This is a genomic window from Paenibacillus sp. YIM B09110 (assembly GCF_037167145.1).
Lineage (GTDB): Bacteria > Bacillota > Bacilli > Paenibacillales > Paenibacillaceae > Pristimantibacillus.
On the sequence record NZ_JBANSP010000024.1, the window covers coordinates 1 to 57,671 of the forward strand.

General features: G+C 46.6%; 58 protein-coding genes (1 of these 58 running past the window's edge). 44 read left to right on the forward strand and 14 right to left on the reverse strand.

The window, feature by feature from the left end; translation table 11 throughout:
* The 14 genes from V8F51_RS25260 to V8F51_RS25325 all read left to right on the forward strand — a co-directional run.
* The coding region (locus V8F51_RS25260) for a dynamin family protein (RefSeq protein ID WP_337103269.1) at nucleotides 1–1,903 on the forward strand (1,903 nt) is incomplete at its 5' end.
* Nucleotides 1,904–2,199: 296 nt separating this feature from the next.
* A complete protein-coding gene (locus V8F51_RS25265) occupies nucleotides 2,200–3,990 on the forward strand; it encodes an ABC transporter ATP-binding protein (protein ID WP_337103270.1) in 1,791 nt (596 codons plus the stop codon).
* A complete protein-coding gene (locus V8F51_RS25270) occupies nucleotides 3,990–5,822 on the forward strand; it encodes an ABC transporter ATP-binding protein (RefSeq protein ID WP_337103271.1) in 1,833 nt (610 codons plus the stop codon). The genes V8F51_RS25265 and V8F51_RS25270 overlap by 1 nt, the downstream gene beginning before the upstream one ends.
* A 135-nt stretch (nucleotides 5,823–5,957) precedes the next feature.
* Nucleotides 5,958–7,139, forward strand: a complete 1,182-nt coding sequence (gene purT, locus V8F51_RS25275) for a formate-dependent phosphoribosylglycinamide formyltransferase (RefSeq protein ID WP_337103272.1) — start codon at nucleotides 5,958–5,960, stop codon at nucleotides 7,137–7,139.
* A gap of 522 nt (nucleotides 7,140–7,661) precedes the next feature.
* Nucleotides 7,662–8,282, forward strand: coding sequence for a hypothetical protein (locus V8F51_RS25280; protein ID WP_337103273.1), 621 nt, complete (start codon nucleotides 7,662–7,664; stop codon nucleotides 8,280–8,282).
* A gap of 832 nt (nucleotides 8,283–9,114) precedes the next feature.
* Nucleotides 9,115–9,459: a GRAM domain-containing protein gene (locus tag V8F51_RS25285; protein WP_337103274.1), complete on the forward strand. Its 345-nt coding sequence runs from the start codon at nucleotides 9,115–9,117 to the stop codon at nucleotides 9,457–9,459.
* A gap of 122 nt (nucleotides 9,460–9,581) precedes the next feature.
* Nucleotides 9,582–9,956, forward strand: coding sequence for a hypothetical protein (locus tag V8F51_RS25290; protein ID WP_337103275.1), 375 nt, complete (start codon nucleotides 9,582–9,584; stop codon nucleotides 9,954–9,956).
* Between the two features lie 1,055 nt (nucleotides 9,957–11,011).
* Nucleotides 11,012–11,605 (forward strand): hypothetical protein, encoded by a 594-nt coding sequence (locus V8F51_RS25295; protein WP_337103276.1) that lies wholly within the window; start codon nucleotides 11,012–11,014, stop codon nucleotides 11,603–11,605.
* 25 nt (nucleotides 11,606–11,630) lie between these two features.
* A complete protein-coding gene (locus tag V8F51_RS25300) occupies nucleotides 11,631–11,852 on the forward strand; it encodes a hypothetical protein (protein WP_337103277.1) in 222 nt (73 codons plus the stop codon).
* Nucleotides 11,853–11,855: 3 nt separating this feature from the next.
* Nucleotides 11,856–12,329, forward strand: a complete 474-nt coding sequence (locus V8F51_RS25305; protein WP_337103278.1) for a GNAT family N-acetyltransferase — start codon at nucleotides 11,856–11,858, stop codon at nucleotides 12,327–12,329.
* Nucleotides 12,330–12,365: 36 nt separating this feature from the next.
* Nucleotides 12,366–13,016, forward strand: coding sequence for a hypothetical protein (locus V8F51_RS25310; protein ID WP_337103279.1), 651 nt, complete (start codon nucleotides 12,366–12,368; stop codon nucleotides 13,014–13,016).
* A gap of 53 nt (nucleotides 13,017–13,069) precedes the next feature.
* Nucleotides 13,070–13,414 (forward strand): hypothetical protein, encoded by a 345-nt coding sequence (locus V8F51_RS25315; RefSeq protein WP_337103280.1) that lies wholly within the window; start codon nucleotides 13,070–13,072, stop codon nucleotides 13,412–13,414.
* A 17-nt stretch (nucleotides 13,415–13,431) separates the two neighbouring features.
* Nucleotides 13,432–13,785, forward strand: coding sequence for a low molecular weight protein tyrosine phosphatase family protein (locus V8F51_RS25320; protein ID WP_337103281.1), 354 nt, complete (start codon nucleotides 13,432–13,434; stop codon nucleotides 13,783–13,785).
* A gap of 348 nt (nucleotides 13,786–14,133) precedes the next feature.
* The gene (locus tag V8F51_RS25325; RefSeq protein ID WP_337103282.1) at nucleotides 14,134–14,730 is read left to right on the forward strand and encodes a hypothetical protein; all 597 of its coding nucleotides are present in this window, start codon (nucleotides 14,134–14,136) and stop codon (nucleotides 14,728–14,730) included.
* A 331-nt stretch (nucleotides 14,731–15,061) separates the two neighbouring features.
* Here the strand turns inward: V8F51_RS25325 and V8F51_RS25330 are convergent, their stop codons facing one another.
* The 3 genes from V8F51_RS25330 to V8F51_RS25340 are packed head-to-tail and all read right to left on the reverse strand — an operon-like array spanning nucleotide 15,062 to nucleotide 19,491.
* On the reverse strand, nucleotides 15,062–16,060 hold the full coding sequence (locus tag V8F51_RS25330) for a sugar ABC transporter substrate-binding protein (RefSeq protein WP_337103283.1): 999 nt from the start codon (nucleotides 16,058–16,060) through the stop codon (nucleotides 15,062–15,064).
* Nucleotides 16,041–17,684: a response regulator gene (locus V8F51_RS25335; RefSeq protein ID WP_337103284.1), complete on the reverse strand. Its 1,644-nt coding sequence runs from the start codon at nucleotides 17,682–17,684 to the stop codon at nucleotides 16,041–16,043. Before V8F51_RS25335 ends, V8F51_RS25330 begins: the two co-directional genes overlap by 20 nt.
* 7 nt (nucleotides 17,685–17,691) lie before the next feature.
* Nucleotides 17,692–19,491, reverse strand: coding sequence for a cache domain-containing sensor histidine kinase (locus V8F51_RS25340; protein ID WP_337103285.1), 1,800 nt, complete (start codon nucleotides 19,489–19,491; stop codon nucleotides 17,692–17,694).
* 282 nt (nucleotides 19,492–19,773) lie between these two features.
* Here V8F51_RS25340 and V8F51_RS25345 point away from each other — a divergent pair, with 282 nt between their 5' ends.
* From V8F51_RS25345 to gyrA, 10 genes are all read left to right on the forward strand, one after another.
* Nucleotides 19,774–20,784, forward strand: a complete 1,011-nt coding sequence (locus V8F51_RS25345; RefSeq protein ID WP_337103286.1) for an ABC transporter substrate-binding protein — start codon at nucleotides 19,774–19,776, stop codon at nucleotides 20,782–20,784.
* Between the two features lie 87 nt (nucleotides 20,785–20,871).
* Nucleotides 20,872–22,386 carry a sugar ABC transporter ATP-binding protein gene (locus V8F51_RS25350; RefSeq protein WP_337103287.1) on the forward strand — a complete coding sequence of 505 codons (1,515 nt, stop codon included), beginning with the start codon at nucleotides 20,872–20,874 and terminating at the stop codon, nucleotides 22,384–22,386.
* A 4-nt stretch (nucleotides 22,387–22,390) separates the two neighbouring features.
* Nucleotides 22,391–23,419, forward strand: coding sequence for an ABC transporter permease (locus V8F51_RS25355; protein WP_337103288.1), 1,029 nt, complete (start codon nucleotides 22,391–22,393; stop codon nucleotides 23,417–23,419).
* A complete protein-coding gene (yjfF, locus tag V8F51_RS25360) occupies nucleotides 23,412–24,377 on the forward strand; it encodes a galactofuranose ABC transporter, permease protein YjfF (protein ID WP_337103289.1) in 966 nt (321 codons plus the stop codon). Before V8F51_RS25355 ends, yjfF begins: the two co-directional genes overlap by 8 nt.
* Nucleotides 24,378–24,480: 103 nt before the next feature.
* Nucleotides 24,481–25,533 (forward strand): ABC transporter substrate-binding protein, encoded by a 1,053-nt coding sequence (locus V8F51_RS25365; RefSeq protein ID WP_337103290.1) that lies wholly within the window; start codon nucleotides 24,481–24,483, stop codon nucleotides 25,531–25,533.
* Between the two features lie 161 nt (nucleotides 25,534–25,694).
* Nucleotides 25,695–26,519 (forward strand): GDSL-type esterase/lipase family protein, encoded by an 825-nt coding sequence (locus V8F51_RS25370; protein WP_337103291.1) that lies wholly within the window; start codon nucleotides 25,695–25,697, stop codon nucleotides 26,517–26,519.
* Nucleotides 26,520–26,543: 24 nt separating this feature from the next.
* Entirely contained in the window at nucleotides 26,544–27,497 is a 954-nt protein-coding gene (locus tag V8F51_RS25375; protein WP_337103292.1) for an ABC transporter ATP-binding protein, read from the forward strand.
* The gene (locus tag V8F51_RS25380) at nucleotides 27,490–28,476 is read left to right on the forward strand and encodes an ABC transporter permease (RefSeq protein ID WP_337103293.1); all 987 of its coding nucleotides are present in this window, start codon (nucleotides 27,490–27,492) and stop codon (nucleotides 28,474–28,476) included. The genes V8F51_RS25375 and V8F51_RS25380 overlap by 8 nt, the downstream gene beginning before the upstream one ends.
* Before the next feature lie 47 nt (nucleotides 28,477–28,523).
* The gene (gene parE, locus V8F51_RS25385; protein WP_337103294.1) at nucleotides 28,524–30,494 is read left to right on the forward strand and encodes a DNA topoisomerase IV subunit B; all 1,971 of its coding nucleotides are present in this window, start codon (nucleotides 28,524–28,526) and stop codon (nucleotides 30,492–30,494) included.
* Nucleotides 30,495–30,508: 14 nt separating this feature from the next.
* Nucleotides 30,509–32,971 carry a DNA gyrase subunit A gene (gyrA, locus tag V8F51_RS25390; RefSeq protein WP_337103295.1) on the forward strand — a complete coding sequence of 821 codons (2,463 nt, stop codon included), beginning with the start codon at nucleotides 30,509–30,511 and terminating at the stop codon, nucleotides 32,969–32,971.
* Here the strand turns inward: gyrA and V8F51_RS25395 are convergent.
* Nucleotides 32,952–33,119: a hypothetical protein gene (locus V8F51_RS25395; protein ID WP_337103296.1), complete on the reverse strand. Its 168-nt coding sequence runs from the start codon at nucleotides 33,117–33,119 to the stop codon at nucleotides 32,952–32,954. The two genes, gyrA and V8F51_RS25395, sit on opposite strands and share 20 nt — an antisense overlap.
* Before the next feature lie 237 nt (nucleotides 33,120–33,356).
* Here V8F51_RS25395 and V8F51_RS25400 point away from each other — a divergent pair, with 237 nt between their 5' ends.
* Both V8F51_RS25400 and V8F51_RS25405 read left to right on the forward strand, forming a co-directional pair.
* A complete protein-coding gene (locus tag V8F51_RS25400; RefSeq protein WP_337103297.1) occupies nucleotides 33,357–33,761 on the forward strand; it encodes a MarR family winged helix-turn-helix transcriptional regulator in 405 nt (134 codons plus the stop codon).
* A gap of 84 nt (nucleotides 33,762–33,845) precedes the next feature.
* Nucleotides 33,846–34,874 (forward strand): NAD(P)-dependent alcohol dehydrogenase, encoded by a 1,029-nt coding sequence (locus V8F51_RS25405; RefSeq protein ID WP_337103298.1) that lies wholly within the window; start codon nucleotides 33,846–33,848, stop codon nucleotides 34,872–34,874.
* Between the two features lie 62 nt (nucleotides 34,875–34,936).
* Here the strand turns inward: V8F51_RS25405 and V8F51_RS25410 are convergent, their stop codons facing one another.
* Genes V8F51_RS25410 through V8F51_RS25420 form a run of 3 tightly spaced genes read right to left on the reverse strand, consistent with a single transcriptional unit; the run spans nucleotide 34,937 to nucleotide 37,786 of the window.
* Nucleotides 34,937–36,157: a CapA family protein gene (locus V8F51_RS25410; RefSeq protein WP_337103299.1), complete on the reverse strand. Its 1,221-nt coding sequence runs from the start codon at nucleotides 36,155–36,157 to the stop codon at nucleotides 34,937–34,939.
* A gap of 46 nt (nucleotides 36,158–36,203) precedes the next feature.
* On the reverse strand, nucleotides 36,204–36,920 hold the full coding sequence (locus V8F51_RS25415; RefSeq protein ID WP_337103300.1) for an RluA family pseudouridine synthase: 717 nt from the start codon (nucleotides 36,918–36,920) through the stop codon (nucleotides 36,204–36,206).
* Nucleotides 36,920–37,786, reverse strand: coding sequence for a class I SAM-dependent methyltransferase (locus V8F51_RS25420; RefSeq protein WP_337103301.1), 867 nt, complete (start codon nucleotides 37,784–37,786; stop codon nucleotides 36,920–36,922). Before V8F51_RS25420 ends, V8F51_RS25415 begins: the two co-directional genes overlap by 1 nt.
* Before the next feature lie 126 nt (nucleotides 37,787–37,912).
* Between V8F51_RS25420 and V8F51_RS25425 the strand changes: the two genes are divergently transcribed.
* Both V8F51_RS25425 and V8F51_RS25430 read left to right on the forward strand, forming a co-directional pair.
* The gene (locus V8F51_RS25425; protein WP_337103302.1) at nucleotides 37,913–38,563 is read left to right on the forward strand and encodes a phosphatase PAP2 family protein; all 651 of its coding nucleotides are present in this window, start codon (nucleotides 37,913–37,915) and stop codon (nucleotides 38,561–38,563) included.
* Nucleotides 38,544–38,726: a hypothetical protein gene (locus V8F51_RS25430; RefSeq protein ID WP_337103303.1), complete on the forward strand. Its 183-nt coding sequence runs from the start codon at nucleotides 38,544–38,546 to the stop codon at nucleotides 38,724–38,726. Before V8F51_RS25425 ends, V8F51_RS25430 begins: the two co-directional genes overlap by 20 nt.
* 73 nt (nucleotides 38,727–38,799) lie before the next feature.
* On the opposite strand, the gene V8F51_RS25435 is transcribed toward V8F51_RS25430, so the two are convergent.
* Complete coding sequence (locus V8F51_RS25435) at nucleotides 38,800–39,459, reverse strand: hypothetical protein (protein WP_337103304.1); 660 nt, start codon at nucleotides 39,457–39,459, stop codon at nucleotides 38,800–38,802.
* Nucleotides 39,460–39,702: 243 nt separating this feature from the next.
* Between V8F51_RS25435 and V8F51_RS25440 the strand changes: the two genes are divergently transcribed.
* Complete coding sequence (locus tag V8F51_RS25440; RefSeq protein ID WP_337103343.1) at nucleotides 39,703–40,971, forward strand: ATP-binding protein; 1,269 nt, start codon at nucleotides 39,703–39,705, stop codon at nucleotides 40,969–40,971.
* 96 nt (nucleotides 40,972–41,067) lie between these two features.
* Here V8F51_RS25440 and V8F51_RS31625 read toward each other — a convergent pair whose 3' ends face one another.
* From V8F51_RS31625 to V8F51_RS25450, 3 genes are all read right to left on the reverse strand, one after another.
* Nucleotides 41,068–41,175 (reverse strand): YjcZ family sporulation protein, encoded by a 108-nt coding sequence (locus V8F51_RS31625; protein WP_442956487.1) that lies wholly within the window; start codon nucleotides 41,173–41,175, stop codon nucleotides 41,068–41,070.
* Between the two features lie 160 nt (nucleotides 41,176–41,335).
* On the reverse strand, nucleotides 41,336–41,764 hold the full coding sequence (locus V8F51_RS25445; protein WP_337103305.1) for a VOC family protein: 429 nt from the start codon (nucleotides 41,762–41,764) through the stop codon (nucleotides 41,336–41,338).
* 166 nt (nucleotides 41,765–41,930) lie between these two features.
* Nucleotides 41,931–42,179, reverse strand: a complete 249-nt coding sequence (locus V8F51_RS25450; RefSeq protein ID WP_337103306.1) for a hypothetical protein — start codon at nucleotides 42,177–42,179, stop codon at nucleotides 41,931–41,933.
* Nucleotides 42,180–42,381: 202 nt separating this feature from the next.
* Between V8F51_RS25450 and V8F51_RS25455 the strand changes: the two genes are divergently transcribed.
* The 10 genes from V8F51_RS25455 (at nucleotide 42,382) to V8F51_RS25500 (ending at nucleotide 51,690) form a co-directional block, all read left to right on the forward strand.
* On the forward strand, nucleotides 42,382–43,059 hold the full coding sequence (locus V8F51_RS25455; protein WP_337103307.1) for an ABC transporter ATP-binding protein: 678 nt from the start codon (nucleotides 42,382–42,384) through the stop codon (nucleotides 43,057–43,059).
* Nucleotides 43,059–45,515, forward strand: a complete 2,457-nt coding sequence (locus V8F51_RS25460; RefSeq protein WP_337103344.1) for an ABC transporter permease — start codon at nucleotides 43,059–43,061, stop codon at nucleotides 45,513–45,515. Before V8F51_RS25455 ends, V8F51_RS25460 begins: the two co-directional genes overlap by 1 nt.
* Before the next feature lie 32 nt (nucleotides 45,516–45,547).
* Complete coding sequence (locus tag V8F51_RS25465; RefSeq protein ID WP_337103308.1) at nucleotides 45,548–46,222, forward strand: response regulator transcription factor; 675 nt, start codon at nucleotides 45,548–45,550, stop codon at nucleotides 46,220–46,222.
* A gap of 3 nt (nucleotides 46,223–46,225) precedes the next feature.
* Nucleotides 46,226–47,245 carry a sensor histidine kinase gene (locus V8F51_RS25470; RefSeq protein ID WP_337103309.1) on the forward strand — a complete coding sequence of 340 codons (1,020 nt, stop codon included), beginning with the start codon at nucleotides 46,226–46,228 and terminating at the stop codon, nucleotides 47,243–47,245.
* Nucleotides 47,246–47,285: 40 nt separating this feature from the next.
* Nucleotides 47,286–47,777, forward strand: coding sequence for a heme-degrading domain-containing protein (locus tag V8F51_RS25475; RefSeq protein WP_337103310.1), 492 nt, complete (start codon nucleotides 47,286–47,288; stop codon nucleotides 47,775–47,777).
* Nucleotides 47,778–47,888: 111 nt separating this feature from the next.
* The gene (locus tag V8F51_RS25480) at nucleotides 47,889–49,250 is read left to right on the forward strand and encodes an MATE family efflux transporter (RefSeq protein ID WP_337103311.1); all 1,362 of its coding nucleotides are present in this window, start codon (nucleotides 47,889–47,891) and stop codon (nucleotides 49,248–49,250) included.
* Nucleotides 49,251–49,401: 151 nt separating this feature from the next.
* Nucleotides 49,402–50,283, forward strand: coding sequence for an AraC family transcriptional regulator (locus V8F51_RS25485; RefSeq protein ID WP_337103312.1), 882 nt, complete (start codon nucleotides 49,402–49,404; stop codon nucleotides 50,281–50,283).
* Between the two features lie 256 nt (nucleotides 50,284–50,539).
* Nucleotides 50,540–50,881, forward strand: coding sequence for a hypothetical protein (locus V8F51_RS25490; RefSeq protein WP_337103313.1), 342 nt, complete (start codon nucleotides 50,540–50,542; stop codon nucleotides 50,879–50,881).
* Nucleotides 50,882–50,920: 39 nt separating this feature from the next.
* Complete coding sequence (locus V8F51_RS25495; protein ID WP_337103314.1) at nucleotides 50,921–51,391, forward strand: hypothetical protein; 471 nt, start codon at nucleotides 50,921–50,923, stop codon at nucleotides 51,389–51,391.
* A gap of 86 nt (nucleotides 51,392–51,477) precedes the next feature.
* Nucleotides 51,478–51,690: a hypothetical protein gene (locus V8F51_RS25500; RefSeq protein WP_337103315.1), complete on the forward strand. Its 213-nt coding sequence runs from the start codon at nucleotides 51,478–51,480 to the stop codon at nucleotides 51,688–51,690.
* Between the two features lie 164 nt (nucleotides 51,691–51,854).
* Here V8F51_RS25500 and V8F51_RS25505 read toward each other — a convergent pair whose 3' ends face one another.
* Together V8F51_RS25505 and V8F51_RS25510 are read right to left on the reverse strand one after the other, a co-directional pair.
* Nucleotides 51,855–53,123 (reverse strand): carboxylate--amine ligase, encoded by a 1,269-nt coding sequence (locus V8F51_RS25505; RefSeq protein ID WP_337103316.1) that lies wholly within the window; start codon nucleotides 53,121–53,123, stop codon nucleotides 51,855–51,857.
* 212 nt (nucleotides 53,124–53,335) lie between these two features.
* Complete coding sequence (locus tag V8F51_RS25510; protein WP_337103317.1) at nucleotides 53,336–53,752, reverse strand: VOC family protein; 417 nt, start codon at nucleotides 53,750–53,752, stop codon at nucleotides 53,336–53,338.
* A 163-nt stretch (nucleotides 53,753–53,915) separates the two neighbouring features.
* Between V8F51_RS25510 and V8F51_RS25515 the strand changes: the two genes are divergently transcribed.
* The 3 genes from V8F51_RS25515 (at nucleotide 53,916) to V8F51_RS25525 (ending at nucleotide 56,199) form a co-directional block, all read left to right on the forward strand.
* Nucleotides 53,916–54,911, forward strand: coding sequence for a WG repeat-containing protein (locus V8F51_RS25515; protein WP_337103318.1), 996 nt, complete (start codon nucleotides 53,916–53,918; stop codon nucleotides 54,909–54,911).
* Nucleotides 54,912–55,458: 547 nt separating this feature from the next.
* Entirely contained in the window at nucleotides 55,459–55,914 is a 456-nt protein-coding gene (locus tag V8F51_RS25520) for a DinB family protein (RefSeq protein WP_337103319.1), read from the forward strand.
* 78 nt (nucleotides 55,915–55,992) lie between these two features.
* Entirely contained in the window at nucleotides 55,993–56,199 is a 207-nt protein-coding gene (locus tag V8F51_RS25525; RefSeq protein ID WP_337103320.1) for a hypothetical protein, read from the forward strand.
* Nucleotides 56,200–56,323: 124 nt separating this feature from the next.
* Here V8F51_RS25525 and V8F51_RS25530 read toward each other — a convergent pair whose 3' ends face one another.
* The gene (locus V8F51_RS25530) at nucleotides 56,324–56,527 is read right to left on the reverse strand and encodes a hypothetical protein (RefSeq protein ID WP_337103321.1); all 204 of its coding nucleotides are present in this window, start codon (nucleotides 56,525–56,527) and stop codon (nucleotides 56,324–56,326) included.
* 392 nt (nucleotides 56,528–56,919) lie between these two features.
* Here V8F51_RS25530 and V8F51_RS25535 point away from each other — a divergent pair, with 392 nt between their 5' ends.
* Complete coding sequence (locus V8F51_RS25535; RefSeq protein ID WP_337103322.1) at nucleotides 56,920–57,222, forward strand: Dabb family protein; 303 nt, start codon at nucleotides 56,920–56,922, stop codon at nucleotides 57,220–57,222.
* 352 nt (nucleotides 57,223–57,574) lie between these two features.
* Nucleotides 57,575–57,671 carry the 5' portion of a hypothetical protein gene (locus V8F51_RS25540; RefSeq protein ID WP_337103323.1) on the forward strand. 881 nt of this gene lie beyond the right edge of the window, so 97 of the gene's 978 nt are visible here — the first part of the coding sequence; its start codon is at nucleotides 57,575–57,577; the stop codon falls past the right edge of the window.

Consider the following 57,671-nt stretch of genomic DNA (forward strand, 5'->3'; position numbering starts at 1 on the left):
CGGAGGCGGCGCCGCGCTCGCGCAGCAGCATGGCGCTGCCGCGCGGCTGCTGCGCGCCGCAGAGCTGTTAGAGCCGCACGCGGCTCTAACAGCAGCCGCGCATGCGATGCGCGACAAAGCGAACCGGCTGCAGAACAGCCGTTTCACCATAGCGCTCTTCGGCGCCTTCAGCGCCGGCAAGTCGTCGCTCGCCAACGCGCTGATCGGCGAGCCGGTACTGCCGGTATCGCCGAATCCGACGACGGCGGCGATCAATCGTCTCGTTCCGCCGACGGCGGAGCGGCAGCACGGCACTGCGCTTGTCGTCATGAAGACGCGCGATGCGATTCTTTCCGACGTGCGCTATTCGTTAGCGCTGCTCGGCGAGCAGGCATCCGAGGATAAGCTGCCGGATGCAGGCTCGCTTATGCGCGCTATCGATAAGCTGTCGCCGGATAAGATTCAAGCGGGCGGACGGCCGCATTACAGCTTCCTCCGCGCCGCGCGCGCGGGATGGGAGCAGCATGAGGCTTTGCTCGGCCAGCAATTGGTAGTCGATCAAGCGGAATACGAGCGTTACGTGGCTGAAGAGGCGCGTTCCTGCTTTGTTAGCGAGATCGAGCTGTACTATGACTGCGATCTGACCGCTCAAGGCATCGTGCTCGTCGATACGCCTGGCGCCGATTCGGTTAACGCCCGCCATACGGGTGTTGCCTTCAATTACATCAAGAACGCTGACGCGGTCTTATTCGTCACGTATTATAACCATGCGTTCTCGCAGGCTGACAGACAGTTTCTGATGCAGCTTGGACGAGTGAAGGACCAGTTCGAACTGGACAAAATGTTCTTCCTCGTTAATGCCGCCGACTTGGCTGCGGATCAGGAGGAGCTGGAAGGCGTGCTTGCGCATGTCGAGGATAACCTGGCGAAACATGCGATTCGTAATCCAAGGCTCTATCCGGTATCGAGCCTGCAGGCGCTTGACGGCAAAGTCGACGGCAACGCCGAACTGCTAAGCCGTTCAGGCATTGAAGCCTTCGAAGGCGCGTTCCTCTCCTTCATCCAGAATGATCTCGGCAAGCTGGCGATCGATGCCGCTGAGCAGGATCTTAAGCGTGCTGCGGCTACCGTGGCAGGTTGGGTGAAGAGTGCGGAAGGCGACGCAGCGGCGCGGGAAGCAGAGCTTAATGGCTTACTTAGCGCTGTCGCAGCGAGCGAGGGCGACTTGACAGCACTTCGCAACTCAGCTGCTCCAGAGCAACTGGAGCAAGAGGTTAGCGAGCTGCTCTATTATGTCGTGAAACGGATTCAGCAGAGATTCGGCGAGTTCTATAACTTCGCTTTCAATCCAGCATCGCTTCAAGACGATGGACGCGACCTGCGCAAAGCGATTTGGACTTCGTGGCTCGAATTGCAGCGGTTGATTCAGCTGGAACTGTCACAGGAGCTCCAAGCGACTTCTCTGCGTATGGAACGTGGGGTACATGCGTGGCTTCAGAAGCGCTACGAACGTTGCGCGGCTCTGCTCCAGCAGGCTCTTTCCGATTACGAGGCGATACCCTATCGTCCTGACGGTCTGCCTACGCCTCCGGAAGCTGCGGCATGGGAAGCAGGCGAGATTGAGTCGAAGTGGCTCTGGAGCCGATTCAAATCGCCTAGACAGTTTTTCGAAGGGGAAGGCAAAGGTAATCTGCGCAAAGACTTGGAAAATGTGCTCGCCCCGTCCTTGAACGGTTGGATGGCAAGCCGCATATCCGAATGGAACGTGCTCTACACTGAATATTGGCAGACAGGTTCCGAACAAGCATCGACAAGATTGCGCGAAGACATGTTAGCCTATGCTGCGGGCAAGCAAAGCACCCTTGAAGGCGGCTCGAATTCCGAGCAGCTGAAGGTGTTGCACCAACAGCTTATTAATCTCTAAATATCAATGAACTAAACCGTATCAATCGCAATTATCGCTGAATGCTATTTTGGACGCTCAATTCGTCTGAAATAGCATTTTTTATATTTGTGTGTTTCCATACAAAAACGGAGCAATATGCACATATTTGTCATGATTTAAGACTATTTGGGAGCATTGACGGAGTGGCATTCCTATATCGCGAGTATAAGCGACTTCAATCAAATATACGCAATTTTATACTGTTTGCCCCTGTATATGGATGCTGTTAATATTCACTCATACTTATAAAACAGCAGACGGGGAGATGTTTTTTCTTGGACGTGTTAAGGCAATTAAAACGATTTTATTGGGCTGAACGAAAGTTTATGTTCGCCTCGATCGCAGCGCTCATGTGCGCTACGGCACTTGGGATTGTGTATCCCAACCTGCTGCGATACCTGATCGATGATGTCATTACGCCTAGACGTTTCGATCTGGTGCCGGCGCTTGCTTTCACAGTCGTAGGCGTCGTCGCATTCAAAGCCTGTTTGCAGTTTCTGCACGGCTTCTTCGGAGGAAGATTAGGCAACCGCGTAGCATTCAGATTGCGCAACGCCAGCTATGACAAATTGCAAACGCTGTCCTTCCAATATTATGACAAGGCGAAGACAGGCGATCTGATGTCCCGTCTTACAGCCGATCTAGAGGCGATCCGCAACTTTGTCGGCTTTGGGTTCGCACAGATTTTGAACATGGTGCTGATGGTTGTGTTCGGCGGCATCATGATGATGACGATTCATTGGCAATTGACGCTTATAACGCTTGTAACGATTCCTTTGCTCATATTCACAGCGCTTCGCTTCGAGAAAAACATTCATCCGGCTTTCCGTGAAATGCGCAAAGCGATGAGTAATCTGACGACTGCCGTGCAAGAGAATATTACAGGCGTGCGTACGGTCAAGTCGTTCGCAAGAGAGACGCATGAAGTATCGAAGTTCTCGACGCGCAGCGAAGCTTATCAGACCAACCAAGTCGGCGCGGCGGTAATATGGGCTAGATTTTTCCCCGTAATGGAGCTTGTGGCGAACGTGAGCGCCGTTATCCTGCTCGTAGCGGGAGGCATTCTCGTCATTAACGGAGAATTGAAGCTAGGCGAGTTCGTTGCCTTCTTCAGCTTGATCTGGTACATTATCGGCCCGATGTGGGGACTTGGCTTCCATATCAATAACTACACGCAATTCAAAGCATCGGGCGAGCGGGTGCTGGAACTTCTCAATGAGCATATACACGTGAGAAATATCGAAAACGCGGTTGAAGTAACTAACGAGACGGTCAAAGGCCATGTAAGCTTCGAAAATGTAACGTTCAGCTATCCGGACAAATCGCCGGCGGTTACGAACATCAACATCGACGCACCGGCCGGTTCGGTAATCGGGATGCTCGGCGCGACCGGTTCAGGCAAGTCAACGCTCATTCAGCTTCTGATGCGGGCTTACACCGTGAAGCAAGGCGTCATTAAACTCGACGGCATAGATATCCGCAATTTGGACGTGGCGAGCCTTCGCCGCCAAATAGCGCCAGTCTTCCAAGAGACATTCCTGTTCTCCGCATCTATCCGCGACAACATTGCGTACGGTGTGAAAGATGTAACGAATGAACAGATCGAAGCTGCCGCTAAGCTGGCCAAGGCGCATGACTTTATTATGGAACTGCCGCTTGGTTACGCGACGATCGTCGGCGAGCGGGGGATGGGCTTATCCGGTGGACAGAAACAGCGGATTGCCATTGCACGGGCACTAATCAAAAATCCGCGTATTCTCGTCCTTGACGATGCGACAAGCGCGGTCGACATGGAGACCGAGCATGAGATTCAAGCAGGCTTCAAGGAGCTGATGGCCGGACGTACCACTTTTGTCATCGCGCATCGGATCTCTTCACTGCGTCATGCCGATGAAATTATCGTGCTTGATAAAGGGGTTATCGTCCAGCGCGGCAAGCATGCCGATCTGATTGCGATAGACGGTCCTTATCGCGATACGTACAACATTCAATATGCCGACTTTCTTCAGACAGACAATGCCGCTTCCGCTTTAACGGCGCAAGGTCAGAAAAGGAGCACCGTATAATGAGCACAAGTTCGCATACGCAAGCCAAAGCTAAAAACAAAAACGAACGGTTCGTATACCAAGACGACGAGCTGATCGAAAAGCCGTTTAACTGGGCGCAGCTTCGCAGGCTGTTTATGTATATGAAGCCGTATTCGAAACAGCTAATGCCCGTCATCGTAATGATGATTTTAGGTACGTTGACCCGGCTCGGCGTACCGGCGCTCGTCATTCTCGCTATCGACGAAGCGATTCAACCGGAGAACGGCGCTTCCGCAAGCATTCCTAAGCTGCTTGTTATTGCTGGCATTATGTTATTCCTTTATATCATACAATGGGCTTCAAATACGTACCGAATCAAGTATACAAACATCATTGGGCAGCAAGTTATTTATGACCTTCGGAACCACTTGTTCCAGCACATTCAGAAGCTGTCGTTCCGCTTCTATGACAAACGTCCAGCTGGATCCGTGCTCGTTCGGGTAACGAATGACGTCAATGCGTTGCAGGATTTGTTCACGAACGGCGTCGTCAACTTATTGATGGACTGCGTGCAGCTGTTCGGTATCGTAATCATCCTGTTGGTCTGGAACTTCAAGCTTGGTCTCGCGGTTATGATTACCGTTCCGGTTATGTTCCTGGTATCGACTTCGCTCCGCAAAAGGATTCGTTTTGCTTGGCAAGACGTACGTATTAAGCAATCACGTATCAACTCGCACTTGAATGAAAGTATTCAAGGGATGAAGGTTACACAAGCGTTCGTGCAAGAGAAAGATAATATGGGTTTCTTCGATCATATGAATACGGTCAACGTGAAATCGTGGAACAAAGCTTCCGCGCTGAACCAAGCGTTCGGTCCCGTTATTGAGATTACGGCTGCAATAGGCACGTTCATCCTATTCTGGTACGGTGCGCATCTGATTCAGCAGGATGTCATCACAGTCGGTTTGCTTGTCGGCTACGCGAACTATATCGGCAACTTCTGGGACCCGATTAACCGCTTAGGTCAAATGTACTCTCAACTGCTTATTGCTATGGCATCGTCCGAGCGGATCTTCGAGTTCATCGATGAAGAGCCGACGGTAGGCGAACAAGATGAAGCAAGAAGCTTGCCGCAAATTAAGGGCAAAGTGAAATTCGATAACATTATTTTCGAATACGAGCCTGGCAGACCGGCGCTCAAGGGAGTGACCATCGACGTCAAAGAAGGCCAATCCATCGCGCTTGTCGGTCATACCGGCTCGGGTAAAAGCACAATTATTAACCTGCTCTGCCGGTTCTATGATCCGGTGCAGGGACGAGTAATGATTGACGGCATCGATATTCGCGATGTAACGATCGAGAGTCTGCGCTCGCAGGTCGGTATCGTCCTGCAGGATACATTTATCTTCGCTGGTTCGATTCGCGACAACATCCGTTACGGCCGTCTGAATGCGACCGATGACGAGATCGTGAAAGCGGCGCAAGCCGTTCATGCCCATGATTTCATCATGAGCTTGCCTGACGGCTACGATACGCAGGTAGAGGAGAGAGGCAATGTGCTCTCGATGGGCCAACGCCAGCTTCTATCGTTCGCACGAGCATTGCTCGCCGATCCTCGCATTCTTATTTTGGATGAGGCAACGGCAAGCATTGATACCGAAACCGAATTGAAGATTCAGGAAGCGCTCAAGGCGCTCTTGAAAGGCCGTACTTCATTCATGATTGCGCATCGACTGTCGACGATCCGGCATGCGGATGACATTATCGTGCTGGATCACGGTGAGATTGTAGAGCAAGGAAATCACGAACAATTAATTCGCAAGCGCGGCGTATATAACGGATTAATTGAGGCACAGTACCGTTTCTTGTAAGGAATCTAGTCATTTATAGTTGATTTTTGATGAAGAAACCTCCACAATGAAAGAAAAAAGCCGAACATCGGAAAGACCGCGCTTTATCTCGCGGTTTATCGGAAATGGCTTACTTTCAGGAGGTTTTTTCTCGTTATGTATGGATCACCGCTATCTCCGAATGCCCGTAAACTGCTTCTGCTCGGTTCGGGAGAGCTTGGCAAAGAGGTTGCCATTGAAGCGCAAAGGCTCGGAGTCGAGACCATTGCCGTCGATCGCTACGACCATGCTCCTGCCATGCAGGTGGCTCATCGCAGCTATGTGACGGATATGCTGGATGGCGCAGCGATTCGCCGTATTATTGAAGAAGAGAAGCCTGATGTTATCGTACCTGAGATAGAGGCGATCGCCACAGAAACGCTGCTCGAACTCGAACAGGAGGGACATCGAGTCATCCCGACGGCTCGCGCTGCGAGATTGACGATGGATCGCGAAGGCATCCGCCGTTTGGCTGCCGAGACACTCGGATTACCTACTGCACCCTATCAGTTCGCCGATTCCTTGGAGGAGCTTCGTCAAGCTACTGCTGTACTAGGCTTCCCGTGCGTTATTAAGCCGATTATGTCTTCATCAGGCAAAGGGCAGAGCGTATGCCGTTCCGAAGCAGAGATTGAAGGCTGCTGGAATTATGCGATGGAAGGCGGAAGAGCGAAGAAGCAGCGCATTATTGTGGAAGGCTTCATCACCTTCGAATCGGAAATTACATTGCTAACCGTTCGTTCAGTCTCCGGCACAAGCTACTGTGCGCCGATCGGTCATATACAGAAGGATGGAGATTATATTGAGTCCTGGCAGCCGCATGATATGACGATGAGTCAGATTGAGGAATCGGAAGCAATCGCCCGCCAAATCACGGACGAGCTCGGCGGCTACGGCTTATATGGCGTGGAGCTGTTCATTACGAAAGACGGCGTTTTGTTCAGTGAAGTATCGCCAAGGCCTCATGATACGGGCATGGTGACGATGGCAACACAAGATTTAACGGAGTTCGCCCTTCATGTTCGTGCCATCCTCGGTTATCCAATTCCGACGATCCGTCTGCTGTCGCCTGGCGCTTCCTATACGCTTAAGGCAGACCGCGAGAGCAGCAGCTTCGCCATTGGCGGCTTGGAAGAGGCGTTGTCCGTACCGAACACGCAAGTACGCGTCTTCGGCAAGCCGGAGACGAAGGTTGGCCGTCGCATGGCCGTTGCGCTGAGCAGCGGTGCAGACGTCGAACAAGCCCGCCAACAGGCAAGACAAGCAGCCGAAGCGCTGTTTATCGAATATAAAGAATAATCGTTTTGGTTTTGGTTAGATGAGAGTGGTCTGGTGCCCCCAAACTCCTTGAGGTTCCAAAGTTTGCGTATGCATGGGGACAAACCACTCCTGCGATCATTTCCACCTTTTTAATTGGATATCATCCAACCAAAAAGGCAGTATAACAGTAATCAGACCCTTTTGAGTGGAAAACATACAGCCTAAATCCTGCTTGGAGCTCATTTTCGCCAAAGTAGCCTCATTAGCCTGTAGGAAATCCAATCAAACTGCGTATTTGTTGTCATTTGCCTGATTAGGCTGGATGATATCCAGCCAGCTACCTTCTTAACCCCTGTAACATTAAGAAACCGTTTCTCGCTAATTGGAAGTGCGATCTTCCATTTGCAAAAGGAACGGTTTTTTTATGCCTTCGTCTTAACATCCGCGCTTAGTCTACTGGCGTCAGAAGAAAAAGCGTTTAAATCACTAGAATCTCTAACGGAATTTTGTTATGGTTTTCCTAGGAATATATTTCCTATTACGGAAAGGAGAGTGAATAGGATGAGAAATACCATTTCCACATGTCTTCTGGCGATCGGAGTGCTTATATTAGCGATAAGCTTTATTTCAGGAATTACTTTAGCTAACGATGAGTTTGGCGATTTCCAGATAAAATTTACTCTGTATTGGTGGGGTTCAGGTATTATTTCGGGCTTCGTCTTTATTGGGTTAGCGGAGATTGTGAATTTGTTGCAAAAACTGCTAGACAAACAGAACGGAGTCACTCAATCGATTCCGTCAGTGTCACCATATAAAGCTGATCACATCGTAAGTAATGTATCCGTTACATCTTCAAGTAATGATGCGATTAAGACCGAAGAATCCGAAATTATAATTAAAGATTTGACGATTCTTATTGATGATGAGCGAGTGAAGGGGCAGTTTTGGATCACGAATTGTAACGTCAAAGTAATGAAAAAGTCCATGCTACAATCGAATACCGATGCTGAACTGGTTAAAGTCATCAACAAGAGCGATATTTCGCCTAATTACGAAAAGAATAAAGATTATCTTGTCTTTAGTTTCATTGAAGGAAACAGCAGTCATAAGTTGGCTTTCAAGACACATAACATTTACGATTACGAACGAATCGTTAACTTGCTCGTGCAAGCAAAACAATAAACGGAACCGGCGTAATTGATGAATTCCGTGCCAGTCGCACTAGCAAGGTCTATTCGAAAAATAGCTTGGTTAGTCTGAGATAGGATTATTTATTCAAACGTGAATATGAGAATATTGAACGAAACAAATAATAAGAAAGTTTGTAAGTCGTGAATACAAGATCGTTATCCGAACCCCTTTAAATAGAATCAAATTAAAAATATATTAATAGAATTAAGTCTGAGGTGTATGCCATAGAGATATTTTTGTTCATTGGAGTGTATTTAATGCCGATATTAGGCTATCTGTTTATTGTTGCTTTACTAAGAGCAGTTAAAAAAATAATAAACAATAAGAGCTATACAACTGAGTTATTTTGGAGTGGTTTATTATTTGGAATTATTGTGTGGACACTAACGATCTGTGCTTCAATAAATTTTTAGATATAACTTCTGATGAATAATGAAATAGAATTAAGTCCAAAACTACGAAAAAAATAAGTTGAATAGAATTAATACTATATATAACTCAGGGAGACAGGGGCATTCAATAACACTCCATTCATGCATTGGGTTGCCGCCCCCGGTCACCAGGAGTTATGCAAGACGTCATGCTACTCAAATGCAAAGAGTAATAGACGAGGTCGGTTGATTCAAGGATACCGAGTAGCATCAGCTGACACCGTATTCATGCATCGGGGGACGAGCTCCTCTGAATTTCGTGGGTGCATTAGTATGACACATCTACACCGACTAAGCGTATCGCGCCCGGCGCCTATGGTGACTTAAGTTGATGGGACGATGCGATCACACCAACGTTAGGTGAAATGTCAATGTCACATAGATCTATATAGATGAAAACCAAACCAAATAAAGAGGTGTTTTCCTTAATGATGACTGAATCAGAAGTAGTTATATTAAGAAAGCCTGCTAACTTGTTTAGAGGGATTGAAGCAGTTGGAGGTTGGATGTCATTAACAAATAATGAAATAATCTTTAACCCACATAAACTAAACATTCAAAAACAGCAACTTGAAATACTTTTTTCTGAAATCGTAGAGGTTACAAAGAGAAATACTTTTTATGTGATCCCAAATGGAATCATGATAAAAGAAAAATCAGGTCAAGAATATAAGTTTGTAATTTGGGGGAGATCTCATCTGATCAAAATAATAAATGGAAAAGTAAAGAATAAGTAATATCAGACATGACTAGCTTGATCGAAGAATATTACCCAATACCATATTCACCCAATGGGCATTCGCTGTTGGCCCGGCTGAAGCAGTTTAATATCATTTGATAAATTAGAGGTGTAAATAGAATGAATCGAATCATATTACTAATCATCTGTACAATTCTCATTTTAGGTGCATGTAGTTCAAATCATGATAAACAATTCGATTCATCAGTGATTGATCAGAATTTAGAAAATATCGTAAGTAACACTAAAGTGTCGAAATCAAGTAACCCAATGGATTACATCAGTGAAAATCAAGAGTTATATGATGAAATAATAAATACCGGTAATCAAGGATTCACTTACTTAAAAAATAAACTCAAAGAGAGCCCAACAAATGGATTAACAGAATGGATTATTGCTAAGGCATGCGATGATATATTGAAAGACAAAAAAGTAGACGTTCAATGGGAGTCAGGTAAAGACTGGCTAAACAAATATGAGTTAATGAATAAATAGTTAGAGTGAATCCAAAGAAGGCTTCCCCTTTTATAACACAATATTTACGCATCGGGCATGCAAAGCTAATTACCTTTTAGTCAAAGATCATATTGAACAATTTAACGAAGCAAGAAGTCTCAATATGAACTTCGTAACCCATTCTAAATCCTAAATACAAAGGAATAATCATATGTCCTTCAATATGCACCATTATTATGATAAAGCTATAGGGCCATTTAAGAACTTATCCATGCTCACTAGCGAGGCAGCTGAAGATGTCTCAAGTCGAATTAGATTGGAGGGGAATTCGTTTGCAAGTCAACGATCGAATGATTACATGCAAATCAGAAGAGAACTGGAATCTATTGCTCGCAAGCAATTTATCGCAAAAGGCGGGCAACCTCAAAACTCATCCCCCCATTACATGACGTTAGGGGCTTGTGATTGGCTTTTGTCATGGTACATAAATCCAGGAGTAATTGTCATACCATGGGAACAATTTTTAGAAGAATCAATTAGTTTCACGTACGGTGATCTTTTCCCGACAATGAGATATAGAGATGATAAGCCATATCGGAAACAAGTTTACACAAGAAGGGAATCACTGAACTTGTTACCCTTCATCCAGCAACGTATTCAACAAATACCTTATTGGAGGATCGAATTTGGTTGAATATATTACGCACTACTATAATTCTATGCCAATAGCTGCGGGGATTGAAATCGACAAGGTATGAATTCCTTTTTCCATTTTGGATGAAAAAGATATTAGCTTTACGCTTCCAGACAGCATGGTTTCTTTTTGGATCGAGATAAGCCTGAAGAAATTATGGATTTCATGTGGGCAGATGATTCTCAGGATATCTATTATATGAAGGATTGGTTACTTCATACTTGTGGATTACCTAAGGATACTTTAAGAGAGATATACGTAAAGAGAGAAGAGTATTGGGAATCGAATGGATATTTTATTGATTATTTTAAAAGTTTTGATTATTGATTAATTGAGGTCTATGGATAAAGACCAAGAATAAATAGAACAATGCACAACAATTAAGCAAAGGAGACAATGTATGTTCAAAAAATTATTTGGAAAGCGAAAAAAGGCAGGTTCAATCTACATCATTCAATTGAATGACAAGATAATGCCAATTGATAGGGGAGAGTATTACGAGGATCCTATTGATGAATTCTTAAGGAGCAACCAGTATGGCGAAGTTGTCGGCGGAGGAACAATGCAGGCGCAGTCTGGAGAAATCGTTTTTTGTAATATTGAACTTCTTCTTTATCAAGGCACTGTTGAACAGAACATTATTGAGCAATTGATTGGAAAGCTCGAGAATCTGGGGGTACCTAGGGGATCGCAAATAATAAAAGAAAGTACGGAGGAAAAAATAACTTTTGGAGTGCTGGAGGGATTGGGGATATACCTTGATGGCGTCAACCTTCCTGATGAAGTATATGCGAAATGCGATTCCAATATCGTATTAGCAGAATTATCAAGATTAGTAGGATATGCTGGAGAAATCCAAAGATACTGGCAGGGAAATACTGAAACTGCGCTTTATTTTTATGGAAAATCATATAAAGAAATGAACGATGCCATTATGGAATTCACGAATACGTATCCTTTATGTCAAAACGCCAGAATTACTCAAATTGCCTAAGTCAAGAAATACAGGAGGGGTCGCTTTGATCATTTCAAATGCAAATAAATCTAATTTACCTAACATTCTTCAGCTTCAGTATGCAGCCTATCAAAGCGAGGCGGAGATTTATCAAGAAATCATTCCTCCATTAAAGCAAAGTTTAAGCGAATTAGAGGATGGGTTTAATAAGGGTATTTTCTTAAAGGCCGTAATAGGAGAAATGTTTGTAGCTTCGGTCAGGGCCGTAAAGAGGAGTGTAGGATAGTCAATGGAAGTTAGAAAGTTTGTAGTAGCGGATATTAATCAAATTGTCAAGTTGTTCTATGAAACAGTTCATTCCGTTAATAAAAAAGATTATTCGCAAGAGCAGCTTGAAGCATGGGCTTCTATGGATGATGAGGAACTCAGAATAGAGTCTTGGAAAGATTCGTTAAATAAAAATATCACATACGTTGCCCTAATCAATGGCAAAATCGTTGGATTTTCTGATATGACAGGAGACGGACACTTGGATAGACTTTATGTCCACAAAGATTTTCAGGGGCAAGGTATTGCTACATCTTTAGTTAACGTTTTAGAATCCGAGGCACGTAGATTGGGTCTTAATGAACTTGATACTGAGGCAAGTATCACAGCGAAATCTTTTTTTGAACATCGCGGGTACGAAGTAGTTCAGTCGCAGTGTGTGGAACGAAAGGGGATACAATTGATTAATTATAAAATGATTAAAGTGTTACGTTGAACGTCTTATAAGAAATCCACTTTTGGAGGAAGAGATTTGAAGCAGAAAAGTGTGCTATACATAGTTGGTTTACTACTTGGGCTATTAATGATAGCTAAAAATCATTTGGATCATTCATTTGGAGAATTTTTATTTAAGTTTATCGGTTTGTCACCATGGACCAATGTGGATAAGACAGGATTTAATTTGCCGGTTATCATTGGTTTTTTATTAATACTGTTTGGCGTGTCAGGAACAGCGAGAACGTATCGTCCACGATTTCCAATAATATTCAGCAGCCTTATTATAGGTTGCATCGCATTTGTGTTGATAAGCCCAATTGCAAGCGAGAAAGCCATGTTTCTTCTGAAGCATAATTCTAAGGGAATCCACTCCTTAGATTATTCAATAAAAGATAGTAAATGTTACATTCAAACCGTGGAATCAGTGGTAAAATCAGATTGTTCATTTACAATTTATAATTATGGAAAAGAAGAGAATTTCATGATCAAACCTATGTTAATGGATAGCTACACGGATATGGATATTGATGTTCAAGCACATATGGTTAGCATAGCTCCTCATAGAAAGCATTTATTTAGTGTCCAATTCGATGGGACACAAAGAAACGAAAATGGATTTGGAGGGTCACTGGAAAGAGTCGGTATAGAACTAGAGGTTGGGGGAGTGAGGAAGCGGTTTGAATAGTAGTTTTGCAAAACCGCATTAATTTTTTAAACTTGGTCTAAGTGGGTGGATCTATGAAGCCAAACAGAATTGTATCTATTACACCAAGTGGTTTAACTTATCAAAGTCTAACTGATCAGAACGCTTTTGTTGATTTTGAATTATGTAATCAAAACTTCACCCAATGGCTTCGAGTACAAAACGAACTAACAGACGAAGAAACTGTAGAATTAGAACGGAATACAAGATGCGTAGCTATTCGGACTGCTTTCGAAGCTCCCAAATTTATAGAGTTTTTCTCAGAACCAAGGGTGAGAATTGAGTTCGAAAAATCATTTTTCAAAAACGATTATAAACAATTTAGAAAACTGGATTTTAAGATAAATGAAGTAGGATGGAAGACCTTTGATATGGGTTAGATTAGAATTTTACATTCATGAAAAAGGAACAGGTGACGGACATAAAGTTACTTTTTGTATGTAGTCGGAATAAGTGGAGAAGTTTAACGGCAGAGAAGATATTTAATGGCTATAACGGCTATGAGGTAAGATCAGCTGGGACAGAAGAAGGTGCAAGAATTAAGGTTACTGAGGGGCATATTGGTTGGTCGGATTTCATCTTTGTAATGGAGAAGAAACATGTAAGAAGGTTGACTGAGAAGTTCGCAGGTACATTACAAAAGAAGAAGCTAATATGCCTGGGCATTCCAGATGATTATAAATTTATGGATGAAGAATTGATAGAAATATTGAAAGCCAGAGTATCGGAGTATATAGAAGTGCCTGAATGAGTGATGCATCGAATAACACCATACTACAGAAAATGAGTGTTTCTAAATGATAAATAAAATCTTCCGATTCTGATGTGTCCGTGATGATTGTGATTTATCAAGTACCCTAATAGTTGGCGAAGTTCAGACCACAATGGATCAAGTTAGTTGGAACCGGATTGGTATTGATATGAAAAGATCTAATGATCTGATTAATCAGAATGAGTTTCTAGAGACAAGTGTTAAATGGTTAGACAAAGTTCCTCCAATGACATTTAGTTATGAGGATTATAGAACGTTAGAGAGGATATACAAAACGAGCTAATTTTATCATGTTCGATGGACTATTTATACGAGGGGATATCCACGATGTCTTATACAAAGCCGGTTATAAGAGAACCATACTATGATTGTCCAGTATGGATTGAAAGCGAAGTAATTCGAAATGAAGTTACTGTGTTGTCCTCTGATAGCAGCTCGCAAGATGTGGAGCTCTTTTTGTTGCACTTGTTTGGGTACAACCATATCGACGTTAGCCATTCAATCCACAGATCATTTGAAGAACTGTTTAAGTTGGATGAAGTTGCAATATTAGGAGGCGTAGCTTTCTTTGATGATGAGGGGCCGTTTATTTTGCCTAGCTGTTGCTGCGGTCTAGAAGAATGGGAAACCGTTAGTGAATCGATTAATAATAGACAAAGTCCATGGCTGGGGCACGATCCTTCACCGGGGGTTACCTATCATGATGACTTTTTACTTGTTTGGTCGGATGATCCCCAGTCAACAATAAATGAATTATCTAATATCCGTTTTACTTATCCGGAAATTGCGGAAAGTCTTAATCGAACAAGACTTGATTTAGTTGATTTTATTAAAAATCCGCTTTACCAATGGCTCGTGACAAGAGATAGAGCAATAGCGGATAAAATGAAAAGCAATATGTATAAATGGTTTTTGAAGGCCTGATTCAGCATACCTGAGTTCACATCTGAAAGTAATAGGAAGCACACAGAGTATTTGTGTGATATTTCGTATACAATTACAAAAACATCGCCGTATTTGCGATTTTTGTATGATTTTTCGAATACATTCGATGACAACGATGGGATCACCGCATATTTTGTATGATATTTCGAACAATGAATGAAAAATGGTGGGAACACCGCAAATGTTGTATGAAATTTCGCATATAATTTGCGGTATCCAGCAGATTTGAATCCACTTATACCTCCAATCGCCAACCAGCCATGTTATCCAGCAGACAGACACGAGCACAACAGCAACGCCATTACTCCTACTACTGCGACGGAGACGGAGATACGTCGACTACATCCTCAAACGTCACCTCGCTCGTACCCGTCTCGATTCTATTCGGAATTTCGAGCCCGCTAGCGGCTTGCTCCAACGTCTCGACAATTGCTGTTCCCCACATATGCTCGTTCTGAGAGAGTGCTGCCGTTAGCTGTCCATTGCGCAAAGCTTCGGCAATCTCGGGCATCATGCCGAAGGTAAGCGCGTAACGATTCAAGCCTTGTGCTTTCCATACAAGGACAGATGTTGATCCGGATATGACGTCGATGGCAACGAAGCCGTCGAAATGCGGATGCGCATCGATCATCGCTTCAAGCTCTGTCAATGCGACGGTTTCACTGCCTTCGTTGTACTTTACTTCCAGTACTTGAATATCCGTCTGCGCTTCCAAATAAGCAAGCATCCCGCTTAGTCTCTCTTGCTCATTCCTCATCTTCGTTATGCCGGTCTCTACAATAATCATTCCCCGGCCCTTCAACAGCTGATCGACCATCTGTCCCATCCGCTCGCCAGCCTTGTAATTGTCCGTTCCGATGAACGCCAGACGTTTGCTTGCAGGAGAGTCCGATTCGAATGTAATGACAGGAATGCCTGCCATAATCGCTTTATCAATGACGGGAATGAGCGCTTCGGCGTCGATTGGATCTATGGCAATGCCATCTACATCCTGAGCAATCATCGTCTCCATCATTCGAATTTGCTGCTCTAGATTAGCTTCATCGGGCGCTTTGACGATTAATCTCGTTTTATATTTCTCCGCCTCCTCCAGCGCAGCTTGAGTTACCGTTTCATAATAAGGATGAGCCATAGGATAGATGATGCCGAATTGATGCGATGTAGCTTCTGCGGACGCAGTCGGTTTTGGTGTTAGATTCTCGACGGAATGCACGTTGTTGTCCGTACATCCTGATGCTACTAGCAGGAGCATAGCCATGCATAAGCCGACAATACTGAACCGTTTCACATTAATGGTTGCTATACTCATGTAATGCTCCTTCAGCGAGCAAGCCCCTGCCGAATAACTGCTGCTTGCGATATTGCGTCGTCGTTAATCCTGTAACCCGTTTGAATAAGTTAGAAAAGTAGTGCGCATCGTTGTAGCCGACACTATGGGCAATTTCGTAGGATTTGGAGCTCGTCGATAGTAATAGCTCCATCGCTTTGCGAATGCGCGTCTGGGTCAGAAATTCGATAAAGGTTTGACCGCATTCCTGGCTGAACACTTTGCTTAGATGGCTGGGACTTACCATCGCATGGTCTGCGACATCCTGCAGCGTCAACTGATCGTTGCCGTAGTTTTTGACAATATAGCTTTTCACTTGCTCGAGCATTTCCGAATATTTATCTGCCGCACCAGAACGCCATTGCCAATATTGCGAGAGCAGCCATTGCAAATAAGCGTATGCTTCATTGGCGCTCCTAACCATGCCCATCTTCTGCTCGAATTGCTTCATCGTCTCAGCAGGGGAGGAAGATGCGAAATGCAGGCCATGCGCGGTTTGGAGCACTTCAATCGTATAATCATTCAACAAATAATAGCCATAGAAGGAATCCTTCCAATCGACAAGACGCAAGCTCTCGGCAAGCGAAGCAAGCAGTTCTGCCGCTTCATGCTCGGAGCCCAGCTTCAGGAAATCAATGAAGCGCTGACGGTCGGGCCATGACGATTGACCTTGTTGCGTCCGGCTAGCCGCTTGGAAAAGCGCTAATCGATTATGCTGCGACAGTCTGCGCCAATGCTTGTCGTCCTCCGCATCAAGATAGGATGAATGAACGCCTTGCAGCCGTTCGTGGATACTCCCGATGCCAAGCGCAAGTGCACATGGAAATGAATGCTCAAGCTGTTCCTTCAGGCTTGTTTGCAAATAATGTAGCGTCTCTTCGAGATGTGGGACCGTATGTCCCTTCAGCAGCCAGACGGTTTCCGTTTGACTGCGTTTGTAGGTCAATAGCTCAATGGACTGCCGTGAAAGCTCGTTTAACATGTGTTGCTCTGCTTCTTGAATGAGATCGGCACTAAGCCGTTCACGCCCATTGATGCCGCGAATATCAGTAATAGCTGTTACGTAATGCTTGGCATGCAACGTTACGTTAAGCTGTGCTGCCGTATGCATCGCTTCTGCCGTAGCAATGAGACCGCAGCATAAGTCGTTTAGCAGCTTTTGCTGCGTCTTGACTGCGTTATTGCTTTGCATCCGAAGGAGCAATTGCCGCTGCTCTCGCTCTTGCCGTTCCTTATCGATCACTTTGCTCGTCTCCTGCAGCAGCCTAATGATATCGGCAGCGCTTACCGGCTTCAGACAATATTCCATAGCGCCGACACGAAGGGCTGCTCTCGCATATTCGAACTCGTCATGTCCGCTTAATATAATGATCTTCACGTCAGGCATTCGGGTACGTACGATTTCACTAAGCTCGATGCCGTTCATGAACGGCATCTTGATATCGGTAATGAGGATATCAGGCTCAAGCTGTTCAATGAGCGGCAATGCGACTTCGCCGTCGGAAGCATCTCCGCAATAAATAAAGCCTTCTTTCTCCCAATTAATGCAATCGCGTATGCTTTCCCTTACGAGTATTTCGTCGTCGACGAGCATAATTTTTTTCATAACGGCGTCATCCTCGATTCTTCGGAATAGAGATGGTTACTTTCGTGCCTTCCTGGTCGACACTATCAATGTGAACAGAGAAGGCTTCCCCGTAGTAGAGCTTAATTCTTTGATGGACATTATGCAGACCGAAACCGCCCGATACTTGCGTCCCCGATTCATCTGGCTGCCGCTGCAAGCTAAGCTGCTCTCTCAGCGTGAATAATCGCTCAGGGTTCATGCCGATACCGTTATCTTCGACGGTAATAAGCAATAACTGGTGCTCTGCAGTTGCCGTAACCTTGATGAATCCTTTGCCGCGCTTATTTTTGATCCCATGGTAGAGTGCGTTCTCGACGATGGGCTGCAGCGTCATTTTCAGAATCGAGTGGTCGATCAGCTCTTCATCAACTTCTATGGCATAATCCAAAATATCGCGGTAACGCATTTGTTGGATGATCAGATAACTGCGCACATGCTCAAGCTCATCACGTAAAGAGATCCAATCGCGACCTTTGTTCAAGCTGATGCGGAAGAAGCGGGACAACGCCTGTACGAGCTGGATAACTTGGCTGTTCTTGCCGGCTTCCGCCATCCATACGATCGAATCGAGTGTATTGTATAGAAAATGCGGATTGATCTGAGCCTGCAGCGCACGCAGCTCGGCTTTACGAATTTGCTTCTGCTCACGGATGCTTTGATCGAGCAGTGCCTTGATTTTGCCAAGCATTGTGTTGAAGCTCGTGCCGAGATCGGCGATCTCATCCCTTCCGCTCGTGCTGACCTTGACCTCAAGGTAACCCGAAGCTGCCAGCCGCATCTTGTTCTTCAACACTTGCACCGGTTTCGTAAGACGAGCCGTAATGAAGAAATGAAGCGTGAAGGCGAAGATGATGCTCAGAAGCACGCTGATAATAATAAGTCTGCGAATCGCATTAGCTTCTTCGACAATTTCTTGGAGCGGGACAAGACCGACGATCTTCCATCCGGTCTGCTCGGAGGTAGTGAAGACGACAAACTTTGGCTTACCGCTATTCGAATCAACGAATTGATGGCTCTTTGCTATCATATAGGGCTGCAGGTTAACGGTGTTCAGCGTGCTATCTGCTTGATTTAGGGTGGAAGGCTTGAAAATAGGCGTTCCGGAATGATCGACGACGTAGAAGAAACCGGTCTTGCCGATGCGAACATCGTTGCAGAATTGCTCGACAACGGAATCATTGATATCAATAATGATAAAGCCGATGACCTCATGGGTTATTCTTTGCTTAACGGTTGCCATGATCGATATGACATTCGATTGCGGATATTGGAAGCCGTCAAGCCGATCGAGCGGATCCGCATCGGTGGGTGGAATAATGAGAACCGCGCCGGAATTGTTAAATAGATGCTGGAGATGCGGATTGCGAAGCGGATTGACATTGATCTGAAATACGCCTCTGCGTTCGCTGATTCCCCGTCCGTATAGATTGATCATTGTAATATTGAGTACGCTCTCGAAGTTGTTCGTCTCGCGGTACAGCTCGAACGTCTTCAATATTTCTTTTGCGTCCTCGTATGTATCGCTTTGCGAGAACAGGTAATGGAGCACCTGAGGATTTTGCTCAAGCTCGAGCAGCTTGCCTGTATCTTCGAATAAAACGTCGATATCGCGGCCAAGCTGGTCTGCGACAAGCATCGTAGCTGCTTTGCTATGGCCGGATACGGCGTTGTAAGACTTCTGATAAGAGACCAAACCGACCACTATGAGCGGTATGGACGTTAAGGCTATGAACATAAGCAATAGCTTTGCCCATAGGCTGGAGGAGATCCATCGGATCAGCTTCATCGTATGTGTGTTAACCTTTCGTTTTGGCTTAAATGAAGGCGTTTACAAATGATAATCATCATTACTATAACAAATTGCTGCTTGATCAGCTACGCTTTCACAGACAATGACCAAAAATTCCACTTTTTGAACATAAAAACAAACCAGCCTTTGAGACTGCTCGCAAACTGCCAAATAAATCAAACCTAACTCCTATGGAACTCCGTATCTTGAGCAATTGAAAGCGTTTTATAATGACCTCACACCGCAAGAACGGTGATGATAAAGGGAGGTTACACAACTATGAAGAAGGCAAGCAAGCTTGGAACGGCCATTGCTCTGACGGGACTTATGTTGTTCGCGGCAGCATGCGGCGGCGGTTCGAATGAAGGTACGAACAACAAAGGGGAGAACAAGCCGGCAAGCGGTTCGGACAAAAAAATTACGCTCGGCTTCGCGCAAGTAGGAGCAGAGAGCGGCTGGCGGACAGCGAATACGGAATCGATCAAAGCATCGGCAACGGAAGCGGGCTTCGATCTGAAGTTCTCCGACGCTCAGCAAAAGCAAGAAAATCAAATTAAGGCAATCCGTTCTTATATTCAGCAGAAGGTAGACGCCATCGCGTTCTCGCCGGTCGTCGAATCGGGCTGGGATACGGTGCTTAAGGAAGCGAAGGATGCTGGCATTCCCGTATTTCTAACCGACCGCGCCGTCGATTCGAAGGATACTTCGCTTTACGTAACGTTCATCGGTTCGGACTTCGTAGAGGAAGGACGCCGCGCTGGTCAATGGCTGTCCGATAAGTTCAAGGATGCGACTGAAGATGTGAACATCGTTGAATTGCAAGGTACGACGGGTTCAGCACCTGCCATTGACCGTAAGGCTGGCTTCGAAGAGATCATTAAAGGCAACTCCAAGTTGAAAGTGATTGCTTCGCAAACAGGCGACTTCACTCGCGCCAAAGGGAAAGAGGTTATGCAATCGTTCCTGAAAGCGCATAAAGACATCGACGTGTTGTATGCACACAATGACGATATGGCACTGGGCGCTATTCAAGCGATCGAGGCTGCGGGACTTAAACCGGGCGAAGACATTATCATCATCTCCGTTGACGGCGTGAAAGACGGCTTCATCGCGGCAAGCGAAGGAAAGATCAACTTCATCGTCGAGTGCAACCCGCTGCTTGGACCACAATTGATGCAAGCGGTTAACGACGTTCTTGCAGGCAAGGAAATTGAAAAACGCATTGTGACGGAAGAAGGCGTATTCACATCCGAGGAAGCGAAGGCAGCATTGCCTGACCGCAAATACTAACCGTTACGGGATAGAGACAAGAGATAAGCCACTCTCATGCTGGACGGATGCGGGTGGTTTTTTTCTCGATAGAAGGGAGAAGCAACGATGAAGAAGATTCAAGAGCCGATTCTGACCATGAGCGGCATACACAAACAATTCCCGGGGGTCAAAGCGCTTACGGATGTAAGCTTTCGACTGTTTCCAGGCGAGGTTCACGCCTTAATGGGGGAGAACGGTGCGGGCAAGTCGACACTAATCAAAGTGCTTACAGGCGTCTATTCCATAGACAATGGAGTAATCCAGCTTGCATGCAAATCCGTGCATATCAACAGTCCGTTGGAAGCGCAGCTTGCGGGCATTAGCACCGTCTATCAAGAAGTTAATCTATGCCCTAACTTATCCGTATCGGAAAATATTTTCATCGGCAGAGAGCCTCGGCGTTTCGGGAAAATCAGGTGGAGTCAGATGCACGCGGAAGCCCAAAAGCTGCTGGAGGAGCGATTGCAGCTTCATATCGACGTAACAAAGCCGTTGAATGCGTATTCGGTAGCCGTGCAGCAGCTTATCGCTATCGCGCGTTCGCTTAATATTTCGGCGAAGGTGCTTATTCTGGATGAGCCGACCTCAAGCCTTGATCGCAATGAGGTAAAGCAGCTGTTCCAGGTCATGAACAAGTTGAAGTCAGAAGGACTCGCCATTTTGTTCGTCACGCATTTCCTTGATCAAGTGTATGAAATATCAGATCGCATTACCATTCTCCGCGGCGGGGAGTTTATCGGTGAATATGCAGCCTCAGAGCTGAGCCGCATAGAGCTCGTATCGAAGATGATTGGCAAGGCGTTCGTCGAGCTTGAGCAATTGCCGAAGGGCCATGGTTCTGCGAGCAAAGAACTGTCTCAAGTAACGGCAGAGGCGATCAGGCTCGGCCGAAAAGGAGCCATTGAACCGTTTGATTTGCGTATTCACAACGGCGAGGTTGTAGGGCTAGCCGGGCTGCTCGGATCAGGACGAACGGAGCTTGCAAGGCTGTTGTTCGGCGCGGATCGCTCCGATCAGGGCATGCTGTCGGTGCATGGCGCAACGAGGGCCATCGCTTCGCCTAGACAAGCGATCGATCACGGTATTGCATTTTGCTCGGAGAATCGGAAGACGGAAGGCATCATTGAAGAGCTGACCGTAAGAGAAAACATCATATTGGCTATGCAGGCGAGCCGCGGATGGTTTAAGACTATTAGCCGCAAGAAGCAGGATGAGATTGCGGACGAATATATCAAGGTGATTAACATTAATCCCCCCAATCCGGAGCATCTCGTCAAAAACTTAAGCGGCGGCAATCAACAGAAGGTCATTCTAGCTAGATGGCTGCTAACCGAGCCGAAGCTGCTTATTCTAGATGAACCAACGAGAGGCATTGATGTTGGGGCTAAGGCCGAAATTCAGAAGCTTGTGCTCTCGCTTGCGGAGATGGGGATGTCGGTGCTGTTCATTTCCTCGGAGCTTGAGGAGGTGCTGCGCGTCAGCGATAAAATCGCGGTATTGCGCGATCGGCATGTTGTAAAAGTAATGACAGATGATGAAATGAGCCAGCAGCAAGTGATGCAGGCCATCGCAGGAGGTTAAGAGAATGGTAAAGCATCACTTATTCTGGCCGTTGACCGTACTCGGCGCATTATTGCTGTTCAATTTGTTGTATTCGCCGGCATTTTTCCGAATCGAGCTGAGGAATGGGCAAATGTACGGCAGCTTAATCGACATTCTGAATTTCGGCGCGCCGCTTATATTGGTTGCGATCGGCATGACGCTTGTGATTGCAACCAAAGGCATTGATTTGTCCGTTGGCTCGGTCGTGGCCATATCGGGGGCAATCGCTTGTTTGTTAATTAGCAAAGGATCGGATCAGAACGGACTCAGCCTCGTCCTGCTCGCTGTTTCACTGGCGCTTCTCGTTTCGGTTGTGCTAGGCCTTTGGAATGGCTTGCTCGTTTCTGTATTCGGCATTCAGCCTATTATTGCCACATTGATTCTGATGGTTGCGGGACGCGGAGTTGCGCAGCTCATATCAGGGGGACAGATTATTACCGTGAATAGCAGCACGTATAACTACATTGGTGCAGGAGCATTGGGGTCTTTGCCATTCTCCATCTATGTCGTACTCATCGTCATGCTTGCCGCCGTGCTGCTCACCAGGCGTACGGCGCTTGGCATGTTCATTGAATCGGTCGGCGGCAATCCGACTGCAAGCCGTCTGGCGGGCATACGTTCACGCGCAGTCATGTTCGCCGTGTATGTATTTTGCGGATTATGCGCAGGGGTTGCCGGGCTGCTGCTAAGTTCGAACGTATCCAGCGCGGACGGCAATAATGCCGGGTTATGGTATGAGCTTGATGCCATTCTTGCCGTTGTTATTGGCGGCACATCGCTGAATGGCGGACGTTTCTACTTGATGGGCACCGTCATCGGCGCTCTAATTATTCAGACACTCACGACAACGATTTATATTATTGGCGTTCGTCCAGAGATTACGTTAGTTGTAAAAGCAATCGTTGTTTTAATCGTATGCCTAGTTCAATCGGAGGCATTCCGCAAATCGCTCGTACAGCGGTTCAAAATGCGCAAGTATCCGCTCGAACAGGAGGTGAAGCGCCATGCTTAAGAAACAATATTTGCCTATTGCGATAACCGTCTGCTTGCTGGGGCTTATGTTCGCGGCGGGTTCATTCCGATACACGGGCTTTTTCTCCATGCAAGTACTCTATAATCTGCTCATCGATAACGCGTTCTTGATTGTCGCAGCGGTAGGAATGACCTTCGTCATCGTATCCGGGGGCATCGACTTGTCTGTCGGGTCGATGATTGCGCTAACGACGATGATCTCGGCAACGCTCGTTCAGCAGCAAGGTTGGCCGCCGGCCGTCGTTATTCCACTTGTGCTGCTGATCGGCAGCTTGTTCGGCAGCGCTATGGGCGCAATCATTCATTATTTCAAAATCCAACCGTTCATCGCCACGCTCGCAGGCATGTTTCTCGCGCGCGGACTTTGTTATGTCATCAGTATCAATACGATAACGATCGATAACAGCTTTTATACAAGTGTAGCGCAGACGAAGATTGAGATGCCTGGCGGCCACTTTATCTCGATCAGCGTTGTTATTGCTTTGCTCGTAGTGGCAGGCGCAATTTATTTGGCGCACTATACGCGATTTGGGCGCAATACGTATGCGATTGGAGGTAGTGAGCAATCAGCTTTGCTCATGGGTCTTCCTGTCGCGCGCACCAAAATTCTAGTGTATACGTTCAGCGGCTTCTGCTCGGCGCTGGCAGGTGTCGTATTCACCTTTTATATGCTATCGGGTTATGGCCTGCATGCGGTTGGACTGGAGCTCGATGCCATCGCTGCTGTCGTCATTGGCGGAACGCTGCTTACGGGCGGTTTCGGGTATGTTCTTGGGACGTTCTTCGGCGTCATGATTCAAGGCGTCATTCAGACGATTATCAGCTTCGAAGGAACGTTAAGCTCTTGGTGGACGAAAATCGTCATTGGTCTGCTGCTGTTTCTGTTTATCGTGTTCCAACGGCTGCTTAGCGCTAGACGCTCCATTCATAAAATGTAAGAAAACGGGTTCGCGCTGTCTCGCGCATCTGTTAGATCTAATGTACAATGGAGCTAAAAATCATGCAGCATGGGAACTAAGGTTGCGGAAGCGGGGGACATGGTTGAAGCGTAGGCTGGGATGGTACATATTTGGTCTTGCAATCGTTATTCTATTAACGGCCTCGGGCTGCTTGGCGGGAGACAATAACCCTTCCAATGAACAAGCGATAGAAGCTGAATGGCAAAGTCAAGATAATGCAGAAGAGCCTTCAGCCGAGGTATATCCGCCCGCCCGTCCGTTGGTACTGGGCTTCTCTCAGCTGGGTTCGGAGAGCGATTGGAGAGAAGCGAACACGACCTCCATTAAAGAAGCGGCTGAAGAAGCGGGCATCGAGCTGCTGTTCGAGAATGCTGAGCAGTCACAAGAGAAGCAGTTCGAGGCGATCCGTTCTTTTATCGAGAAGCGCGTTGACGTCATTGCTGTTGCACCGGTCGTTCATTCGGGATGGGACGAAATATTGAAGGAAGCGAAGCAAGCGGGCATTCCCGTCATTATAACCGATCGTTCTATCGATATTGACGATCCGTCCTTGTATGTTACACATATCGGTGCGGATCTGTACGAGGAAGGCGTGAAGGCAGGCAAATACTTGCTCGATAAGATGCGCGACCAACAAGCGCCGATCGGGTTTGTGGAGCTGCGGGGGACAGAGGGATCATCGCCATCAATACAGCGAGGCAAAGGATTTCAGAACACGATTACGGGCCACGACGAATATAAACTGCTGGACAGCGAAGCGGCCGACTTTACGATGGAGAAGGGCAAGCAGGTCATGAAAGGTTTCCTGCAGGAGCATGGCAGCGAGATTCGTGTACTGTTCGCCCATAATGACGATATGGCGCTGGGGGCAATCGAAGCGATTGAGGAATACGGACTTCGTCCAGGCAAAGACATCGTTATTATATCGGTTGATGGCACGCGCAAGGCGTTCGAGAAGCTGGTCTTAGGCCAAATTAACTGCGTTGTCGAGTGTAATCCGCTGCTCGGGCCTAATGTAATGCAGGCTGTTCAGGAGCTTGCAGCAGGCCGAACGCTGCCGAAGAGGATCGTCTCATCCGAGAGCGTATTTACGGAGCAGATGGCAGAGAAGGAAGTCGGCAATCGCAAATATTAGAGATTGATGTTTAATTAACATGTCTCGCAATGACAGGAGAGCGCGATAGAGGTGCTCTTCTTTTTTTTGCGTGTTATCACATAATTCCCGCTTTTTTGTAAAACATGGTAACAGAGACAGGTTGACACAAGGATTAGATGAGAGGCCGAGGTGCGTGGTTAATGATGACTTCTTCTCGATTATTATGGCCGATAATAGCGGTAATGACTGCCGCTTCGACAGCTTGTCTGTTGCTGGGCTTCGGATGGGCAATCAAGGATATGCTTTATCCGGCAGCATCGGAGGTGACGCCTGATCGAACCGAGCAACCGGAAGCTAGCGCATTACTGCCGCTAGAGAGAGCGAAGGAAATTAGAATCGTCGCTTTCGGCGATTCGTTAACGAAGGGAACAGGGGATACGTCAGGTGAAGGTTATGTGAAGCTGGCGGCAGCCGGCCTGCAAGAAAAGCTGGGCAAGCCGGTTCGCATCGTCAATAATTTGGCGATTAACGGCATGTTGACCAGCGAGCTGAGCAAGAAGCTGGACCTTGGCAGCGGATATCGGCAAGCTATAAAAGGTGCGAATCTCATCCTGTTCACGATCGGGGGCAACGATCTGTTTCAATCTGCCAGAGCAGCTAACAAGGGGCGTCCGATGTCTGCGCTGCAAATCGCATCAATGATGACTGCGTTAACGAAGACAATGGACGACTTCGAGAAGATCGTGCATGCAATAGATACGATAAATGCCGATGCGACAATCGTATATATCGGCTTATACAATCCCTTTTACGATGTAGAGCAGCTTAGGAATGGCAGCCTGGAAGTGCAGCAATGGAATATGAACGCCTATACCATTCTGCATAAGCATCCTAATATGATGATGATTCCAACGTTCGACCTATTTGAACGTCAAATTGGGAAGCGGCTGTCAGAGGATCATTTTCACCCGAATCATGAAGGGTACAAGCAGATAGCCGAACGTATTGTGAGCGGATTGGAATAAGGCTCGAAGAGGACGGAGAGAGCAATGAAGGAAGCAGTTCTGGCGGTACATCGACTTCACAAGAAGATTAGAGGCAGGACGATTATTGAGGATGTCAGCTTCGAGATCAGGGAGGGCGAAATATTCGGTTTTCTAGGTCCGAACGGATCCGGCAAAACAACGACGATAAGGATGCTTGTCGGACTCATTAAGCCGACGTCGGGCACGGTGCGTATCTGCGGTCATGATATAGCGGGGCATCCGGAGCAAGCGCTTAGTCATGTCGGATGTATTGTAGAAAATCCCGAGGTCTATACTTATTTAACAGGCTGGGACAACCTGGTATTCTCCGCTCGCATGTTGGATAACGTTACGGAGGAGCGTATTAGAGAGGTTGCCCGGATCGTCCAACTTGACGATCGCATTCATCATAAAGTGAAAACGTATTCGCTTGGCATGCGCCAACGATTAGGTATCGCGCAAGCGCTGCTGGGACAGCCTAAGCTGCTCATTCTCGATGAGCCGACGAACGGACTCGATCCGAAAGGGATTAAGGAGCTTCGCGAATTTATTAGGCAGCTTGCCGCAGAAGGACTAAGTGTAATGATCTCCAGCCATTTGTTAAGCGAGATTCAACTGCTTTGCGACCGAGTCGCTATCATTAGCGAAGGGCGTGTTATCGCTGAAGGTTCAGTAGAGGAGCTTGTGGAGAAGGCGGAAAGTTATGTGGTGTGGCAGTTGGAAAAGCCGGAGGCAGGACGGAAATTACTTGAAGGGACGGGACAGGTACAGTTCGTCTCTGATCATGAGCATCGCTTGGATGAGGCTATCCTGGCTTCTCTGCCAGGCGCTATCGTTACGGTGATGTCCAAGGAGCTTATAGCCCCGTTGATAGAAATACTTGTACGGCATCGAGTAGGCGTGCTTGCGGCTCTGCCGATCGCACCGACACTTGAAGAGTTGTTCCTTAGCATGACAGGGGGCGAAACGCTTGCATAAACTGTTGCCGCTCATTCAGAACGAGACATTGAAGATTTGGAAGAAAAAAAGATTTTATGTCATTATCGCGATATTGTTAGCTTTAATTCCTATTTTCACCTATGCTGAGCTTAAGGTTGCGCAGAATAATGCCGATAAATTTACGGATTGGCGAAGTCAAGTGCTGCAGCGGATGACCGATATTGAGAATACGCTATCCAGCGATCGCATTCCAGAGGAATGGAAGCGCAGCAGGCGCGTCCTTCTGGGCCAGCTCCAATATTATTTGGATCATGATGTAGACCCGAGCGCTCCGAATGCGGTTACGTTCACAAGAGGATTTCTGAACAATTCGGTAACGCTTTTTATTCCGCTGCTCATACTCGCGCTTGGATCGGATTTAATATCAGGGGAGAGGACGAGCGGAACAATCAAGCTGCTGCTCACTAGGCCTGTTCGGCGATGGAAAGTGCTGTTCAGCAAGCTATGCGCTTTAGTCCTATATGCATCGTTGACTGTTGTCGTAACGGCATTGTTGTGCTATGGTATTTCAGGCTTGTTCTTTGGGTATGAGGGTTGGGGTTTGCCGATCTTCACCGGGTTTCGAATGGCCCAAGGAACGATTGACAGCAGCGGGGCGCATGCCGTTCCGCAGTGGCAATATATGCTGATGCAAGCTGGACTTGTCTGGTATTCCGCGATAATCATAGCGGTTCTAGCACTCATGGTGTCGGTACTTATACGCAGTACAGCGGCAAGCATGCTGACGATGATGGCATCGATCATCACTGGCACGATTCTTTCTAATATGTCTTCCTCGTGGACGAGCGCGAAATATTTGTTCGCTGTTAACTTGAATCTAACGGGTTACCTTGACGGGTCGCCGCCGCCGATTGAAGGAATGTCGCTCCCGTTTTCCCTTGTCGTGCTTGCGATTTGGGGGATTTGCGGATTGGTCGTTTCCTTTGGCGTCTTTACGAAACAGGACATCTTGAATTAAAATAGCTTGAAGATATGCGAAACGTGATTTTGGATTGGGGGACGCTCATGTCAGAGCAAATAGATCTCTTCACTAATACGACGGCCCAAGACCGTAATTATGAGGCCGATGATATACAAGTCCTGGAAGGCTTGACGGCAGTCCGCAAGCGCCCGGGCATGTACATAGGAAGTACGAGCAGCTCCGGTCTTCACCATCTCGTATGGGAAATCGTCGACAACGCGGTGGACGAGCATCTTGCCAAGTTCTGCTCGGCGATCGATGTGACACTGCATAAGAACGGTTCGATTACGGTACATGACAACGGGCGCGGCATTCCGACCGGCATGCATAAGACCGGTGTTCCGACGCCGCAGGTTGTGTTCACGATCTTGCATGCAGGGGGCAAGTTCGGCGGCGGGGGATATAAGAAGTCGGGCGGATTGCACGGTGTAGGCGCATCGGTTACGAATGCCTTGTCCGAATGGCTTGAGGTGGAAATCTTCCGCGATGGCAAAGTACATAAAATGCGGTTCGAATATTGGGTCGATGATAAAGGCAAGGAGCACGTCGGCGAGCCTGTTACCGGTCTAGAAGTGACCGGAACGACGAACCGGACAGGGACGAAGGTAACGTTCAAGCCAGATGGCCGCGTATTCCAAAGCGGAACATCCGTCAGCTACGACACATTGTCGGAGCGCTTGCAAGAAATTGCCTTTCTGAACTCAGGGCTCAAAGTATCGATTAAGGATGATCGAAGCGGCAAGCAGGACGTCTTCCATTATGAGGGCGGAGCGCGTCAATTCGTGCAATTTTTGAACGATGACAAGACGGTGCTGCATGAAGTCATCCATTTCGCGGGTGAACGCGACGAGATTGAAGTGGAAGTAGCGCTGCAATATAACGACGGGTATACCGAGACGATCGCTTCCTTCGTTAACTCGATCCCGACACGCGGCGGCGGTACGCATGAGACCGGCTTCAAGACAGCTTATACTCGCGTAATGAACGATTATGCGCGCAAGGCAGCGCTTTTGAAAGAGAAGGATAAGAACTTAGAAGGCAATGATCTCCGCGAAGGCATGATGGCAGTCATCAACATTAAGATGTCCGAGGTTGAATTCGTCGGTCAGACGAAGGATCAGCTCGGCAGCGCTTCCGCTCGAAGCGCGGTTGACGCGGTTGTATCGGATAAGATGCAGGTGTTCCTTGAGGAAAATCCGCAGGTTGCGCAGATGCTGCTTAAGAAAGCGGTACAAGCGTCAAGAGCCCGCGAGGCAGCGCGCAAAGCGCGTGAAGAAATTCGCAGCGGCAAGAAGAAGAGCGAGAGCTCCAATCTAGGCGGCAAGCTGACACCTGCGCAGTCGAAGGATGTCACTCGCAATGAGCTGTTTATCGTCGAAGGCGACTCGGCTGGCGGTTCGGCTAAGCAAGGCCGCGACTCGAAGCACCAAGCGATCTTGCCGCTCAAAGGCAAGCCGATGAATCCGGAGAAGGCGAAGCTTGTCGACATTCTGAAGAACGACGAGTACAAAGCGATTATTGCGGCGATTGGCGCAGGCGTCGGACCGGAGTTCGAAGCCGAAGAGAGCAATTACAACAAAATCATCATAATGACCGATGCCGATACGGACGGCGCGCATATTCAGGTGCTGCTGCTTACGTTCTTCTATCGTTATATGAAGCCGCTTATCGACACTGGCCGCATCTATATCGCACAGCCGCCGCTCTACAAGATTACACGCAAATCAGGTAAGCTGGAGACGGTTAGATACGCATGGACGGACGAGCAGCTGCAAAATTACTTGAAGGAATACGGCAAAAATTATGATCTTCAGCGTTACAAAGGACTCGGCGAGATGAACCCCGATCAGCTTTGGGAAACGACGATGGACCCGGAATCGCGCACGCTGCTTCAAGTACAGATTGAAGACGCCGCGAAGGCGGAGCGCCGCGTATCGACGTTAATGGGAGACAAGGTCGATCCGCGCAAGCGCTGGATTATCGAGAATGTCGACTTTACGGAATACGAAGAGTAGGGGGAAATTGACGTATGAGTATGCTGGAACAGTTTTTGCCGGCGTTTCTGGAAGAAGTCGTAGGCGACCGGTTCGGCCGCTATTCGAAATATATTATTCAAGATCGTGCAATTCCCGACGTGCGCGACGGCTTGAAGCCGGTACAACGCCGTATTCTATACGCGATGTACGATTCAGGCAATACGCCGGACAAGCAATATCGCAAGTCGGCTAAGACGGTCGGCGACGTAATGGGCAACTATCATCCGCATGGCGACGCATCTATCTATGATGGAATGGTGCGGATGGCGCAGCCGTGGAAGATGGCGCATACGCTCGTCGACGGACACGGTAACTGGGGCTCGCAGGATGATGACCCGCCGGCGGCTATGCGTTATACGGAAGCAAGACTATCGCCTATCGCGATGGAACTGCTGCGTGATATCGACAAGCGCACCGTCATGTTCAAAGACAACTTCGATAATACGACGAAGGAGCCGGTCGTGCTGCCTTCGAGATATCCGAATTTGCTCGTTAACGGGGTTAGCGGCATCTCCTCCGGCTTCGCAACGGAAATCCCGCCTCATAACCTTCGGGAAATTATCGATGCCTGTATCGTCGTCATGGCTCGTCCAGACACGACGCTAGAAGAGCTGATGGCAATCGTCAAAGGACCTGACTTTCCTACTGGCGGCATCATCATGGGCGAGGAAGGCATCCGTGACGCTTATGCGACGGGCAAAGGCAAAATCTATCTTCGTTCGAAAACAGTCATAGAGGATATGAGAGGCGGCAAGCAGCAGCTTGTCATTACCGAGATTCCATATCAAATCGTGAAGTCGCGTCTTGTAACGGCGATGGAAAATATCCGACTCGAGAAGAAAGTGGAAGGCATCGCTGAAGTTCGCGACGAAAGCGGCCGGAACGGCCTGCGTATCGTTGTCGAGTTCAAGAAGGATGCCGATGCGCAAGGCATTCTTGCCTATCTGCTGAAGAAGACGGACCTTCAGGTTGCCTATAGCTTTAATATGGTTGCAATCGTTAATAAGACGCCGAAGCAGCTTGGTATCAAGCAAATGCTGGACGCTTATATTGCTCACCAAAAAGAAGTGGTTACTTATCGGACGAAATACGAGCTTGAGAAGGCTGAAGATCGCGCGCATGTCGTAGAAGGTCTCGTTAAAGCGCTTAATCTGCTCGATGAAGTGATTGCGACGATCAAAGCGTCGAAAAATCGTGCCAACGCGCAAGAGAATCTCGTTGCTAAGTTCGGATTCACCGAGCGTCAAGCAGACGCGATCCTGACCTTGCAGCTCTATAGGCTGACGAATCTAGAGATTACGTCGCTTGAGAAGGAGCTTAAGGAAGCGCAGAAGAAAATCGCTTACTTGCGTTCCATTCTCGACAGCGAGAAGAAGCTAATCGGCGTCATTAAGGATGAATTAATAGAGATTCGTGATAAATACGGCATTGATCGCCGCTCCGATATCCGCGGCGAAGTAGAGGAGCTTAAAGTTAACCTTGAAGTTCTCGTAACTCCTGAGGATGTGCTAGTGACGCTTAGCCAGCAGGGCTACATCAAGCGAACTAGTATGTTGTCGTATACGAGATCTGGCGGCGAGATTGACAATGCCGGAGTCAAGGATGGCGACGTCATTCGTGAGCTGCTGCCGGTCAACACCATCGACAATCTGCTGCTGTTCACGCGCAAGGGTCAATATTACTTGCTGCCTGTCCATCAAATTCCTGAGTTCAAGTGGAAGGATGCCGGTACGGCAATCGTCAATATTGTACCGATTCCAAAGGATGATTCGATTATAAGCGTCATTCCGGTGAAGGACATGAATGCGGCGAATGTGTCGCTCGTCTTCGTGACGAAGCGGGGACAAGTAAAGCGTACTGAGCTGAAGGAATATGCAACAACAAGGTCTACAGCGGTCGCGGCTTGTAAGGTTGCCGAGGGCGATGAGCTGATCAAGGTCGCGTTAAGCGACGGAGAGAAGCAAATATTGCTGGTAACGAAAAACGGCATGAGTATCCGATTCGTGGAGGCGGAAGTAAATCCGATGGGCAGAGTAGCGACTGGCGTAAGAGGCATCCAGCTTAAGGACGACGATGAGCTTGTTGCCGCCGAGTGGGTTGCTGACGATGAAGGTGAAGTGCTGGTCATCTCCGATATAGGTTATGCGAAACGTTCACTGTTGCTCGATTATCCAATTCAAGGACGGGGCGGCAAAGGCGTACAAACGTTTGAATTTAAGGAAGGCAAGCGTGTTCGTCCGAATGGCGCAACACTTGCTGCTGGATTCTACTGCCGCAATCCGCTTGATATCGTTGCGATTACGACATCAGGAGCGAAGTTGCAAGTCAATTCCGAGCAAGCGCCAATCGAGGATCGCAAGTCGATCGGCAGACTTATGTTCCCGGTAGACAAAAATGATGTTATTGTTTCCGCTTTTGTTCGGACGACGATTGAAATCAATCAAAAGGCCGATTAGGAGGGTCGAGCTTCTCGATCACTTCCAATAAAGCCTCCAACATGACCCACAATGGCACCGGTTCATCCGGTTTCTCCAGCCATTGCGGGTCTTTTATTATGCCTAGAGCCTTTGCCTTTCGGATAATTTCCGCAATTTTCTGGTCCACGTTGGATCACACTCCTCATAATCATCCAGCGATTTTGCCTTCGCCTACTAAGGAACTAGTGGCATTCACACAGTACTGGGCCTTCGTCACATTGTATGTCTAATGCTGTCAAAACGTTCAGCATTTTATCGATTAATCTCGCAAATTATTAATTGGATTAATCTTTTAATCGACATTGAACACTGCTATAATAAAATTACGAATAGGTGAAAATTGCCAGGAGGCGGGTGTGAGATAATGGTATCTGATGAATTTACCAAGTTGTGGACTAAGCTGTCGCGCGAGTGGAAATCCAGTTTGGAAGAATCGCTTGCTCCTTTAACGGAAGGCCAGTTAAATGTGTTGGAGCTGCTTATGCAGCATCAGCCGATGAAGCCATCTGACCTGCTGCAATATTTGGCTACAACGCCAGCTGCAATTACGACGCTGCTGGATCGGATGGAGCGTAATGAATTGATCGTACGTACTAGAGACGACAATGACCGTAGAATTGTGTGGGTAAACGTATCGGAGAAGGGACAAGCCGAGGCCGGCAGAGGATCTGCTCTGCGCGGCGAAATGATCGGGCAATCGTTGGACCGTATATCCGCGCATAATCAACAGCTGCTTGTCTATTTGCTGGGTAAAGTCGCAAACGCATAGATGAATCAAGAGTGTACATATAAGCTGCCCCTGCTAGGGCAGCTTATTTCATGTTTCTATTAAGTGATTGTAAGGAGGACGGTCATGAGAGCTGAGATAGAAGCTGCAAACTTTCCCGGTATGCGAGGAACACGCATAATGAAGGCGTTGGTCTATGAATCCTACGGATCACCGGAAGTGCTCCGATTGGAAGAGGTAGATGTCCCTGTGCCGAAGGACCATGAAGTGTTGATCGAGGTTCATGCGGCTTCGGTCAATTCCTGGGACTTTGATCTCCTCCGCGGTAAACCGTACATTACCCGCCTTGGCGGGCTGCGCAAACCTCGTTACCGCATTCTTGGCGCGGACATCGCGGGGCGCGTAATCGCCGTAGGTGCCGCTGCCAAGCGATTCCGACCGGGGGACGAAGTGTTCGGAGACCTTTGCGGCTGCGGCTGGGGCGGATTTGCTGAGTATGTAAGTGCCAACGAGGAGGCCTTGACGCTAAAGTCTGAGGGTATAAGCTTCGAGGAGGCAGCGGCTATTCCTCAGGCTGCCGTACTAGCTTTGCAGGGCATGCGCAATAAAGGGAATTTGCGAGAGGGTCATCGGGTTTTGATCAATGGTGCTGGTGGAGGAGTCGGTACGTTTGCCGTCCAGTATGCCAAATTGCTCGGTGCAGAAGTGACTTGCGTAGACAGAGCCGAGAAGCTGGAAATGCTGCTTTCCATCGGGTCGGATTATGTGTTGGATTATATGAAAGATGACTTCACCTCAAGCGGACTTCGATACGATCTGATCCTCGATGTTGTCGGGAACCGTTCAGTCTTCGCGATGCAACACGCGCTTATGAAAGGCGGCACGTATGTTATGATCGGTGGCCCATTGCCTCGTATTCTCCTGACTGTGTTGGCGTCACCGCTGTTTGCTTGGCTTGGAAGGAAGAAAGTAGCGGTCCTCGTGCACAAGCCGAATCATGACGACCAAATGATTTGGATCGATCTGGTCAAAGCGGGGCAAGTCGTGCCTGTCATTGATCGTCAGTATCCGCTATCCGATGCGGCTCAGGCGCTCCGTTATTTTGGAGAAGGCCGTGCGAAAGGGAAAGTCATCATAAGCATGAAAAACGAGTAAGCGAAAAGAAGCGGCAATCACGGACATTATTTCAGTCCTTGGTTGCCGCTTCTTATCGATACTTATTTCATAGAGTCCAGTCGTTTGCGAAGCATTTCGTAATCTTTTCTCAATGTCGCGAAGTCGGTTTTCGTTAACATAGGATCAGATGCGGCGGTAACCGTCTGCTCGAGCGGCAATATACGATAACGGAACGCATTGTCAGGCTTATAGCGGTGAACCCAAGTCGGGATCGACTCGACTTCAGATAGCTCGATTGAGCCGTCGGTCATATTTTTACGAATATGAACTTTGTATATGACGCCGTAATCTTTGGAATCGCCGCGCTGGTTAGAAATGAAATTGCCCATGGAATATATAATAAGTGCTTTTCTTGCTTGGCCGTTCTCATCGGTCGTTTCGATAACTTCATAAGGCTGCACCACATGCGGGTGAGAGCCTGCAATAATGTCCGCTCCAGCTGCAACGAGCGATCTGGCAAGATGCTTCTGCTCCTCGCTTGGCTGCGTCTGATATTCGTTTCCGAAGTGGAGGGAGACGGTAACGAAGTCAGCACCGGCTTCTCGCAATCGTTTCATATCTGCTATGATCTTCTGTTCATCAATCCTATTGACCAAGTAGTCTTTGCCGGTCGGAATTGGAATGCCGTTCGTGCCGTACGTATAAGCGAGCAGTCCCATCTTGATCCCGTTACGCTCTGCGATGAGCAATTGATCGGCTTCCTGTTGCGAAGCGGCTGTTCCCGTATGCTCTATCTCGTAATCCTTTAGCGTTTCTAACGTCCCTAGCACGCCGCCTTCGCCTTTATCAAGAGAATGGTTGTTCGCAGTCGTCAGCAGGTTGAAACCAGCGTTCTGGAGGGCTTCAATCAGCTCTGAAGGTGCATTGAAGCTTGGATAGCCGGTGTAGCCGTATTTTTTGCCCGCGACAGGTGTCTCCAAGTTCGCAATTACCCAATCGCCTTCGGCAAATAAAGGCTTCACTTCAGTGAAGTACGGATTGAAGTTGTACAGCTTCGTCGCTTGATCGTAAGAGCCAGGCAATTGCGGCGAGTGCATCATCACATCGCCTACTGCGATCCAAACGGCCTCCGAAAATACGGGCTGCGGCGGCTCGGTCGGAGCAGGCGTAGGAGGTTCGGTAGGCTCTGGCGTTTGTTCATGAACGGCGGTTGGAGATTGGCTTGGCTGTTCGGTCGTGTCTGTGTCTCCGCTCGTATAGCTCCAATAAATAAACACAATTCCCGCTATCGCTAATAATAGCAAAATCGATTGAAAAATCATAAGCCGCTGTCGTGATCGCTTACGTCGCATAGTAGGCTAGTCCTTCCTATTCAGGCGTAATGAGTAGAGTAGAGGCACGCTCCAGCTGGTCGGTAGACCACCAGTCCCAGCAAACAGAACCGCTAGGGGAGGAAGTGAATAACAGCTCTTCTTTCGTAACCGGGTGCTCTACGGATATGGAAGTAGACCATAACGCGATATCGCTAATGCCAGCTGTCTTGGCTGCCCCGTACTTCAGATCGCCTACGAGCGGGCAACCGATATGCGACATTTGTGCTCTTATTTGATGAGGCCGACCGGTGTGCAGACGAATTGCGACAAGCGCATGTTTGCCGGATGACGCAGCGACCTTGTAGGAGAGGATCGCTTCCTTAGCGTCCTCTGCAGGCTGATTATAGACCGTTACTTGATTTCGCTTCGTATCTTTGCGAATGTAATGCTTAAGTGTAGCCTGCTGCTCGGAAGGCGTACCCTGCACGATGCATACGTACGTTTTTCCGAAGCTGCGGCTCCGAATGCTCTCCGATAGTCTCGAAGCAGCCTTGGATGTCTTGGCGAACAGCATAGCGCCGCCTACCGGCCGGTCCAAACGGTGGACGAGGCCGAGAAACACATTGCCAGGCTTGTTGTAGCGCTCCTTCAAGTCCTGCTTCAGCAGCGTAAGCATATCCGGATCGCCCGTCTCATCCTCCTGCGAAGGGATGCCGGGAGGCTTCACAACGACAAGCAAATGATTGTCTTCGAATAACACTGGAATAGACATTAGTTGGACTCCCAGCGTCCCAATATGCCGCATGGCAAGTTAAGCCCTGACTTTGTAATTGGCAAGCCAATCTCGCCGCAGTTGATCTCGCCGCCGAACTTGGATTTCATCGTAATGTGCAGCAGATTATGCAGGACAGAAGGAGACAGTCCCGTCGTATAGGAGTTAATGAGCAAGAACAACGGCTTGTCCGACAATATCGACATGCAGGATTGGAGGAACGGGAATAAATTCTCTTCCAGCTTCCATGTCTCGCCGTTCGGTCCGCGGCCATAGGATGGAGGGTCCATAATAATGGCATCGTATTGGCGGCCTCGACGCTGCTCGCGTTGAACGAATTTGAACACATCGTCCGTAATGTAACGAATCGGCGCGGACTCGAGGCCAGATAGCTGTGCATTATCTTTTGCCCATTGCACCATGCCTTTGGCTGCATCTACATGGCATACGTCAGCGCCTGCAGCGGCTGCTGCAACAGTAGCTCCGCCGGAATAGGCGAATAGGTTCAGTACGCGGATAGGACGGCCTGCAGATCGGATCTTATCCATCATCCAGCTCCAGTTAACAGCTTGCTCCGGAAATAGTCCGGTGTGCTTGAAGTTGGTAGGTTTGATATGGAACGACAGCTCGCCATATGAGATCGTCCAACGTTCAGGAAGCCCTGAGCTCATGACCCATTGACCGCCGCCGGAGTTGCTGCGGTGGTAATGTCCGTCCGGTTTCTTCCATAATCCGCTCTCATCTGCAATCGGCCAAATGATCTGAGGATCGGGTCGGCGCAATATATGGCTGCCCCAGCGCTCGAGCTTCTCGCCGCCGCCTGTATCTATAACTTCATAGTCTCTCCATTGATCTGCAACATACATGTTTGTTCGTAACCCTTCCCTGACTTCAAATTTGTATTATAATCATGTCATCGATTATTATATCGAAGCATCACTTATGAATCAATGAAACGAATGATTTGGAGGCTGGTATTTATTCAGAAGCAAATGAAAGGTTGGATTGCAGTTCTAGCGGCAGCCATTATTGTCTTCGCGCTGCTCGCAGTAACGCTGCCAAGCAGCGGGGGAAGCGCCATTGATCAGAGCGTTCAGCGCGTTATGGCGAATTTGAAAGGGGATAGAGCAACGGCGCTGTTCAAGCTATTCTCCTATGTGGGATCGACGGCGGCCATTGCAGGCATAACGCTGCTCGCTTCGATACTGATTTCTTGGAAACAAGGGATTTGGAGAGGCGTATCGATCATTGGTTCCGTACTCATTGCGTTCATTATGAACACGTTATTGAAGAAAGGGTTTGACCGGATAAGACCTGAGGAAGCATGGGGGATCACTGCTGACGGAGCAAGCTTTCCAAGCGGAAATGCGATGCTGGCCATCGTCATGTTCGGAATGATTGCAATCGCTATTGTACATTCTCGAACCGCAAGCAAAAGGAGCAAAGGGATTGTCTGCCTTGCAGCGGTAGTTGTAATTGTGATGATGGGACTTAGCCGGGTATATTTTCACGTCCATTACATATCGGATATTATCGGCGGCTTCGCAGCAGGATCAGCCGTTATATCAGGTGTACAAGCTGTTATGCTGTTAGCCAACAAAAAGCAAAGAGGTGTACGTACCAATGATGAACTTCGAATGTGAGTGCGGCAATACGACCCGATTTTTCGCAACGGGAGATCAGGACGAACAAAGAAGGGAATATATCGAGGTAGAGGACGAGGAGCGGCTTGCTGTTATTTTTGGTGAAGACAGCGTGTTATTCCAATGCAAGTTCTGCAACTATACATACCGCTTGCAAAAATAGGAAAGCAAATGAACCAACCGCCCATGGCTTAGTGCCGTGGGCGGTTTTGTTATACATGCAAGTCAGGAACGAATTAAAAAGTCGTTAGAGGGATGCCCGGGAACGTACCGTTAACAGCTTCGGCAAAGAAAGACAGTCCCGTAATCCGGCTGCCGCTTGGGACGAGGGGAGAGGTGGAAGGATTCAACGGATAACCGTTACCGTTAAAGGCAAGCTGATGATAAGCGGTCAGCCCGCTTCCGCCGCCGGATACTTGCATAATGATGTCATGCCAACCATTACTCACTTGGCTGCTTACTATGATTGGAGGTTGAACTAGCGTGAACCTGGAGACGACGGCGTAATCGCCGTTTGGTACCTCTTGCTTGAGCACAACCGCACTGCAGCCGCCTGATCCGCATAGGGTCGATCCCTTCAAATATACGAGAACTTCAGGCGTTTGATCGCCGTCGAGATCGATTCGGTTGTAGTAATAATTCAATTGATCTACCCCTTGCGTAAGTCCGTAAAAGGTTGAGATTGTCTTCTCAAGCTTAACATCCTTCGTCCTTTCTGATGGAGCGGATTCAACAGTCGACAGGTCTACATCTTGACGGCCATTTAGTTTGCGCATCGTCAGAACATAAGTTGCTCCATTGTAATTATAGATGGTCGATGCTTCCTCCAGGCTTGGTGTCCATTCCCGCATGAGCAAATCCTGGTTAATATCGGACAAGTACATGTTTTCCCTCATTTCTGTCAATATCCGTTCATTATATGCGCCTAAACGATAGAAGTACCTAACATTGATATACACGGACACGTTACATTCATAATGGAATGGGATTCATTTAAAATTTTGTGAATGTGTGATTTCTATCTCGTACAAATGTGATATTATAGCGTTAGTAGTTATAGGACTTTAGTTCTAATTGATAATCGTTCGTATATAGAAAAGATGTAGGGGAGGATTTATCTTCTTACTATGATGAACGAAATGTTTATCCATGTTATTATTATTTTGTTTCCGATCTTTATAAACTCCTTTTTTTATACGAACAGACGGTTCACTAAACGCAATATTTATTACATATTAAATGGATTGCTATTCGGCTTATCATCCGTGCTATGCATGTCATTGACGATAACGATAACCGAAGGTTTCGAATGGGATTTGCGATTGATTCCTATCCTGGTAGCGATATTATATGGCGGACGAAATTACTTGTCGGGCATAGTGGCTTCGATTGTCATGCTCCTCTACCGTGTCACAGTTGGCGGTGATGATATCGTTATCGCCCTTGTTTGTTTCCTTTGGTTCGCTCTGCCGTGTTTTTTGATGGCGAAGTCCTTCCTTAACTACCCGCCTAAAAAAAGGGTATACACGAGCATTGCGCTCACGCTCTACTCCAACGGAATCATTAGCGCGATATTGCTTTATTACACGTCAGCGAATCAGATTGAGTTAGTTTGGAAGTCGGAGGGTGTTTTATTCTTCCTCATCATTGGCGTTCTTGCCCTGTTCAGCATCGCTGTTTCTTCGCTTCTCTATGAGAATATGATCGAGAGGAACGCCATGCGTCATGAATTGGAGCAAAGCGAGAAGCTGAAGATCGTCAGCCAATTGGCAGCATCCGTAGCCCATGAGGTGAGAAATCCGTTAACCGTGGTGAAAGGATTTCTCCAATTGTTTAAGGAAACCGCCGACGATAACAAAAAAAATTTCTTGCAAATCGCTCTCTCAGAGCTTGAGCGTGCCGAGTTCATAATTACGGATTACTTAAACCTTGCCAAGCCGCATGTCGAACATATGGAGAAATTACATGTGCCGGACTTTCTTCAGCATACGGTGGAAATGATGTATTCCTACGGCCTCATCAAAAATGTAGAGCTTAAGCTCGTTATAACCGAGGAAGAGCTATACATAATGGCTGATAAGACAAAGCTGTCGCAGGTTATCATTAATTTGATCAAGAACGGCGTGGAAGCGATTGAGGAATCGGGAACGGTGACGATCAGAGGTAAGAAGGATGGCGATCTGGGTCTGATCGAAATTGTCGATACAGGAATTGGTATGTCGGAGGAGACGATCGCGAATATCGGCACACCTTTCTTTACAACGAAGGAAAGCGGTACAGGACTAGGAACGCTCATCTCCATTAGACTAATAGAGGCAATGAGCGGGAAAATTAAATTCGCGAGTAACCCCGGGGCGGGTACGAAGGTCACTTTAACTTTTCATTTATTCAGAAGCACCTTTTCATAGACAAGCTCTCATGAAATAAAACAGTCCGTTCCTCAAGGGAAGCGGACTGTTTTCATTTTGGTGTGGTTCTAATTGTCGCTTATTCAGGTATTCGTCTTAGTATCTGCCGAATACTCCACAACTGCAAGCTATGATTACTAACAGAATGAAGAGAACCAGGATTGTACCCGTGTTCGTGAAGGCACCGCCAACATAACCGGACATTACTCATGCACCTCCTTGCGTTTTGAGTACACCATATCTTATGCATACTCAGCAGGAAGTGCTTGGGTGTTTGACGGGGAGGCACATGACGGTATGGCAACTGTCATGACATGATGATTGTACCGTAAAGTGCTGAGCGCTTCACAACGTTGATCAGTGCTTAGCCAAAAGTCTCGCCACTGTCCAAGTTGAATTGCCATTCGATGCCGAAGCGGTCGCGAACGCTGCCATACAATTGGCTCCAGAACGTCTTCTGCAGCTCCATGACGACTGTGCCGCCTTCTTTCAGCTTATGGAAGGTAGACGTGATGGTCTCCTGATCTTTATGTACAAGGGCGAGGCTGAAGTTGTTGCCTTGCGTGAACGGCATACCCGGAAATACATCGGAGAACATGACGTTGCTGCCGTAAATGTTAAGTCTTGTATGCATAACGAGATTTTTGGCTTCCTCCGGAAGCGGATAGTCCGGGTGCGGCGGCGTCTCGCCAAATGTCATAATCTGAGGCAGTTCTAAACCAAACACCTCTGCGTAGAAAGTTACTGCTTCTCGAGTGTTACCGTCAAAATTCAGATAGACATCAACGGACATAGTAATCGCTCCTCTATTCTCAATGTTATGCTTGTACTGCGTCACTATTGTAGCAATATTGGGTAAGAAATACAAAATAGCAAAACAGGAAATCGTATTCGATTTCCTGCTTGCTGCAATTGCTATTATGTAGGAAAGCCTGAATGATCAGGCCCCCCCTGGAATCTTAGCAAAAAGGTTTCCATTTTTTGTGATGCTCTTTTTTCTTCCAGCAATGATGAACTTTTTTGCCGCAAGAATGCTCTTTTTTGCCGTAGAAATGATGCTCTTTCTTACAGCCGTGAGAATGCTCCTTCTTGCCGTAGTCGTAAGAAGGGCGCTCTTTTTTACAGCCATGCGCTCTTTTGCCGTGGTGCTCTTTTTTCCACGATTTTTTGAACACAGGTTTGAAGCATTTTTTACCATAGTATCCCATTCGAATCTCCTCCTTCTTTTAGAAGTTAATGCAGTTTATTCGCTAGGTTGCAGATTCGATTGGACGAGTGCGTTTAATAGAATAAAATAGGTTTTCATTGATAGATACTTATGTATTGTGATTCCGATTGTCACGAGTTTGTAAGAAGATCAGCGTAATATAGCGTCTGTAGGAACAAGCTATAGAACAGGAGTGATCGTAAATGTCGATATTGCGCACAGTGGACTTGAAGAAGATATACGGATCGCAGCAGAATGAGGTCAAAGCGCTCGACGGCGTAAGTATAGAGATCCAAGAGGGCGAATTCGCTGCAATCGTGGGGATGTCGGGAAGCGGGAAGTCAACGTTATTGCATATGCTAGGCGGACTTGATCGTGCATCCAGCGGCCAAGTGTTCGTGGATGGGAAAGCGATCTTCGATATGAGCGACGACGACTTGACGGTATTCAGACGACGAAAGATCGGATTCGTATTCCAGCAATACAACTTAGTACCGATTCTTAATGTATATGAAAATATCGTGCTTCCGATCGAGCTTGACGGAAACGCTATCGATAAGCTGTTTCTTGATCATATCGTTAAAACGCTAGGTTTAGCGGATAAGCTGGACAAGCTGCCGAATCAGCTGTCCGGCGGACAACAGCAGCGTGTCGCGATCGCTAGGGCGCTTGCTACGAAACCTTCGATTGTGCTGGCAGACGAGCCTACAGGCAACTTGGACAGCAAGACAAGTCAAGAAGTAATCGGACTGTTGAAAGTGACTAGCAAACAATTCAATCAGACGATCGTCATGATTACGCATAGCGAGGAAATTGCTCAGCTTGCCGATAGCATAGTACGCATCGCGGACGGCAAGGTCGTAGGAGGGAAACGGCTGTGATGTTTCCCAATTCGAATAAACGGATCATTAAGACGCTTACAAGCAGAAGTCTGAAAGCGAATCGTTCCCGCAATCGGTATGTCATTCTAGCCATCGTCATGACCGCTTGGCTGCTCACCTCCGTATTCAGCATCGGTATGAGCTATATGAAGTCGTTCAGCATGCAAGATCAGAAGTTTCTAGGTACGAAAGCGGATGTTGCATTCGTCAATCCTGCGCAGGAACAATTAGACAAGCTAGCTAACCTCCCGTATGTGAAGAAGATTGGTCTCGACTACGAGGTAGCGCGGCTTGCGACAACCGAGAATGGAGCCTATAAGGCATCCTTTCACCTGTATGATGATTCAGAATGGAACATTATGAAAGCGCCATTGCTTGGAGGGAAGACGAATGGCTACCCGCAGCAGCGCAATGAGGTGCTTATGCCTAAATGGCTGCTGGATGAGATGGGGTTAACGGAACCGATAGTCGGGATGAAGCTGGACTTGTCCTATCTTGCCGGCAACGACGCTAAGTGGACCGTGCGCAAGGAAAGCTTCGTGCTTAGCGGCTGGTATGACGATTATACGCAAATGTTCTCGGACAATTCGGGCAAAATACTCGTTTCGAAGTCTTTCGCGGAAGCATTGGGACCTGAGCATAGAATGAATGGCGTTGCCTCCATTATGTTCAAAGGAGGCACTTCACAAGATGAAGGGATTAGGAAACTGGAGAACGACCTTGCACTCCAAGAAGGTCAGGACGTATATGCTTACTCTAGAACAGTAGAGGACGGTTCGTTATCGACGTGGTTCGGTACGGTGGGTGTGTCGTTGATCGTTATGTTCAGCGGTTACCTGCTTATATACAATGTGCTTTATATTTCGGTATCGACGGATACGAAATTTTATGGCTTATTGAAGACGATTGGCATGACACGCAGGCAAGTGAAGAAGCTTGTAAATGGGCAAGCGCATCGATTAATGTGGATCGGCATTCCGATTGGATTATTATTAGGCGCGATAACTTCTTACCTTGTCGTACCGTTCGCCCTTAGCATGTTCAGTCTTGAAACGGAAGTCGAGATTTCCTTTCATCCTCTCATCTACATGGGTGCAGCACTATTCGCAGTGGTCACAACGATGGCAGGCTCAAGGAAACCAGCACGTATAGCGAGCAAAATATCGGCCGTAGAAGCGTCGAAATATGTTCGTGCCGGCTCGAAGAAAAGCAGGAGCGGCTCGAAGCTGCACCGCATGGCATGGCGAAATATTTTCCGCGATAAGAAGAGAGCAACGACGGTATTTCTGTCGCTTGTCCTTGGCCTGACTACTTTCTTAACCATCAATACGCTCATTCTGAGCATGAGCACAGACAACTTCATCGGCGATTATGTGGCTAACGATTTCGAATTAATTAATAAATCGGCAGAAGGCTATAATGGAGAAGTTCGACAGCTATTCACGGATAAGCTCCTTTCCTCCATAGAGCAAATTGACGGCATTCAGCAGATACGCAGGATGTATATGTCGCAAGCTTTCCCGGAATATACGCCAGAGGTGTTCGGCAAGCATGTAGATGAGTTCACGACGAGATATGGCGCAGAGAGGCCGACAGATGAGATGCTGCAGCAAGATGAATACATGTTCTCTTCGCGGCTCGTAGGCATCGAAACGAAGTATATCGAGGAGCTTAACGAAACGCTTGATACGCCAATCGATATGGAACGGTTCGATAATGGCGAGATCGCGCTGCTTGATATGAGCCAACAATCGCTCAAGCTGGGCGATAACTTCAATCTTAAGCTGCCTAATGACGACCGGAATCATTCGTTCGAAATCGGCGGCATTGCGGAACAGCCGTTCAAGCTCATGTTCGGCGGTCTTGCTCCGAATATTTACATTAGCGAGAAGGCAATGAAGCAATTGATTGCAGATCCGATTATTTATAAAATGAATATGTCAGCCGACAAGGAGGATCATCCAGCCATTCAGGAGCAGTTGGAACGATTGACGGCAGGTTCTCGCGACATATCGCTGGAGTCGAAGCAGCAGTGGATTGAAATGATGGAAAGCGCGAAGCTGATGTTCTACATTCTTGGCGGAGCGATCACGCTTATTCTGGCGTTCATCGGGATTATGAACTTTGTGAGTACGATGTTCACAAGCGTCGTTATTAGGCGCAACGAATTCGCTATCATGGAGAGCATCGGCATGACGAGCAAGCAGCTGCTGTTCGAAGGATTGGGCTACGCCGTTATTTCCTCCTTGCTCGTGTCCACACTAGGAAGCTTGGTGAGCTACGGAGCATATAAGTTGTTCAGTCAAGAGGCGACTTATGCGGTTTTTGAATATCCTCTGATTCCGCTCATCATTATACTGCTCATTGTCTTTGGCGTATGTCTGACCGCGCCGATTATCGCGTATAATCAGACGAGAAAAACCAGCATTGTGGAACGGATGAAGGAAGCAAGCTAATCATGCAACAGATAGGGAGGTGAACACGCGATATGGCAACCATTGTCGTTGTTGAGGATGACCGGCTGCTGAATGAAGGACTAGCCTTTGCACTCGAAAAGGAGCGGTACGAGGTATGGTCTGCATATACAGCCTCTCAGGCAATAGAGTTGTGGAGAAGTCGCGACGTTCATCTCCTTATCCTAGATATTCATTTGCCCGATCGCAGCGGGATTGAGCTCTGCAAACAAATTCGCGAGACGTCGGATGTGCCGATCCTGTTCTTAACGGCTAACGATACAGAGCAGGATATCGTGAACGGCTTCTTATCCGGCGCGGACGACTATATTGCCAAGCCGTTCAGCATGGCGGTATTGAATCAGCGTGTCAAGGCTGTCCTTCGCCGTGGCGGTGAGGAATCGATCGACAGGTTCGTATACAAGGATTTAACGGTTTATTATGATAAAATGAAAGTATTAAAGGGAAACGAGGAGATTAAGCTTACCTCGAATGAATACAAGCTGCTGTCTATTCTCACACGCAATAGCAAGCAGATTTTGACGAGACAGATGATTCTCGAAAAGCTATGGGATCTGGACGGCGCGTTCGTCGACGAGAACACGTTAAGCGTCAATATTAAGCGTCTGCGAGGCAAGATCGAGGACGACCCTAAGAACAGTATTTATATCAAAACCGTATTCGGAATCGGTTATACATGGGGAGATTAGAAAGTGAAGAGCTCCTTTACTCGTATTATTCTAATAAGCTACGGGCTGTATGCAATGGCATACGGCCTGTTTCTATATGCGTTGCTGGAACTTGATGCAGGCCGCAAGCTGATCTTTTTATCCAGCATGTTCGCCATTGTCGGAGCGGTAATTCTCGTCTTCTTCATGCTTGCTATTAGAAGGCAAATGGGTGACGTATTGACGAAGCTGTCGCTGACGATTCAATCCATCATCGATCGGGAGGATCGCGAGCTGTTCTCCACGGTAGAAGACAACTTGTTGTCCAAGCTGCAAGTGCAGGTGATCAAGCTGTCACGGATACTGAAGATGCAGAGTCTTAAAGCGAAAGAAGAAAATGAAGAAATGAAGACGCTCATATCCGATATTGCCCATCAGTTGAAGACGCCGCTTGCGAACTTGAACATGTATGTAAGCCTGCTGGGAGACCGTCATTTGCCGCCGCAGAAGCGGGAATCGTTCATTGTCATATTGGCGAATCAGACCGATAAGCTGAGCTGGCTAATGGAAAGTTTAATCAAAATGTCGCGTCTAGAAAGCGGTATCGTTGCGATTAGGCAGGAGACAAGCAGTATTAACAGCACGGTATTATCCGCCATTAAGCAGATATATCCAGTTGCTGAACGGCAGGGTATCGTGATTGAATTCGAGTCGCAGCAAGAGACAAAGGTGTCTCATGATAGTAAGTGGACGGCTGAAGCGATCTTCAATGTACTCGATAATGCGGTCAAATACGGACGTGATTCCGGTACGATTAAAGTCTCGGTTCAACCCTACGAGATGTTCGTTCGCATCGATATTGAGGATCAAGGCAGCGGTATTGAAGAGAGCGAGATCAGCGATATATTCAAGCGCTTTTACCGGGGGAGAGAAGCGAGCGAGACGCAAGGCGTAGGGATCGGTCTCTATCTGGCCCGCAAAATTATTACCGATCAGTCGGGCTATATGAAAGTTACGTCCGATATAGGCAAAGGCAGTATATTCTCTATTTATCTTCCGATTTAGCGATGAAGGAGGTATAATGAATGGGGCTGTACGACTTAGGATGAAGAAAGAAGGATTTCACTTGGAAAATTACGAAGTATTATTAGCAGAGTTGCTTGAGCAGGAATCCGAATTACAGTTCACCTCTTTCTCGAATCAAACAGCTGTACAGATTGGCAGCGCTATTCTCGCGAAAGCGCAAAATGAGAACAAACTTATTGTCGTAGACATCAGGAAGAATGGTCAGCTGCTATTCCACGCGAAAATGGATGGTACTGGAGCTGGACATGATCGCTGGATCGAACGTAAAAATAACGTTGTCAAACATTTTGGACATAGCTCCTACTATATGCACGTGCTGTACAAATCATGGAATACCAACGTGAAGGACAGCGAATATCTCGATCCGATGGAATATGCGACGGAAGGCGGAAGCTTCCCGATCATCATAAAAAACGCGGGATCTGTCGGTACGATTACGGTATCCGGGCTGGAAGGCCATATGGATCATGAGATGATTACGACAACGCTAACCAAACTATTGAAATCGTAGATAAAGATAATAAGGCACGATAAGAAGACACTAACTCTGCAGTTAGTGTCTTCGTTAACTTCCATAGAAAAGAATGTGATCATATTGATTCCGATTCGTTTGCGAACGCAGATGAGTGCGTATTTGAATAAGTATTTGACTGGCGAGTCGATGGATTACAAGGCGATTATCGCTTTGTATATCCCGATTCTGATCGATCAGGCGTTTATCGTCGGACTGAATCTCGTGAACACCGCGATGATCAGCTCCTCCGGCGTATCGGCGGTTAGCGCAGTCAATATGGTCGATTCCTTGAATTTATTTCTTATTAACGTTTTCGTAGCCGTAGCAACCGGGGGCACTGTCGTCGTAGCGCAATACAAAGGGAGCGGGAACAATCAGATGGTGTCTCGCGCCACTTCGGGCAGTATTGCTTCCGTCTCCTTGCTCTCCGTAGTAATCGGGCTGCTCATCATTGCTTTGCATAATCCGCTGCTGCGCTTACTGTTCGGTTCCGCGTCCGCAGAAGTGCTGGATAGTGCAAGAATATATCTTATAGGGAGCGGCATTTCTTTCCTTGGGCTGGCGATTGTCCAAGCCGTATGCGGCGCGCTTAGAGGGGTCGGGAAGAGCCGCGCTTCGCTCGCGCTATCGTTAATTATGAACCTGCTGTATGTGCTGCTTAACATTGTATTCATTACGATGCTGAATATGGGTGTTATGGGGATGACGATTGCGATCAATATCGCCAGGTTTGCCGGGGCGGCTTGCGCGATCTATTATTTGTTCAAAATGGATGGGACGATGCATCTGCGCTTGCGCGATATGTTCCATGTTCCGATCTCCATGCTGAAGAAGATTATGTCCATCGGACTGCCATTCGCCGCCGAGCAGATGTTCTTCAACGGCGGCAAGCTGCTCACCCAGGTGTTCATCGTTAGCCTAGGAACGTACGCGATTGCTACGAACGCGATTGCATCTGTACTGACCGGTCTCCTGCAAATTCCAGGTGCTGCATTGTCGTTAACGATCGTCACCGTTGTCGGTCAATGTATTGGACGAGGCGATGTGGCCGATGCGCGCAAGTTCGTCAAGTCGTTCCTATGGATAGCATCGCTCATGTTATTCGTGATGGGGATTATTCTTATGCCGTTCTATCCATTATTGGTAGGGTTGTTCGAACCTCCTGCCGAAATTGTAGACGACATCTTCTGGGTGCTGCTTCTAACAGCAATCGTGCAAATCCCGTTGTGGGCGATGAGCTTTATATTGCCGTCTGCGCTGCGGGCGGCTGGCGATTCCCGATTCACTTCGCTGTCTTCGATGCTTAGCATGTGGTTATTCCGCGTCATACTAGGATACTTGCTGGGCATTACAGCGGGCTTAGGCATTATGGGAGTATGGATTGCAATGAACTGTGAATGGGGCGTACGCGGAGCGATCTTCCTATGGCGCTTCCGCGGGAAGAAGTGGTATAAGCATAAGCTAATATGAAGCAATTGAACGATTGGAAAGACGACTCGCTTAACGCTTGGCGTCTTTCTTTGTTGCAACCCCTGCAGCATCGGACACGAAAAGTCGGAACGGTCGGCATTATATTTGTTACTTTATAGTTGCGGAAGAAGAAAGGAAGGAGTCATACCGAATGCTTGAATCTATGAATGCAGCGTTAAATTATATTGAGGAACATCTGGCGGATGATATCGACTTCAAGGAGGCATCGCGGCTAGCCTTTTGTTCGGAGTTTCATTTTAAGAAAATGTTCTCGTTTCTTGCAGGAGTGCCGCTGTCCGAATACATTCGCCGCAGACGCTTAACGCTAGCCGCCTTTGAGCTTAAGGACAGCTCCGTGAGGGTTATTGACGTGGCGGTTAAATACGGATATCAATCGCCGGATTCCTTCTCGAGAGCGTTCCTGAGCATGCATGGTATAACTCCAACCGAAGCGAGGGTTAATGGGCAGCCGCTGCTTGCATATCCTCGTATGACCTTCCAGCTCACTATCAAAGGGGTAAGTGCAATGAATTATCGTATTGAGAAAAAAGAAGCTTTTCGCATCGTAGGCATTATGAAGCGGGTTCCCATTCAATTCGAAGGAGTGAATCCTGAGATTGCAGCGATGTGGGGAAGCTTGAATGAGGAGAAGATCGTGCAGTTTAAAGGCTTATCCAACACGCAGCCATTCGGGTTAATCAGCGCATCGGTTAATTTCTCCGAAGAGCGGATGGAGGAGAAAGGAGGGCTCGATCATTATATCGGTGCGGCGACGACTTTGGCATGTCCGGATGATCTGGCGAGCTTGGAAGTGCCGGCATGCGACTGGGCGGTGTTCGAGGCGGTGGGTCCGTTTCCCCAAACGCTGCAAGAAATATGGGGCCGCATCTATTCCGAGTGGTTCCCTTCCTCGAGCTATGAGCAAATTAACGGACCTGAGCTGCTGTGGAATGAAAGCAAGGATGTCTCCTCTCCGAATTATCGAAGCGAAATATGGATACCCGTTGCGAAGCGAGTTCTCGAGCAGCAATAATGGAAATACTGCAATGGAGTGTAGAAAGAGATGTCGAAGATCGACATCTCTTTTTGTTTGTGAGTTAACAGACTGAAGGTTCTTCATTAATTTAACGGACAGAATACCTACAGGCGCATATAGAGAACGGGTAACGATAGTGATAAAGCTAGATGGATGAGCATGCGCTACGGTAGCCTGTTTAATTTATTAAACTAAAAGGCAGGTATGTTTTGGTAATATCACGAATTCATTGACATTAGAGAGGTGTTATTGAATGAACTTTTTAAAGCGTTGTGTATGGATAGAAGCTGAATTATGGGCAGAAGGTTCATTGGTTTGTGACGATGAAAATACCGATGTTATTGTTACTTTTCCAAATCGCTCCAAATGGATTGCTAGTCTTTTCACCTACAAGAATATTGAGACATTGAGGCAAAAGAACATTCAATCAGGAGAATGTATGAATGGTTTATATTTTTGGTCCAGTGACATGGTTTTAATTGACGTTATAAGCAGGCAGAGCATTGAACAGCTTATCGACCATCTATTTATACAAGGCAATTTTCAGTCAGTCTTTAAACGATACCCTGATATTGATACGGACGCAGATCACTGAACCAAAAGTGAGTTTCATTAATGAAAGGAATGGGATCAGATGGGCACCGATATTCATGTGTTTATTGAGCAGAAAACAATCAATAAAGACAATCCTTTGATAACTGAATGGATAAGCATAGACAAATGGACGCAAAACCCTCATTTTGAGGAAACATGGATTTTAAAACCTTACTGGAGGGATAGAAATTATCTCTTATTTGCGATACTAGCGGATGTAAGAAATCATTATGATATCCATCCTATTTCGTTACCAAAGGGACTGCCTGACGATGTAAGCCCAGAAGTGAAAAATCGAAGTGATATAGAAGGTGAGGATGCACATACCAGAAGTTGGCTTACTTTAAAAGAACTTCTCGAATATGATTGGCAACAAAATTTCGAGGATGACAATAATGAATTTTTTCCTCTAGCGGCGATGGTAATTCCTTTTGTGAATGAGTTTATCCCCCGTTTGATCAAAATTGACGAGCCAGAAAATATCCGTATGGTCTTTTGGTTTGATAATTAGTACAACTGATTTTGCTAACAGGCTAGAGATCAGTAGAGTGGTGGAAAGTACATTATTCTGGGGTTTATAGAAAGAAGGTGCGTCGAATGAAATTCAAATTTTATAATGACACTGGAAGACTAATCAGTATTCACTTTGGTACGGAGATAAGTGGCATTAAGTGTGATATGGACAAAATTAAGCCATTTGAAATAAGGACATTTCTGCTTCCCACTGGAACATATCCGTGGGTGAAATTATGGGATTATGGTGAAGAAAGGGGTTTATCAATTTTAGTATCAGCTCAAGTTGATGATTAACCTAACGGTGAACGATCAATCAACAAAAACAAAAAGACAACAGTCTAGAAATGACCGGTTGCCTTTCTTCATCTACATGAAATTAACTATATCTCTATGGCAGTCCATGATTATTATATTCGGCCTATCGTCATAGCTGCTTCAGTTGGGGCTAACGTCTCCTATTATCGTTCCGAGCGGTCTTGATCCACAAACAAGGCTTGTTCTTTATTGAAATAATAACGCCGATAGTTGTTGATGTGTCCGAAAAAATAGCGCGAGACGCTAATAATACGCTTCACATTTAGGTCTTTGATGTACCAAAGCGATCGGATCACTTTCTTCTGCTTATAAAGCTTATCGATCTCGATCGACAACGCCGGATCGGTGACGTAGCGCTTCAATACCATTCTCGGCACGTTAGTCCATAGTGCGGTAGCTTGGCCGTATTTGCAATCGATGTCTTCGCCGTTAACGACTTGACTTATGAGCGCTGATATCATATTCAATCCGGCCCCCCGTACGAACAAACTACTTCTGCCTAATCGCGGGTTGATTTCGAACATCATGTATTTACCCGTCCTGCTGTCGAACTTCATGTCGATATTGGAAAATCCGACATAACCGATTTTCTCCAAGAATGCCCTAACCTTCTCATATATGTCCATATCTGAGCGGCTAATGATAGCGGCGTAGTTGCCTAGCGTATTCGGCGCATATTCTTCGAGCACAGGTTGACCGAGACACATCATTTTCACGTTTCCACTATCATCGGAGTAGCTGTTGATCACTCGCATTGCGCTATCGCCGCCGGGAATAAACTCTTGTATGATTAGTTTGCCGTTATAGCCGGATGTATTCATGTTGCTGATCATCGCTAAATAATCTTCTCGATTGTTAAAGAAGAACACTTTCTTTTTGCCTTCGAAGTAACAATGAAGGTATTCATAGGCATTGCTATTCTCAGGTTTTACAACAATCGGAAATTGAAATTCCATGCGTTCCAAAGCATGTTCACGCTCATTCGGCTCACAAACAAGCGTCTTCGGATAATCCAAACCGAACCGATCGCACAATTCATAGAACTTGTCTTTAGTATCGAGCGTTTCCAACAACCTGTCGGATAGAAAATGATTTGCGATCAATCCATTGAATTTGCCATAGTGGCGCGACAACATCCCGGCATAGTAATCAGAACAAGGTATGACGATCAGTTTCTTGTTCGAGGAGGCGTGGTTCTCCAAGATGGACAACAACGCGCCGGGGAAAACATCCTCTTGGTCGAAGCGGTCGATTTGGATAAGATCGAACAAGTTGCTGTGCCTGGTTGGAATCAACAGCCTGGTACAAACCAGGAGAGGTCTGATCTGATAGGTTTCATGGATAAGTCTGACGTTGCCATAGGCATTCTCATCACTGCCAAGTATAATTGCTACAAAATCTTTATGATTCATAAATTCCCCTCGTTCAACAAATTCTTCGTTCTTTGCTCAAATGTTCTAACACGGCGGAGGCGAATGGAGTCGTTGGGGATACGAAATGACGATAAAATCAAGAGAGGTATCAACTGAGAGCTGTTTATGGGCAATAAATTTGCTTTCTAAAAAGAGATGATGCCACAAAGACACCATCCCTACGTATGATGAAACAAGCAATCTTAAATTCCTTACTCCTGCGGGATCGCACTTTCATCCATAAAGCCGATTTCCCAATGATGACCGTCTAGATCTAGGAAGCTTCTCTGATACATGAAGCCGAGATCTTGTGTGTCTTTTGCAATAATGCCACCAGCTGCAATCGCGCTGTTAACTAACTTGTCCACTTTTTCGCGGCTCTCGACCATTAATGCAATTAAGACTTCGGTCGTTTTGGATGCATCAGAAATCTCTTTATTGGTGAAGGTCTTGAAATACTCTTCAACCAACAACATGGAGTAAATGTTTTCTCCGATGACCATACAAGTTGCATTGTCGTCAGTAAAGTTTGGGTTGAATTCAAAGCCTACTGTGGTGAAAAACCCCATAGATTTCTTCAGGTTTTTTACTGGTAAATTAACAAACATACTTTTGGCTGTTACTGCCATTTCGATCACCTCAAGTATACAGTAGCATTATGATAAATTGGATGTCAAACCAGTAACGTGGGACCATTGCAGATATATAAATCCTTAATAGAAAGCTAAACTTATTGAGGGAGAATTTTAGGTTCCATAAAATATATATTCAGTATTTAGGAGTGATTTTGTAATGTATGGCTACATCGACCGCGAGGGCAACCAGGTGATCCCGCCTATATACGACTATGCTACTTCTTTCAAAGATGGTATAGCTGCTGTTTCCCAGAACAATAAAACGAAGTATATTTCAAAAACCGGCGAAACTTTGCTTGATACAGAGTATTTTGGAGTAAAGAATTTTTCTTGCGGTCGTGCATTGTTTCAACTTAACGGTAAGTTTGGCTATATAGATATACACGGTAAGATTGTTATTCCTCCTAAGTTTAAAGATGCCTATGATTTTTCGGAAGGATACGCCACCGTAGTCGTACCTAATGGTATTACATGGGGGAGAGCATTCATTGATGTAAATGGCAACTTTATAAATGATCAGATATATAATAACTCCATGCACTTCAGAGACGGTATCGTGTCCGTACAGCACCCTTCTGGAAAGCATGGATGCATCAATGCAGCAGGTGAATACGTAATAGATCCTATATCCGAGGACTATATCTCCTTCTCAGATGGGCTTGCTCCTATAAATGTAAAAGGAAAGATTGGATATATTGATTGCAAAGGTCAGATTGTTATTCCACCACAGTTTAGTTATGCTGGTAATTTTAAAGAGGGAATGGCGATAATTATTAAACGTAATAAATTCGGATTCATTAACAGATTAGGTGAAGTCATAGTAGAAACTAAATATAATGACGCAGAGGATTTTTATGAGCAATTGGCCCCGGTCAAACTAGGAAGGAATTGGGGATACCTGAATCCAGACGGAGTATATGCGATTGAACCAAAGTTTAAAGGCGCGTCATGTTTTAGCGAAGGCATAGCATTTGTTTATGAGAAGAAAAATATTACGATGATGAAACGAAACATGGAGATGATAGAGCTAGGGGATCAGTACGAGAGGTTAGAGAGTTTTTCAGAAGGACTCAGCGTAGTGACAATACGAGAAAAAAGAAAAACATATCCTATCACTACTCATAGTACAGAAGTAACTTTCTACAAAGATTAATCGCCGGGATTTGAAGCTGGTGTGATTCATCGCTTCAATAAACTGCTTATAAAATGAATAGAGCCAACGAATGTAAACCCTCTGGCATTATTTTTTATTTAAGATGCTTAGCGCAATAAAGACAGTACGGCAGCCGCTTACTATGATCGGCTGCCATTTTTTGATTTAAGTATCGGTCAGCGCCATTCCAATTGTGGTAATATCAGGTTAAGGGAGAATACTTAAATACTCAAGCATATATTTGGAGGTATTTTCATGAGTAAGAATGCGAAGCGCGATAACCCCACATTGGCATGACATTGTTAAGTAGCAGGCTATGATGTGTTAAGCAACGGGAGATGTTAGAGGATAATTTAACCAAACAGCGAATTGATAGTCTTTATTCTGCCTTGTTGTGGTACGCTCCCATGTAGAAACGACCGAATGGGGAAGTGCTCCAGCAACAAGGAATTCATACGAAAAAGGTTGTTTTAGTTCATTCAAATGATTAAACTAACGGATAATAGTAGGTTCTAATAATCGATGAGTCGAAGAGGGGAAACCGAAAATGAAGACGATTAAGTGCATGATGGAACACTTGTACTGGGCGGACGGACGCATCTTAGACGCGCTCGAGGAGAGTGAGACGAAGAACAAGGATCTTCTGAAGCTGGTTCGGCACATCGCGATCGCGGAACGAGTCTGGCTGTCCCGATTGCAGGGCAAGGGCAGCGCGCAATATTCGTTGTGGGAGGAAGCGGAAGACCTGATGGCGATCCGGATGATCTTCGAAGAAAACGCCGATCAATATCGCGTTTATATCGAAGGGCTGGAGGAATCCGAGTTGGACGAGATGATCGACTATGCGAACCAGAGCGGGGTTCCGTTCCAAACGTCAGTCCGGGACATCCTGTTGCAGGTCCTCTTACATGGACAATATCACCGGGGGCAGATCAACCGGGCACTTCGGATCGAATCGGCAGAGCCTGTCCAAGTCGATTACATCACGTTCGCGAGGCTCTAACAGGCCGGATAATCACCAGCCAGTGTTCGGAATGCTACTTGTTCAGCTAGTGTTAATTTTGAGTTGTGAGGTGAGAGCGTGAAGAGAGAGATTGCCGAAGAGGATTTGAATAGAATATCTACGGAAATGCTTGGGATCTTAAGTGAAAGGTGTTCTATAGCTGGTATTACTAATTCATTAAATAATTTAGACACATTAGATTTGCTTGAGTTAAATAACCTGCATCGAGAATTTGCTATAGAAACAGAGTATATTGGCCGATTTGGTAAAAAAGAGCTTAAGTGAACTGTCCAATATCATAATGGCGATGTATATACTGCATGGACTAGACAGGAGTTATTCGATGCTCTTTGGGATTTGACATTACATATATTAAAAAAAATGCATTGCGTTAACGGGAAACGTTAGCTTAGTTGTGAAAAATCAACCAGGCGATCAAAAGCCAGAATGGCACAACCAAAAGCGCTCCATTAATCATGCCGGTCGTAAGTTCTCCTCTGCGCTTCGTCGATCTGTTCTCTATGGCTGCCGTTGCGGCGAAATTCGAAGAACTAGTCCTAATGCCTGCTTGAAGCAAAGTAGCGTTGATCGGCTTGCGGTGAATTATTCTCATAAAGTAACCCTTCTTTCCTAATATTTCATGACTATAGTCGCGCTAATGAATCATTATTCTTTATATCGGTCGCGAATGAATAGGAATGAAGTCCTCATTAAACAAATATCACAAAAAATACAGGCGTGTCAATGGGTGTCTAGAGACACAAAGCTGACGTGTGTCAAAAGACACAAAAGTGGCGACATAAATGATCGTATCAATGCTTACGTTATGGCCGCATACTTTTTGGCGCCAGCAGATATAAAAGGGCGTAAGGCGTTCAGTGTCGGATGACAAGAACATCTTTACAACAGAGGTCGCATAAACTGCGGTTTTTTTGTTTTTTTGTAAGCTATCGGGAGACGATACTTTAACACTGAAATCAAATGATAATATGGGGGTAAAAAGCTATGTACGAACATCTCGTCGTTTTCAAGTTTAATACTAATGTCACACCTGCCAAGCAACAGGAACTGCTGGGTCAATTGCTCGGGTTTAAGGATCGTATTCCCGGAATTCTTGATATAAGTGCAGGTCTCAATGTAACTGAAGAAAAGGAAAATGTACACGGCTACACGCTCGGATTACGGGTTACATTCGATAGCCTTGTTTCTCTTCGTTCATATGGACCTCATCCTGTCCATCAGGAATTTGTAAAATCACTAGATGGTCTGCTGGAAAATGTTATAGTAGTTGATTACCCAAAGGTCTAGGTCTAGTTCACGTTCACAAACAAAGTCAAAAATTCGTTACGCTAACGGGAGACTTTAGTTCGACGAACACTGGGAGTAGTTTGCCATAGGCAGACCGCTCCTATTTTTATTAAGCTATTTGACAGGATTGCGCAACTTCCCAAGATAAGGATGCGTTAGAAGAATTACAGTACGTTTTTTCTAATGAGTACGGTCGGGATATGATCGGCTGCATCTTTGTTGAGCTATGGGTAGGATACTTCCAATATGTGTTAATATAGATTGATCTATACAGTTGGCAAGGATATTAGTGAGATATTAGCTGATACGATACCAACAGAAACAAAGTAGTCAGTAAGAAAGGGTGTAAAGCGTGAGCACTACATTCGAAGTCTATCCGACGAAAACTTACATTCCACAAATAACGGAACTATTGAATCTAGCTAACAAAAAGCTTTTTTCCTTTTTGG

Excerpts from the sequence above, each read along its gene's own strand:
- V8F51_RS25330 (WP_337103283.1), bottom strand. The coding sequence starts at position 16,060 with ATGAGTATAGCAACCATTAATGTGAAACGGTTCAGTATTGTCGGCTTA.
- V8F51_RS25340 (WP_337103285.1), bottom strand. The coding sequence starts at position 19,491 with ATGAAGCTGATCCGATGGATCTCCTCCAGCCTATGGGCAAAGCTATTG.
- V8F51_RS25485 (WP_337103312.1), top strand. The coding sequence starts at position 49,402 with ATGCTTGAATCTATGAATGCAGCGTTAAATTATATTGAGGAACATCTG.
- V8F51_RS25305 (WP_337103278.1), top strand. The coding sequence starts at position 11,856 with ATGGAAGTTAGAAAGTTTGTAGTAGCGGATATTAATCAAATTGTCAAG.
- yjfF (WP_337103289.1), top strand. The coding sequence starts at position 23,412 with ATGCTTAAGAAACAATATTTGCCTATTGCGATAACCGTCTGCTTGCTG.
- V8F51_RS25355 (WP_337103288.1), top strand. The coding sequence starts at position 22,391 with ATGGTAAAGCATCACTTATTCTGGCCGTTGACCGTACTCGGCGCATTA.
- V8F51_RS25455 (WP_337103307.1), top strand. The coding sequence starts at position 42,382 with ATGTCGATATTGCGCACAGTGGACTTGAAGAAGATATACGGATCGCAG.
- V8F51_RS25405 (WP_337103298.1), top strand. The coding sequence starts at position 33,846 with ATGAGAGCTGAGATAGAAGCTGCAAACTTTCCCGGTATGCGAGGAACA.
- V8F51_RS25320 (WP_337103281.1), top strand. The coding sequence starts at position 13,432 with ATGAAAAAGGAACAGGTGACGGACATAAAGTTACTTTTTGTATGTAGT.
- V8F51_RS25465 (WP_337103308.1), top strand. The coding sequence starts at position 45,548 with ATGGCAACCATTGTCGTTGTTGAGGATGACCGGCTGCTGAATGAAGGA.
- V8F51_RS25375 (WP_337103292.1), top strand. The coding sequence starts at position 26,544 with ATGAAGGAAGCAGTTCTGGCGGTACATCGACTTCACAAGAAGATTAGA.
- V8F51_RS25480 (WP_337103311.1), top strand. The coding sequence starts at position 47,889 with ATGAGTGCGTATTTGAATAAGTATTTGACTGGCGAGTCGATGGATTAC.
- V8F51_RS25290 (WP_337103275.1), top strand. The coding sequence starts at position 9,582 with ATGAATCGAATCATATTACTAATCATCTGTACAATTCTCATTTTAGGT.
- V8F51_RS25515 (WP_337103318.1), top strand. The coding sequence starts at position 53,916 with ATGTATGGCTACATCGACCGCGAGGGCAACCAGGTGATCCCGCCTATA.
- V8F51_RS25285 (WP_337103274.1), top strand. The coding sequence starts at position 9,115 with ATGAAAACCAAACCAAATAAAGAGGTGTTTTCCTTAATGATGACTGAA.
- V8F51_RS25350 (WP_337103287.1), top strand. The coding sequence starts at position 20,872 with ATGAAGAAGATTCAAGAGCCGATTCTGACCATGAGCGGCATACACAAA.
- V8F51_RS25460 (WP_337103344.1), top strand. The coding sequence starts at position 43,059 with ATGTTTCCCAATTCGAATAAACGGATCATTAAGACGCTTACAAGCAGA.
- V8F51_RS25425 (WP_337103302.1), top strand. The coding sequence starts at position 37,913 with ATGAAAGGTTGGATTGCAGTTCTAGCGGCAGCCATTATTGTCTTCGCG.
- V8F51_RS25420 (WP_337103301.1), bottom strand. The coding sequence starts at position 37,786 with ATGTATGTTGCAGATCAATGGAGAGACTATGAAGTTATAGATACAGGC.
- V8F51_RS25450 (WP_337103306.1), bottom strand. The coding sequence starts at position 42,179 with ATGGGATACTATGGTAAAAAATGCTTCAAACCTGTGTTCAAAAAATCG.
- V8F51_RS25335 (WP_337103284.1), bottom strand. The coding sequence starts at position 17,684 with ATGAAAAAAATTATGCTCGTCGACGACGAAATACTCGTAAGGGAAAGC.
- V8F51_RS25535 (WP_337103322.1), top strand. The coding sequence starts at position 56,920 with ATGTACGAACATCTCGTCGTTTTCAAGTTTAATACTAATGTCACACCT.
- V8F51_RS25315 (WP_337103280.1), top strand. The coding sequence starts at position 13,070 with ATGAAGCCAAACAGAATTGTATCTATTACACCAAGTGGTTTAACTTAT.
- V8F51_RS25520 (WP_337103319.1), top strand. The coding sequence starts at position 55,459 with ATGAAGACGATTAAGTGCATGATGGAACACTTGTACTGGGCGGACGGA.
- V8F51_RS25410 (WP_337103299.1), bottom strand. The coding sequence starts at position 36,157 with ATGATTTTTCAATCGATTTTGCTATTATTAGCGATAGCGGGAATTGTG.
- V8F51_RS25495 (WP_337103314.1), top strand. The coding sequence starts at position 50,921 with ATGGGCACCGATATTCATGTGTTTATTGAGCAGAAAACAATCAATAAA.
- V8F51_RS25475 (WP_337103310.1), top strand. The coding sequence starts at position 47,286 with ATGAAGAAAGAAGGATTTCACTTGGAAAATTACGAAGTATTATTAGCA.
- purT (WP_337103272.1), top strand. The coding sequence starts at position 5,958 with ATGTATGGATCACCGCTATCTCCGAATGCCCGTAAACTGCTTCTGCTC.
- V8F51_RS25295 (WP_337103276.1), top strand. The coding sequence starts at position 11,012 with ATGTTCAAAAAATTATTTGGAAAGCGAAAAAAGGCAGGTTCAATCTAC.
- V8F51_RS25415 (WP_337103300.1), bottom strand. The coding sequence starts at position 36,920 with ATGTCTATTCCAGTGTTATTCGAAGACAATCATTTGCTTGTCGTTGTG.
- V8F51_RS25440 (WP_337103343.1), top strand. The coding sequence starts at position 39,703 with ATGTTTATCCATGTTATTATTATTTTGTTTCCGATCTTTATAAACTCC.
- V8F51_RS25530 (WP_337103321.1), bottom strand. The coding sequence starts at position 56,527 with ATGAGAATAATTCACCGCAAGCCGATCAACGCTACTTTGCTTCAAGCA.
- V8F51_RS25500 (WP_337103315.1), top strand. The coding sequence starts at position 51,478 with ATGAAATTCAAATTTTATAATGACACTGGAAGACTAATCAGTATTCAC.
- V8F51_RS25490 (WP_337103313.1), top strand. The coding sequence starts at position 50,540 with ATGAACTTTTTAAAGCGTTGTGTATGGATAGAAGCTGAATTATGGGCA.
- V8F51_RS25345 (WP_337103286.1), top strand. The coding sequence starts at position 19,774 with ATGAAGAAGGCAAGCAAGCTTGGAACGGCCATTGCTCTGACGGGACTT.
- V8F51_RS25270 (WP_337103271.1), top strand. The coding sequence starts at position 3,990 with ATGAGCACAAGTTCGCATACGCAAGCCAAAGCTAAAAACAAAAACGAA.
- V8F51_RS25325 (WP_337103282.1), top strand. The coding sequence starts at position 14,134 with ATGTCTTATACAAAGCCGGTTATAAGAGAACCATACTATGATTGTCCA.
- V8F51_RS25505 (WP_337103316.1), bottom strand. The coding sequence starts at position 53,123 with ATGAATCATAAAGATTTTGTAGCAATTATACTTGGCAGTGATGAGAAT.
- gyrA (WP_337103295.1), top strand. The coding sequence starts at position 30,509 with ATGAGTATGCTGGAACAGTTTTTGCCGGCGTTTCTGGAAGAAGTCGTA.
- V8F51_RS25510 (WP_337103317.1), bottom strand. The coding sequence starts at position 53,752 with ATGGCAGTAACAGCCAAAAGTATGTTTGTTAATTTACCAGTAAAAAAC.
- parE (WP_337103294.1), top strand. The coding sequence starts at position 28,524 with ATGTCAGAGCAAATAGATCTCTTCACTAATACGACGGCCCAAGACCGT.
- V8F51_RS25370 (WP_337103291.1), top strand. The coding sequence starts at position 25,695 with ATGATGACTTCTTCTCGATTATTATGGCCGATAATAGCGGTAATGACT.
- V8F51_RS31625 (WP_442956487.1), bottom strand. The coding sequence starts at position 41,175 with ATGTCCGGTTATGTTGGCGGTGCCTTCACGAACACGGGTACAATCCTG.
- V8F51_RS25430 (WP_337103303.1), top strand. The coding sequence starts at position 38,544 with ATGATGAACTTCGAATGTGAGTGCGGCAATACGACCCGATTTTTCGCA.
- V8F51_RS25400 (WP_337103297.1), top strand. The coding sequence starts at position 33,357 with ATGGTATCTGATGAATTTACCAAGTTGTGGACTAAGCTGTCGCGCGAG.
- V8F51_RS25435 (WP_337103304.1), bottom strand. The coding sequence starts at position 39,459 with ATGAGGGAAAACATGTACTTGTCCGATATTAACCAGGATTTGCTCATG.
- V8F51_RS25280 (WP_337103273.1), top strand. The coding sequence starts at position 7,662 with ATGAGAAATACCATTTCCACATGTCTTCTGGCGATCGGAGTGCTTATA.
- V8F51_RS25445 (WP_337103305.1), bottom strand. The coding sequence starts at position 41,764 with ATGTCCGTTGATGTCTATCTGAATTTTGACGGTAACACTCGAGAAGCA.